This is a genomic window from Saccharomonospora amisosensis (genome assembly GCF_011761185.1).
Taxonomy (GTDB): domain Bacteria; phylum Actinomycetota; class Actinomycetes; order Mycobacteriales; family Pseudonocardiaceae; genus Saccharomonospora_A; species Saccharomonospora_A amisosensis.
The window spans coordinates 452435-508302 of the sequence record NZ_JAAOYM010000001.1; the positions used below are offsets into that span (position 1 = coordinate 452435).

At 68.1% G+C, this 55868-nt stretch carries 57 protein-coding genes and 1 tRNA gene (2 of these 58 running past the window's edge); 25 read left to right on the forward strand and 33 right to left on the reverse strand.

The genetic code is table 11. The features are described 5' to 3' along the window. Window positions 1-157, reverse strand: the start of a protein-coding gene (locus FHU38_RS02250) for an A/G-specific adenine glycosylase (RefSeq protein ID WP_167166008.1). The gene continues 719 nt to the left of window position 1, outside the view; only the first 157 of its 876 coding nucleotides appear in the window; its start codon is at window positions 155-157; its stop codon lies beyond the left edge, outside the window. 34 nt (window positions 158-191) lie between these two features. Continuing rightward, window positions 192-701 carry a pyridoxamine 5'-phosphate oxidase family protein gene (locus FHU38_RS02255; protein WP_167166011.1) on the reverse strand — a complete coding sequence of 170 codons (510 nt, stop codon included), beginning with the start codon at window positions 699-701 and terminating at the stop codon, window positions 192-194. Between the two features lie 181 nt (window positions 702-882). Between FHU38_RS02255 and FHU38_RS02260 the strand changes: the two genes are divergently transcribed. Continuing rightward, complete coding sequence (locus FHU38_RS02260) at window positions 883-2019, forward strand: LLM class flavin-dependent oxidoreductase (protein WP_167166013.1); 1137 nt, start codon at window positions 883-885, stop codon at window positions 2017-2019. A gap of 9 nt (window positions 2020-2028) precedes the next feature. Here the strand turns inward: FHU38_RS02260 and FHU38_RS02265 are convergent, their stop codons facing one another. Both FHU38_RS02265 and FHU38_RS02270 read right to left on the reverse strand, forming a co-directional pair. Continuing rightward, window positions 2029-2520 (reverse strand): beta-class carbonic anhydrase, encoded by a 492-nt coding sequence (locus FHU38_RS02265; RefSeq protein ID WP_167166016.1) that lies wholly within the window; start codon window positions 2518-2520, stop codon window positions 2029-2031. A gap of 67 nt (window positions 2521-2587) precedes the next feature. Further along, window positions 2588-3688 carry a LacI family DNA-binding transcriptional regulator gene (locus tag FHU38_RS02270; protein ID WP_167166018.1) on the reverse strand — a complete coding sequence of 367 codons (1101 nt, stop codon included), beginning with the start codon at window positions 3686-3688 and terminating at the stop codon, window positions 2588-2590. Between the two features lie 190 nt (window positions 3689-3878). Here FHU38_RS02270 and FHU38_RS02275 point away from each other — a divergent pair, with 190 nt between their 5' ends. The 3 genes from FHU38_RS02275 (at window position 3879) to FHU38_RS02285 (ending at window position 6663) form a co-directional block, all read left to right on the forward strand. Beyond that, window positions 3879-4781 (forward strand): metal ABC transporter solute-binding protein, Zn/Mn family, encoded by a 903-nt coding sequence (locus FHU38_RS02275; RefSeq protein ID WP_167166020.1) that lies wholly within the window; start codon window positions 3879-3881, stop codon window positions 4779-4781. Further along, window positions 4778-5596 carry a metal ABC transporter ATP-binding protein gene (locus FHU38_RS02280; RefSeq protein WP_167166022.1) on the forward strand — a complete coding sequence of 273 codons (819 nt, stop codon included), beginning with the start codon at window positions 4778-4780 and terminating at the stop codon, window positions 5594-5596. The genes FHU38_RS02275 and FHU38_RS02280 overlap by 4 nt, the downstream gene beginning before the upstream one ends. A 164-nt stretch (window positions 5597-5760) precedes the next feature. Further along, window positions 5761-6663: a metal ABC transporter permease gene (locus FHU38_RS02285; protein ID WP_167175385.1), complete on the forward strand. Its 903-nt coding sequence runs from the start codon at window positions 5761-5763 to the stop codon at window positions 6661-6663. Here FHU38_RS02285 and FHU38_RS02290 read toward each other — a convergent pair. Continuing rightward, a complete protein-coding gene (locus tag FHU38_RS02290) occupies window positions 6602-7909 on the reverse strand; it encodes an alginate O-acetyltransferase AlgX-related protein (protein WP_167166024.1) in 1308 nt (435 codons plus the stop codon). The two genes, FHU38_RS02285 and FHU38_RS02290, sit on opposite strands and share 62 nt — an antisense overlap. A gap of 38 nt (window positions 7910-7947) precedes the next feature. Next, on the reverse strand, window positions 7948-9174 hold the full coding sequence (locus tag FHU38_RS02295; protein ID WP_167166026.1) for a DUF445 domain-containing protein: 1227 nt from the start codon (window positions 9172-9174) through the stop codon (window positions 7948-7950). A gap of 131 nt (window positions 9175-9305) precedes the next feature. Between FHU38_RS02295 and FHU38_RS02300 the strand changes: the two genes are divergently transcribed. After that, on the forward strand, window positions 9306-10073 hold the full coding sequence (locus FHU38_RS02300) for a DivIVA domain-containing protein (protein ID WP_167166028.1): 768 nt from the start codon (window positions 9306-9308) through the stop codon (window positions 10071-10073). Window positions 10074-10110: 37 nt separating this feature from the next. Here FHU38_RS02300 and FHU38_RS02305 read toward each other — a convergent pair whose 3' ends face one another. From FHU38_RS02305 to FHU38_RS02315, 3 genes are read right to left on the reverse strand one after another with little or no spacing between them, the layout of a single operon-like run. Beyond that, complete coding sequence (locus tag FHU38_RS02305) at window positions 10111-11109, reverse strand: Gfo/Idh/MocA family protein (RefSeq protein ID WP_167166030.1); 999 nt, start codon at window positions 11107-11109, stop codon at window positions 10111-10113. Window positions 11110-11131: 22 nt separating this feature from the next. Then, a complete protein-coding gene (locus FHU38_RS02310) occupies window positions 11132-12625 on the reverse strand; it encodes a CoA-acylating methylmalonate-semialdehyde dehydrogenase (protein WP_167166032.1) in 1494 nt (497 codons plus the stop codon). Window positions 12626-12665: 40 nt separating this feature from the next. Then, complete coding sequence (locus FHU38_RS02315) at window positions 12666-13670, reverse strand: LacI family DNA-binding transcriptional regulator (protein ID WP_167166034.1); 1005 nt, start codon at window positions 13668-13670, stop codon at window positions 12666-12668. A 136-nt stretch (window positions 13671-13806) separates the two neighbouring features. Between FHU38_RS02315 and FHU38_RS02320 the strand changes: the two genes are divergently transcribed. From FHU38_RS02320 to FHU38_RS02365, 10 genes are all read left to right on the forward strand, one after another. Continuing rightward, complete coding sequence (locus tag FHU38_RS02320) at window positions 13807-14700, forward strand: TIM barrel protein (RefSeq protein ID WP_167166036.1); 894 nt, start codon at window positions 13807-13809, stop codon at window positions 14698-14700. A 21-nt stretch (window positions 14701-14721) separates the two neighbouring features. Then, window positions 14722-15747, forward strand: a complete 1026-nt coding sequence (locus tag FHU38_RS02325; protein WP_167166038.1) for a sugar ABC transporter substrate-binding protein — start codon at window positions 14722-14724, stop codon at window positions 15745-15747. After that, a complete protein-coding gene (locus tag FHU38_RS02330; RefSeq protein WP_167166040.1) occupies window positions 15744-16787 on the forward strand; it encodes an ABC transporter permease in 1044 nt (347 codons plus the stop codon). The genes FHU38_RS02325 and FHU38_RS02330 overlap by 4 nt, the downstream gene beginning before the upstream one ends. Further along, window positions 16784-17581: an ATP-binding cassette domain-containing protein gene (locus FHU38_RS02335; RefSeq protein WP_167166042.1), complete on the forward strand. Its 798-nt coding sequence runs from the start codon at window positions 16784-16786 to the stop codon at window positions 17579-17581. Before FHU38_RS02330 ends, FHU38_RS02335 begins: the two co-directional genes overlap by 4 nt. Next, on the forward strand, window positions 17578-18513 hold the full coding sequence (iolC, locus tag FHU38_RS02340) for a 5-dehydro-2-deoxygluconokinase (protein ID WP_167166044.1): 936 nt from the start codon (window positions 17578-17580) through the stop codon (window positions 18511-18513). Before FHU38_RS02335 ends, iolC begins: the two co-directional genes overlap by 4 nt. A 41-nt stretch (window positions 18514-18554) precedes the next feature. After that, window positions 18555-19424, forward strand: a complete 870-nt coding sequence (locus tag FHU38_RS02345; protein ID WP_167175387.1) for a Cgl0159 family (beta/alpha)8-fold protein — start codon at window positions 18555-18557, stop codon at window positions 19422-19424. Then, complete coding sequence (iolB, locus tag FHU38_RS02350) at window positions 19421-20311, forward strand: 5-deoxy-glucuronate isomerase (RefSeq protein ID WP_167166046.1); 891 nt, start codon at window positions 19421-19423, stop codon at window positions 20309-20311. Before FHU38_RS02345 ends, iolB begins: the two co-directional genes overlap by 4 nt. Continuing rightward, the gene (gene iolD, locus FHU38_RS02355; RefSeq protein ID WP_167166048.1) at window positions 20308-22146 is read left to right on the forward strand and encodes a 3D-(3,5/4)-trihydroxycyclohexane-1,2-dione acylhydrolase (decyclizing); all 1839 of its coding nucleotides are present in this window, start codon (window positions 20308-20310) and stop codon (window positions 22144-22146) included. The genes iolB and iolD overlap by 4 nt, the downstream gene beginning before the upstream one ends. Then, entirely contained in the window at window positions 22147-22797 is a 651-nt protein-coding gene (locus tag FHU38_RS02360; RefSeq protein WP_167166050.1) for a class II aldolase/adducin family protein, read from the forward strand. A 127-nt stretch (window positions 22798-22924) separates the two neighbouring features. After that, window positions 22925-23608, forward strand: coding sequence for a hypothetical protein (locus FHU38_RS02365; protein WP_167166052.1), 684 nt, complete (start codon window positions 22925-22927; stop codon window positions 23606-23608). Here the strand turns inward: FHU38_RS02365 and FHU38_RS02370 are convergent. The 8 genes from FHU38_RS02370 to FHU38_RS02405 form a co-directional block, all read right to left on the reverse strand. After that, on the reverse strand, window positions 23589-23897 hold the full coding sequence (locus FHU38_RS02370) for an ANTAR domain-containing protein (protein WP_167166054.1): 309 nt from the start codon (window positions 23895-23897) through the stop codon (window positions 23589-23591). The two genes, FHU38_RS02365 and FHU38_RS02370, sit on opposite strands and share 20 nt — an antisense overlap. Before the next feature lie 295 nt (window positions 23898-24192). After that, complete coding sequence (locus FHU38_RS02375) at window positions 24193-25629, reverse strand: MBOAT family O-acyltransferase (protein ID WP_167166056.1); 1437 nt, start codon at window positions 25627-25629, stop codon at window positions 24193-24195. A 158-nt stretch (window positions 25630-25787) separates the two neighbouring features. After that, complete coding sequence (gene rlmB / locus FHU38_RS02380) at window positions 25788-26756, reverse strand: 23S rRNA (guanosine(2251)-2'-O)-methyltransferase RlmB (protein WP_167166058.1); 969 nt, start codon at window positions 26754-26756, stop codon at window positions 25788-25790. Further along, window positions 26757-28139, reverse strand: a complete 1383-nt coding sequence (gene cysS, locus FHU38_RS02385; RefSeq protein ID WP_167166060.1) for a cysteine--tRNA ligase — start codon at window positions 28137-28139, stop codon at window positions 26757-26759. 17 nt (window positions 28140-28156) lie between these two features. Further along, entirely contained in the window at window positions 28157-28843 is a 687-nt protein-coding gene (locus FHU38_RS02390; protein WP_167166062.1) for an HAD family hydrolase, read from the reverse strand. Next, window positions 28840-29328 (reverse strand): 2-C-methyl-D-erythritol 2,4-cyclodiphosphate synthase, encoded by a 489-nt coding sequence (gene ispF / locus FHU38_RS02395; RefSeq protein WP_167166064.1) that lies wholly within the window; start codon window positions 29326-29328, stop codon window positions 28840-28842. Before ispF ends, FHU38_RS02390 begins: the two co-directional genes overlap by 4 nt. Next, a complete protein-coding gene (locus tag FHU38_RS02400) occupies window positions 29325-30008 on the reverse strand; it encodes an IspD/TarI family cytidylyltransferase (protein ID WP_208415874.1) in 684 nt (227 codons plus the stop codon). Before FHU38_RS02400 ends, ispF begins: the two co-directional genes overlap by 4 nt. 5 nt (window positions 30009-30013) lie before the next feature. After that, window positions 30014-30505, reverse strand: coding sequence for a CarD family transcriptional regulator (locus tag FHU38_RS02405; protein WP_009156479.1), 492 nt, complete (start codon window positions 30503-30505; stop codon window positions 30014-30016). Between the two features lie 309 nt (window positions 30506-30814). On the opposite strand from FHU38_RS02405, the gene FHU38_RS02410 reads away from it, so the two are divergent. After that, window positions 30815-31375: a copper chaperone PCu(A)C gene (locus FHU38_RS02410; RefSeq protein WP_167166066.1), complete on the forward strand. Its 561-nt coding sequence runs from the start codon at window positions 30815-30817 to the stop codon at window positions 31373-31375. 29 nt (window positions 31376-31404) lie between these two features. Continuing rightward, entirely contained in the window at window positions 31405-32790 is a 1386-nt protein-coding gene (radA, locus tag FHU38_RS02415; RefSeq protein WP_167166068.1) for a DNA repair protein RadA, read from the forward strand. Between the two features lie 47 nt (window positions 32791-32837). Here radA and otsB read toward each other — a convergent pair whose 3' ends face one another. The 3 genes from otsB to FHU38_RS02430 are packed head-to-tail and all read right to left on the reverse strand — an operon-like array spanning window position 32838 to window position 38402. Beyond that, window positions 32838-35369: a trehalose-phosphatase gene (gene otsB / locus FHU38_RS02420; protein ID WP_167166070.1), complete on the reverse strand. Its 2532-nt coding sequence runs from the start codon at window positions 35367-35369 to the stop codon at window positions 32838-32840. Window positions 35370-35405: 36 nt separating this feature from the next. Continuing rightward, window positions 35406-36854: an alpha,alpha-trehalose-phosphate synthase (UDP-forming) gene (locus tag FHU38_RS02425; protein WP_167166073.1), complete on the reverse strand. Its 1449-nt coding sequence runs from the start codon at window positions 36852-36854 to the stop codon at window positions 35406-35408. Window positions 36855-36878: 24 nt separating this feature from the next. Continuing rightward, the gene (locus FHU38_RS02430; protein WP_167166075.1) at window positions 36879-38402 is read right to left on the reverse strand and encodes a threonine/serine exporter family protein; all 1524 of its coding nucleotides are present in this window, start codon (window positions 38400-38402) and stop codon (window positions 36879-36881) included. 231 nt (window positions 38403-38633) lie between these two features. Here FHU38_RS02430 and FHU38_RS02435 point away from each other — a divergent pair. Then, a tRNA-Thr gene (locus FHU38_RS02435) sits at window positions 38634-38706 on the forward strand. A gap of 51 nt (window positions 38707-38757) precedes the next feature. On the opposite strand, the gene FHU38_RS02440 is transcribed toward FHU38_RS02435, so the two are convergent. After that, window positions 38758-39627 carry a GNAT family N-acetyltransferase gene (locus FHU38_RS02440; RefSeq protein WP_167166077.1) on the reverse strand — a complete coding sequence of 290 codons (870 nt, stop codon included), beginning with the start codon at window positions 39625-39627 and terminating at the stop codon, window positions 38758-38760. 111 nt (window positions 39628-39738) lie between these two features. Between FHU38_RS02440 and FHU38_RS02445 the strand changes: the two genes are divergently transcribed. From FHU38_RS02445 to FHU38_RS02455, 3 genes are all read left to right on the forward strand, one after another. Beyond that, on the forward strand, window positions 39739-40320 hold the full coding sequence (locus FHU38_RS02445) for a TetR/AcrR family transcriptional regulator (protein ID WP_167166079.1): 582 nt from the start codon (window positions 39739-39741) through the stop codon (window positions 40318-40320). A 193-nt stretch (window positions 40321-40513) separates the two neighbouring features. Then, the gene (locus FHU38_RS02450; protein ID WP_167166081.1) at window positions 40514-40957 is read left to right on the forward strand and encodes a hypothetical protein; all 444 of its coding nucleotides are present in this window, start codon (window positions 40514-40516) and stop codon (window positions 40955-40957) included. Further along, window positions 40954-41712, forward strand: coding sequence for an SDR family NAD(P)-dependent oxidoreductase (locus FHU38_RS02455; RefSeq protein ID WP_167166083.1), 759 nt, complete (start codon window positions 40954-40956; stop codon window positions 41710-41712). The genes FHU38_RS02450 and FHU38_RS02455 overlap by 4 nt, the downstream gene beginning before the upstream one ends. 136 nt (window positions 41713-41848) lie before the next feature. Here FHU38_RS02455 and FHU38_RS02460 read toward each other — a convergent pair whose 3' ends face one another. After that, window positions 41849-42595 carry a class I SAM-dependent methyltransferase gene (locus FHU38_RS02460; protein ID WP_167166085.1) on the reverse strand — a complete coding sequence of 249 codons (747 nt, stop codon included), beginning with the start codon at window positions 42593-42595 and terminating at the stop codon, window positions 41849-41851. Between the two features lie 84 nt (window positions 42596-42679). On the opposite strand from FHU38_RS02460, the gene FHU38_RS02465 reads away from it, so the two are divergent. Beyond that, on the forward strand, window positions 42680-43615 hold the full coding sequence (locus tag FHU38_RS02465) for a helix-turn-helix transcriptional regulator (RefSeq protein ID WP_167166087.1): 936 nt from the start codon (window positions 42680-42682) through the stop codon (window positions 43613-43615). A gap of 253 nt (window positions 43616-43868) precedes the next feature. Beyond that, entirely contained in the window at window positions 43869-44183 is a 315-nt protein-coding gene (locus FHU38_RS02470; RefSeq protein WP_167166089.1) for a hypothetical protein, read from the forward strand. 82 nt (window positions 44184-44265) lie between these two features. On the opposite strand, the gene FHU38_RS02475 is transcribed toward FHU38_RS02470, so the two are convergent. The 10 genes from FHU38_RS02475 to FHU38_RS02520 form a co-directional block, all read right to left on the reverse strand. Next, window positions 44266-44682: a YeeE/YedE thiosulfate transporter family protein gene (locus FHU38_RS02475; RefSeq protein WP_167166091.1), complete on the reverse strand. Its 417-nt coding sequence runs from the start codon at window positions 44680-44682 to the stop codon at window positions 44266-44268. After that, window positions 44682-45317, reverse strand: a complete 636-nt coding sequence (locus FHU38_RS02480) for a YeeE/YedE family protein (protein ID WP_167166093.1) — start codon at window positions 45315-45317, stop codon at window positions 44682-44684. The genes FHU38_RS02475 and FHU38_RS02480 overlap by 1 nt, the downstream gene beginning before the upstream one ends. Continuing rightward, window positions 45314-45679, reverse strand: a complete 366-nt coding sequence (locus FHU38_RS02485; protein WP_243852184.1) for a hypothetical protein — start codon at window positions 45677-45679, stop codon at window positions 45314-45316. The genes FHU38_RS02480 and FHU38_RS02485 overlap by 4 nt, the downstream gene beginning before the upstream one ends. Before the next feature lie 451 nt (window positions 45680-46130). Further along, the gene (locus FHU38_RS02490; RefSeq protein WP_167166097.1) at window positions 46131-47987 is read right to left on the reverse strand and encodes a bifunctional sugar phosphate isomerase/epimerase/4-hydroxyphenylpyruvate dioxygenase family protein; all 1857 of its coding nucleotides are present in this window, start codon (window positions 47985-47987) and stop codon (window positions 46131-46133) included. Between the two features lie 13 nt (window positions 47988-48000). After that, the gene (locus FHU38_RS02495; RefSeq protein WP_167166099.1) at window positions 48001-49032 is read right to left on the reverse strand and encodes a Gfo/Idh/MocA family protein; all 1032 of its coding nucleotides are present in this window, start codon (window positions 49030-49032) and stop codon (window positions 48001-48003) included. Next, window positions 49029-49463, reverse strand: coding sequence for a type II 3-dehydroquinate dehydratase (locus FHU38_RS02500; RefSeq protein WP_167166101.1), 435 nt, complete (start codon window positions 49461-49463; stop codon window positions 49029-49031). Before FHU38_RS02500 ends, FHU38_RS02495 begins: the two co-directional genes overlap by 4 nt. A gap of 9 nt (window positions 49464-49472) precedes the next feature. Beyond that, complete coding sequence (locus FHU38_RS02505) at window positions 49473-50495, reverse strand: DctP family TRAP transporter solute-binding subunit (protein WP_167166103.1); 1023 nt, start codon at window positions 50493-50495, stop codon at window positions 49473-49475. A gap of 30 nt (window positions 50496-50525) precedes the next feature. After that, a complete protein-coding gene (locus FHU38_RS02510; RefSeq protein ID WP_167166105.1) occupies window positions 50526-51800 on the reverse strand; it encodes a TRAP transporter large permease in 1275 nt (424 codons plus the stop codon). Further along, window positions 51797-52336, reverse strand: a complete 540-nt coding sequence (locus FHU38_RS02515; protein WP_167166107.1) for a TRAP transporter small permease — start codon at window positions 52334-52336, stop codon at window positions 51797-51799. The genes FHU38_RS02510 and FHU38_RS02515 overlap by 4 nt, the downstream gene beginning before the upstream one ends. Next, a complete protein-coding gene (locus FHU38_RS02520) occupies window positions 52329-53330 on the reverse strand; it encodes a zinc-dependent alcohol dehydrogenase (RefSeq protein WP_167166109.1) in 1002 nt (333 codons plus the stop codon). Before FHU38_RS02520 ends, FHU38_RS02515 begins: the two co-directional genes overlap by 8 nt. Window positions 53331-53439: 109 nt before the next feature. Between FHU38_RS02520 and FHU38_RS02525 the strand changes: the two genes are divergently transcribed. After that, on the forward strand, window positions 53440-54447 hold the full coding sequence (locus FHU38_RS02525) for a LacI family DNA-binding transcriptional regulator (RefSeq protein ID WP_167166111.1): 1008 nt from the start codon (window positions 53440-53442) through the stop codon (window positions 54445-54447). A 65-nt stretch (window positions 54448-54512) separates the two neighbouring features. Here the strand turns inward: FHU38_RS02525 and FHU38_RS02530 are convergent, their stop codons facing one another. Next, window positions 54513-54974: an excalibur calcium-binding domain-containing protein gene (locus tag FHU38_RS02530; RefSeq protein ID WP_313886643.1), complete on the reverse strand. Its 462-nt coding sequence runs from the start codon at window positions 54972-54974 to the stop codon at window positions 54513-54515. 308 nt (window positions 54975-55282) lie between these two features. Here FHU38_RS02530 and FHU38_RS02535 point away from each other — a divergent pair, with 308 nt between their 5' ends. Further along, on the forward strand, window positions 55283-55868 hold the 5' portion of the coding sequence (locus tag FHU38_RS02535) for a DUF305 domain-containing protein (RefSeq protein WP_167166113.1). Its footprint extends 38 nt past the window's final position; only the first 586 of its 624 coding nucleotides appear in the window; it begins with the start codon at window positions 55283-55285; its stop codon lies off the right edge, out of view.

Below are 55868 nucleotides of genomic sequence, written 5' to 3' on the forward strand. Positions count from 1 at the left end.
ACTCCTGCCACACCGGCAGCACTCGGGCCACGGGTGTCTGCTGGAGCATGATCTCGCTGACGAGCACGCCCCACGGAGAGCAGTCGACCTCGCGCCACGGCAGGTCCCGAGCGCTTTCGTCGAACCAGTCGAGCAGGCAGTCCGCATCGATAGACATCGGCGCCGATTCAACCAGACTCGCGACCGCTCGCTCACTCGCCGAACGCGAAGCGGGTCTGGCTGTAGGGGTTCTTGGAGAACGCCAGCATCTTGGCGGGTGTCACGCCGAACACGGGTGCCCGGTGAGCTTCGTTTCCTGGGTCGCGGAACTGCCCGCCGACCACCTCGAACGGCCAGCCGAGCTTGTCCAGCCACAGCTCGGCCAGCCGGGTGAGGACTGCCTCGTCGCCGACCTGCTCGGCGGTGCCCTCGACGATCACGTCAAGCCCGTCGCGGTAGGAGTTCGAACCTGTGGTGAGCACGCAGCGCGGGTTTGACTCGAGGTTGCGGGCTTTCTGCTCGTGTGCCCCGGTGCAGAAGTGCAGCCTGCCGTCCAGCCACATCGCAGGCAACGGCGCCACGTGTGGGCGCCCGTCCCGGCGAACGGTGGACAGCCAGAACATTTCCGACTCGCGCAACACCCGCTCGACCCGCGCCCATGCAACGGCCGTGCTGCCTGGCTCACTGAACTCGAATACGTGCTCTCCACGCGGCTCGTTCATCACCGGCACTCCTTTTCACCTCCGGCTCTCACCAGGCCTGTCATCGGTACTGACGCGGCCGAGGCGAAGGACTCATCGGTTTCGCCGAGCAGGGACGAAAGTAGGCGAGTGCGGGTGACCTTGGGCCGTGGCGGGCCGCTTCACCGGCTGGTGAACCTTGCCGTTACGCGGGAGGAACCAGATGACGAGCACGGCGTTGCAGGCAGGGGTGTATGTGCCGCCCAGTCCGCCGGTGGCCGGATTGCGGGTGCTCACGGCGATGGCTCGACTGTCACGGCTGGATTCGCTGTTCGTGGAGGACCACCTTCAGGAGTTCTTCCCCACCAAGCTGTGGGACCGCCGGTTCACCTGGGAGGCGGGTCGGCTGTGGAGTCCGCACGAGCTGTTCGACTACCAGACGTTGCTCGGTTCCCTCGCGGGCAGGGCAGGGCGGTTGCGGCTCGGCGTCGGAGTCACCGAGCCGTACCGCCGCCACCCCGTTGTGATCGCCCAGGCCGCCCTCACCTTGTCGCACCTGACCAAACGTGCTCCGATTCTCGGCCTCGGCGCGGGCGAGAAGCTCAACATCGAACCCTACGGGCTCGACATGCACCATCCGGTCGATCAGCTGGAAGAGGCGTTGCGGATCATCCGGCTGTGCTTCACCTCACGTGGCCCGATCGACTTCGACGGATCGCACTTCAAACTGGAGCGCGCCGTCATGGACCTGCGACCCCCGCCCGGCCGGACACCGCGGATCTGGGTAGCCGCACATGGTCCGCGCATGCTTGAGCTGACCGGGCGCTACGGCGACGGCTGGCTGCCCGAGTCGGGTGTGCTGGGTACGCCGGAGCGCTACGCCAGGGCGCTGACAGCCGTACGGGCCGCGGCGGAAGGAGCAGGCCGAGATCCCGGGCACATCACGCCCGCGCTGCTCGCCTTTGTCGCCGTGGCGCCGACCCGAAAACGTGCCCGCGCGATGCTCGAAAGCAGCCTGTTGCGGTACTGGGCGCTGCTGTTTCCGGCGCGGCGTTGGCAGGAGTTGGGTGCGAGGCACCCGTTCGGACCGCACTTCCGTGGCGTTGTCGATCTCCTGCCCGAGACCTACGACAGAGCTACGCTCGACGCCGCGGTCGCGGACGTGCCGCCCGAGGTAGTCGAGTCCGGGGTCATCGTCGGCACCGCCGAGCAGGTGTACCAGCGCCTGCGCGAACTGCGCGAGGCCGGGCTACGGCACGTCGTGCTCGGCCCGTTGTCGTTCCATCTTTCGATCTACGACGCCGCATACACCGTTTGGGCGATCCGGCGGATCGCGCACGCTCTACACCGGGAACGATGACCGGCTCAGCTACCGCACCTCTGTCAGCTCTCCGGCTCGCACGTCGTAGACAAAACCGCGGACGGTCTCGGTGTGTCGCAGGAAGGGGCTGCGCCGGATGCGCTCGATCGACTGCCTGATGTTGGCGTTGAGGTCGCGGAACGCCTCCACGGACCACGGCGGGCGAATCCCGCTGTAGCCTTCCAGCTCGTCCTTGAAGCCGTCCTCGGTGACATCGTTGAGTCCGCAGTTCGTGTGCTGCACGATCATGATCTCGCGAGTGCCCAGCTTGTGCTGGCTCAACGCGAGCGAGCGGATCATGTCATCGGTGACCACGCCACCAGCATTGCGCAGGACGTGTGCCTCGCCCTGCAGCAGCCCGAACAGTTCGAAGACCCGGATCCGCGCGTCCATGCATGTCAGGATCGTCACGTGCAGCGAGGGGCGGGGCGAGGAGCGGTCGCCGGGTACAGCGTTGCCGAGTTCTTCGTTGCGCTTCAGCAGCAGGTCGATCGAGCTCATGTCACCCATTCCAGCGGTAGCGGCCATTGCTTCACAACATCGTCAGGCGGACGTCACGCGGCCCTTCTCACGGGCCGAACCAGCGTTCCTCGGCGGTGCGTGGTGGCGCAGAGGTCGTGCCGATTCGCAGCTCCGTCGGCAGCGTGATGACCTTGGGCGACACCCGGTCGCCCGCGCCGAGCAGCAGCTTGCCTGCCGCCCTGCCCTTTTCTAGCACCGGCTGGTGCACCGTGGTCAGCCCGGCGCGGGTCGCCTCGGCAATGCCGTCGAAGCCGGTGACGGTCAGGTCGGCGGGCACGCGCAAGCCGCGCCGCCCCACCTCGGCTATGGCGCCGAGCGCGAGAATGTCGGAGGTGCAGACTAGCGCGGTCACGCTGGGGTGCGCGTCGAGCAGTTGCCGTGCTGCCGAAGCACCCTCATCGACGCTGTGCTCGAATCGCTCCACCACGGGGACGCTTGCCCAGTCCACGCCTGCCTTTTCGAAGGTCTTCGCGAGCGCGGCCAGCCGGGTCCGTTGCACGTGGTAGTGGGCCTCGTGTTGGCGCCGCAACGAGGCGAAGCCGTCGTTGCGGTCCCGGGCGAGTCGCATGCAGAGCACACCGACCTGGCGGTGGCCGAGGCCGACGAGGTGGTTGGCGAGCCCGACCGTTGCCGCCTCGTCGTCGGGACCCACCCGGTCAACCCCTTCGACCTGCGGCTGGTCGATGATGACAGTCGGTACCGGCCGGGAGAGCACCGCCGCGAGATGGGGGTCGTCGTCCGGCACCGAGTAGACGACGAACCCGTCCACCCCCGCGCGATGTACCGCGGCGACGTCCTCACGGCCGGGACTCGCGGGCACGAGGTGCAGGCCGACGCCCGCGTCCTCGCAGGCGAGCGCGAGCCCTTCCAGCACGCCAACGGCAGCGGGGTCACGGAACGCGTAGGAGAGGTTCTCGGTGAGCAGCAACCCCACAGCGCCAGCCTTGCGGGTACGCAGCGACCGCGCGACGGGGTCGGGGCCGGGGTAGCCGAGTCGGCGGGCCGTTTCCAGCACGCGGCGGCGCAACTCGGGTGACAATTGATCCGGCCGATTGTAGGCGTTCGACACCGTCGTCCTGGACACGCCCAGTTCGGCGGCGAGCGACGCGAGAGTCGCCTGCCGCCTGGTTCGCATCGGCCGGTTCATGAACAAACCGTAACGTTTCAGAAGCCGTTGCAGAAGCACTGCCCCATACCCGTCACATCCTGACGCTGAGTCGCAGCCCACATCACTCGTTGGTGGCCAAGTCAGCCGATGGGGTACGGTGTAATCGACAACGATTTCCATTATCTGCACTGGCTGTGATGTGGCGTGACTGACGGGAGCGTGGTTGTCGATGAGAACTCTCCGCCCGGGGCGGCTTGCGGCCGTGCTCGCGGGGCTGCTGGCACTCGTGCTCGGCATCGCCGCGTGCGGCGGCGGCTCCGGCAGCACGGCCGGCGACGGTCGCATCTCGGTGGTCACCTCGACCAACGTGTGGGGTTCGGTGGTGAGCGCCGTCGCGGGCGAGACCGTTGAGGTGCGTTCGCTCATCGACGACCCGTCGGGTGACCCGCACTCCTACCAGGCGAGTGCGGAGGACGCGGCCGACGTGCAGTCGGCACGGTTGCTCGTCTACAACGGTGGCGGCTACGACGACTTCTTCACCCAGCTCGCCGACCAGGCACCCGACGCGCAGCGCGTGGTGGCCTACCAGGTCGCGGGCTCGCCCAAGAACGAGCACGTCTGGTACGACCTGCCCACCGTGGCGAAGGTCGCCGACGACATCGCCGCGCGGCTCGGCGAACTGGACCCGGAGCAGCGGCAGGTGTTCGAGAACAACGCCAGGGAGTTCTCCACCCGGCTGGACGAGCTGCTGCGGCAGGTCGACACGATCGCGGCCACGCACGCGGGTGAGCCGGTGGTGGCAATGGAACCCGTCGCCGACTACCTCATCGAGCGAGCCGAACTCGACAACGTGACGCCTACGGACTTCTCCGAAGCCGTGGAGAACGAGACCGACATCCCGGTCGCCGCGCAGCAGGAGATCACCGAGTTGGTCAGCCGGGGGCAGGTTCGTGCGGTGATCAACAACCAGCAGACGGTCAGCCCCGCCACGGAGCGCGTGATCGAGCAGGCCCGCGGGGCTGGGGTGCCGATTGTGGGTGTCACCGAGACGCTGCCGGAGGGCGGCGACGGTTACATTGCGTGGATGAGCGGGCAGGTGCGGGAACTCTCGGAAGCCCTGGGCGAACGATGAACAGTGCTGCGATCGAGTTGACCGACGCCGCGTTGCGGTTCGGCGACCGGACTCTCTGGTCGGGGCTGGATCTGCGGGTCGAGCCTGGCGAGTTCCTGGCCGTGCTCGGTCCGAACGGCTCAGGCAAGACGAGCCTGCTGCGCGTGTTGCTCGGCCTGCAGCCGCTCAGTGCGGGTACCGCGACCGTGGCGGGTGCGCAACCCGGCAGGACGAGCGACCGCGTTGGCTACGTGCCTCAGCAACGGGCGATGGACCAGGGGCTGACGCTGCGGGGCAACGACCTCGTGGGGCTCGGACTCGACGGGCACCGCTGGGGTACCGGGCTGCTCGGCTTGCGGAAACGGCGCCACAAGATCGCGGCCGCTGTCGAGTCGGTCGGCGCCACCTCGTTCGCGTCCTCACAGGTGGGCAAGCTGTCCGGGGGCGAACAGCAGCGGCTGCGGGTGGCGCAGGCGTTGATCGGTGACCCGGACGTGCTGCTGTGTGACGAGCCGCTCGCCTCGCTCGACCCCACTCACCAGCAAGTCGTCAGCGGTCTCATCGACGCGCGCAGGCGTGCAGCTGGCACCGCGGTGCTGTTCGTGACCCACGAGATCAACCCGGTGCTGTCCTACGTCGACAGGGTGCTTTACCTGGTCGACGGCCGGTTCCGCATCGGCACACCGGAAGAGGTCATGACCTCTGCGACCCTGTCGCAGCTGTACGGCACACAGGTCGAGGTGCTCAGGATCGGTGACCAGATCCACGTCGCGGGCGCGCAGAGTTGCCTTTGCGAGGACGAGGTGCATCACGAGGCCGACGAGCCGGTGCCATGAGACCGGGTGAGCAACGGTTTCGCGCCCCGACCAAGCAGTACCCGCCTCGGGAGAGCCGCGTGAAGGTGGCACGAACGTCCGCACGAAAACCGCGTGACAGTCAGCACGAAAACCGCATGAAAACCGCATGAAAACCGCATGAAAGCCGCGTGAAAGCCACAGCCATGGACAAGCTTTTCGATTTCGAGCTCACCGCGCGCCTGCTCGGTCTCGACTTCGTGCAGACAGCACTGCTGGCCGCCGCCGTGCTCGGGATACTTGCGGGCACCCTCGGTCCGCTCATCGTCATCCGCAGGATGTCCTTCGCCGTTCACGGCACCGCGGAACTGGCGTTCACCGGCGCGGCCGCGGCGCTGCTGCTCGGTGTCGGCATCAGCTACGGCGCACTGGCCGGTGCCGTCGTCGCCGCGTTGCTGCTCGGGCTGCTGGGCAGCCGGGAGTCCGACCGCGACTCCGTGATCGGGGTGATCCTTTCGTTCGGGCTGGGCCTTGGTGTGTTGCTGCTGTGGTACTACCCCGGCCGAGCGGCGAACAAGTTCGGCATCCTCGTCGGGCAGATCGTCGCGGTGGAGCCGACGGACCTGCTGGCGCTCGTCGTGGCGGCGATCGCGGTGCTGGTCGTGCTCGCCGTGATCTACCGGCCTCTCCTGTTCGCCAGTGTCGACCCCGGCGTCGCGGTGGCCCGCGGCGTTCCCGTTCACCTGCTCTCACCGCTGTTCGCCGTGCTCATCGGGGTGGCGACAGCGTTGGGCGTGCAGATCGTGGGCGCGTTGTTGGTGGTCGCGCTCATGGTGACTCCCGCGGCCGCGGCCGCGAGGCTCACCGCCAGCCCGCTGCGGGCAACGCTGCTCGCCATCGCCTTCGCCGAGACGGCCGCGCTCGGCGGCATCGTGCTTTCGCTGGCCCCCAGCGCACCGGTCAGCTTCTTCGTCACGGCGATCTCGTTCACGATCTACCTCGTCGCGAGGGTGATCGAGTACGTGCGGGGCAGGCAACGCCGGGTGGTCAGCGGATCGGTCGCCGCGCCATCGCCTGCCGTGCCTGCTGTAGAAACCCCTCATCGATGAACGGCAACGTGCTCGCCGCCACGGAGCGTTCGACGGCCTGCACGACGACAACCTCGGCGTCGGTGAACGCGTTCAGCACCGTGCGTTCGTAATCGGCCATGGACGGATAGCCCAGTATCGTCAGGTCGCTGAACCCGGCGGGCAGGTACCGCGACGATGCGAGGGCGAACGAGTCACCGAACACGAGCGTCTTGCTGTTCACCGTCTGCTCGATGGGGCTCGCCGTGTGGTGTTGTGGTCGCTCCAGGTCGAGTAACGGCTCGGTGGTTCGGTCGGTTTGGCCGTCGGGGCGTAGTTCGTAGCGCAACGTGGACTTCTTCTCCGACCTGCCGAGCATCCTTGGCAGGTCGGCGGTGCCGGTGACCCAGCCGACCCCGGCGGCCCGCCACGCTTCGGTCACCCCTGGCTGAACCGCCTCCGCGACGGCGCGGGTGAGCACGATCGCGCCCTCGTCGGTCCAGTGCGTGTCGTTGCGGAAGTACACCGGCCTGCCGAGCAGTTGCGCCTGCGCCGCCAGCTCGTCCCTGATGTCGACGACGTAGTCGCGGCTGCCCGCGAGCCGCCAGAACTCCTGGCTCGCCAGTCGGGAGCACTGCTTGCCCGCGTAGGAATCCGGCAGGTGCTGCGGTGCCATCGTCGTCTTGTCGGGGGCGATCACGAACACGAACCTGCGACCCGAGCTTTCCACCGCCTCGCGGAGCCGGTCGATGCGCGCGAAGGTCTGCTCCATCGGCCGCTGCGGCTCGCATTTGCCGTCGACGTCGAAACCGTAGTACAGCCAGCCGTCCCCGCCCTCGATCACCCGCCGGTAGCCGGGTTCGGTGTGCGGCGTGTCCTGCCCGGGGACCTGGCCTGCCGGGGGTGACTGCGGGCTTCCAGGAAGCGGTCCCGGATTGCCTGTGCCGCCCTGGTCGAAGGGTGCGGGCTCGCCGAAGAACGTCCTGCTGATCGCGTCGGCGGCAGTGACGGCGCCCGCACGGAAGACTAGCTGGTCGGTCGCCCAGGTCGGCAGGTCGGTGAAGAACGACCAGCCCGCCGCGATGCTGGGAAAGCCGGCGAGCGGGTGGTTCTCGATCTCGGCGGGGCGTGCGCCGCCCAGCCACATCAGGTTGGGGGCGGCGAAGAAGATCAACGCGCAGATCAGGGCGGTCAGTTGCCTGCCGCCGTGCCGTGGCCGATGCAGGGAGTGCTCGCGAGGCAGCCAGGCTTCGTGCACGGCGGGCAGTTGCTGCGGTCGGTTCGGCACGCCACAACGTTAGCCACAGCGGCTGCCTCGGCGGGCGGCTAATGCAACATCAGCAGAACCTGCAACTCGCCAACGACGAAACCGATCACGCCGCCGACCGCGATGAGCTTCCACTCGTCCTGCCGAAACGCCGGTCGCAGCAGCTCCTCGTACTCAACCGGTGTGAGCCGCAGCATGCGATCCTCCACCATGTTCGCCACGTCCATTGCCCTGGTGAGGTAGTCCTCCGCGTGCCGCACGGTGTCGGGGAGCCTGCGCAGCGCTCGCTCCGACGCGGCGCGCTTGATCTCCTCAAGTCGTCGCCTGCCGACGGCTACACCTGTCAGCGGCCGCGCCGCCTCCGCCTGCTGCTCCACGGCCTCGGCGACCATCCGGCGCACCATCGCGACCAGCCGGTCGGAACGCGGTCCGCGCAGAATCGCATCCATCAGATTCGGCACGGTAAGCAACTCGTTAGCGATCATCTCGCCGTACTGCCTGGCCACTTCCGCACGCCTGCGCTGGAACTTGCCGTGCAGCGTGAAACGGCCGAACCGGATCGGTTCCCTCGGCACGAAGATGAGTTTGATGGCAAGCCAGTCGGTGAACAGGCCGATCGAGGCGCCGAAGATCGGCATCACAATCGGGTTCTTGGTCAGCGCCCACACCACCGATTGCACGATGCCGAGAACGAAACCGAAGTAGATGCCGGAGCGGGCGATGAAGGCCATCTCGGGCCTCGACGTCTCCCTGATCAGCCGCACAAGCAGGGCCTTGTCGGAGGTGAGGCGCCGCACGCTCATGTGCTTGACGTCGAGCACCTCGTCGAGGTTGGTCCTCAGCTCGTCCATCACCTGCCGTACGAGCCGGGGTGAGCTCGCCTGGAGCTGTTTGATGAGCAGCTCCCGCGCCATCTGGGGCAGCGCCTCCCACAGTTTCGGGTGGCACTCGGTCAGTACGTCGCGGGCTATCTCGTCGACGGCTCGCAGCAGGGGCTGTTCGATCTCCCTGGTGATCCGGTCGGGGTCGATCCGGTCGAACACGTCCCGGATGTCGAGCAGGTTGGAGGTGAGCAGGTCGGTGGCGACCGCGGCCATCCTGCCGCCGTGCCGTGGAACCACTCCCTGCCAGCCGAGAAAGGTGCCCTTGATACCGACGAACTCCAGCGGTCTGAACATCATCTCGATGGCGACACGCTTGGTGACGTAGCCGATCAGCGCGGCCACCACCGGGATCGCCGCATACAGTGGCCAGTTCTGGGCGAGGTCGTCGAGAACCGCTTCCATCCGCTGGCCTCCCTCCCGCTGCCTGCTTGTGTGGTCACTTCCGGCAGGCTCAGCTCACCGTAGCCGGAACTCGTCGAATGGGTCCGTTCGGAGGTATGGGATTGGGCTTGTGGACTCACTAAGGTTGCCGAATGGCAGAAGCTGAAGCACCCCCGAACCCCAACAGGAACTCCGCGTTCGCGACCGCCTTTCGTGGTTACGACCAGGCGCAGGTCGACGAGTACGTCAAGAAGCTCAGTGACGAACTGGTCGCCGCGGCGAAACACCGCGACGAGGCGAGCGCCTCGGTAGCCGAGCTGACGAAGGCGCTGAGCTACGCGCAGACCGAACTGGCCGACGCCAAGGCGGCGCTCACCCGCATGGTCGAGGACCCGGCCGGGCCCGCGGCGATGACCGAGCGGGTCAAGACGATGATGCAGTTGGCCGAGGACGAGATCGCGGAGCTGCGGGCCAAGGCCGAGCAGGAGGCCGCGGCCACCAGGGAAGCCGCCGACTCCTATGCGGACAAAACGAGGCAAAAGGCCCAGGAGGAGGCGGAACGGCTCGCAGAGGAGGCCAAGCAGCGGCGGGACGCGCTCGACAAGGAAGCCGAGGAGCGGCGCACCACACAGGCGCGCGAGACAGAGGAGGAACTGGCGGCCAAGCGTGCCGAGGCAGAGCAGGCCGCTGAGGAGTTGCGGCGCGAGGCCGAGCAGCGCGCCGACACGATGATCGCCGAGGCGGAGCGCAAGCTCGCCGACGCCGAGCAGAAGCGGACGGAGGCACTCGAACTGCGCGAGAAGGTGGCCGACCGGCTGGCTGCCAGCCACATCGCCCTGCGGGAAGCCATTGATCGGCTGGGGCCCGAGCCGGAGTCGGAGCTGGAGCAGGAGCCGGAGTCGGAGAAGCAGCCTGCCTGAGTGGGCTGACGCGGGGGCGTGCGACTGGGGAAGCGGCTCAGCGCACTTCGGAGATCGAGACGGGGCGCCGTTGCCGTCGGGAGAGCTCGCACGCCTCTGCGACGTAGAACGCCTCGAGCGCGTCCGCCGGGGTGCACGGGCTCGGGGAGTTGCCGGCGACCACATCGGTGAACGCGGCCAGCTCCCGGACATAGGCTGCCTGGAAGCGATCCAGGAAGTGTGGGTAGGCCGGGCCGGCAGGCCGTGGTATGCCCGGCTCGACGGAGGCAAGCGGGGTGCGTTCGTCCATTCCGACGGCGATACTGTCTCGCGATCCAAGTAGTTCGAGCCGCACGTCGTAACCCGCACCGTTGTAGCGCGTGGCCGACGCCAGCGCGATCGTGTCGTCGTCGAGCGTGAGTACGGCGGCGGCGGTGTCGACGTCGCCTGCCAACGCGAAGAACTCGGCGCCCCGGTTGGTTCCCAGCGCGTAGGCCTCGACCACTTCCCTGCCGGTGACCCAGCGGATCGCGTCGAAGTCGTGCACGCTGCAGTCTCTGAACAGCCCGCCGGAACGCGGGATGTACTCCGCGGGAGGGGGAGCAGGGTCCAGTGTGGTCGCCCGCAACGTGTGCACCCGGCCCAGCTTCCCTTCCGCGACGGCCGACCGGGCCGCCAGATGCCCGGGGTCGAACCGGCGCTGGAACCCGATCTGTACCTCGACGCCGCAACCCTTGGTTCGCTCGATGACATCGAGCGTGCCCGCGATGTCGGCGGCTACCGGCTTCTCGCAGAACACCGGGATACCCGTCTGGACTGCCCTGATGACGAGTTCGGGGTGCGCGTCCGTCGCCGTGGCCACCACCAGCCCGTCCGGTCGCATCGAGAACAACTCGTCGATACCGGCCGCGAACTCCATGCCGAGCGCGGCTGCCGTTGCCCTCGCGCGGGCAGGGTCGATGTCGGCGACCACAACGGACTCCACGGCGGGGAGGTCTCCGAGGATTCGCGCGTGTGCGGTGCCGATCCTGCCGGTGCCCGCGAGTCCCAAACGCATACTGTCGCCCTTTCGAGGTTGTTCAGCCGTGGGTCGGGAAGCCGAGGTCCACACCGTGGCGCTGTCGTGGCCACCTTGCGGTCACCGTCTTGGTGCGGGTGTAGAAGTGCACGCCGTGGCCGCCGTGGACGTGGGTGTCGCCGAACAGTGAGTCCTTCCAGCCGCCGAATGAGTAGTAGGCCATCGGCACGGGGATCGGCACGTTGATGCCGACCATCCCCACCGTCACTTCGCGCTGGAACCGGCGGGCGGCGAGCCCGTCACCGGTGAAGATCGCCACTCCGTTGCCGTAAGGGTTGGCGTTCACCAGTTCGACGGCCTCGTCGAAGGTCGGAACGCGGACCACGCACAGCACCGGCCCGAAAATCTCGTCGGTGTAGACCGACATCTCCGGCCGCACGTGATCGAACAGGGTCGGGCCGACCCAGAACCCGGTTTCGTGACCGGAAGGTGCCCGGCCGCGCCCGTCGACGACCGCCGTGGCGCCCTGCTCGACGCCGGCCGCGATGTAGGAGGTGACGCGGTCGCGCGCGGAGGCAGTAACCAGCGGACCCATCTCGGATTCGGGGTCGGTGCCGGGTCCGGTCCGCAGCGCCCGCGTGCGCTCGGCGATCGCGGTCACCAGTGCGTCGGCGATCTGGCCGACGGCCACGACCACGGAGATGGCCATACAGCGCTCGCCCGCGCTGCCGTAGCCCGCCGAGACGGCGGCGTCCGCCGCGACATCGACATCGGCGTCGGGCAGCACCACCATGTGGTTCTTGGCTCCGCCGAGCGCCTGAACCCGCTTGCCCGCCGCCGTGCCTCGCGCGTACACCTGCCTGGCTACCGGTGTGGAGCCGACGAAGGAGGCGGCCGCGACGCCGGGATGGTCGAGCAGCGCGCCCGCAGCCTCACCGTCTCCGTTGACCACATTGAGCACTCCCGGCGCAAGCCCCGCTTCGGCGAACAACTCGGCGAGCCGGATCGACGCCGACGGGTCGCGGTCGGATGGCTTGAGCACGAAGGTGTTGCCGCACGCGATGGCGATCGGAAACATCCACATCGGAACCATCACGGGGAAGTTGAAGGGCGTGATGCCCGCGACCACGCCCAGCGGGTGGCGCACCGAGTAGGCGTCGACGTCACGCGAGACCTGCTCGGAGTGCTCGCCCTTCAGCAACTGCCCGATTCCGCAGGCGAACTCGACCACCTCGAGCCCTCGCTGCACCTCACCGTGCGCGTCGGAGATCACCTTGCCGTGCTCGGCGGTGATCAGCTCGGCGAGTTCGGTTCGGTGGGCGTCCACGAGCTGCCGGAAGGCGAACAGCACCTTGGTGCGGGTCTGTAGTGAGCTGTCCGCCCATTCCCGCGCCGCCTTGGCGGCGGAGGCCACGGCGAGGTCCACATCGGCGCTGCCCGCGAGCACGACCTGCCTCGCGACGGCTCCCGTCGCGGGCTGGAACACCTCGCCGGTGCGGGTGGTGACGCCCGAGGTGTGGGCGTTGTCGATCCAGTGTTTCACCAGTTCAGCCACGGAAGAACAGCGCTCCTTCGATCGCGTTGGTCGCAACAGCTCAGTGCGAGGGTGGGCAGGTGGTGGCGCGTACGACAAGTGAGGGCCGCAGCAGGTGCCTCGCGGGTTCGTCGCGTCCCGCCCTGACCCGTTCCAGCAGCGCCTGCACGGCCAACCTGCCCATCTCCAGCCTCGGCTGGTCGACGGTGGTCAGCGAGACCCGTTTGAGGGCGGCCAGCGAGGTGTTGTCGTAGCCCACCACCGAGATGTCGTCGGGCACCCGCAGGCCTTCCTCCTCCAGCGCTGAGATCGCGCCGAAGGCGTTGAAGTCGTTGCCGCAGAACAGCGCGGTGGGCCAGGAGTCGCGCGTGGGCGTGCTGAGCAGCTGGCGAACCGCCTTCTCGCCCCCGGTGTCGGTGTGCTCGCTGGGCACCACGACAGGCGACAACCCGTGCGCCTCCATCGCGAGCCGGTAACCCTTGCGGCGCGCGGCTGCGGTGGTGGCCGTGCCACCATCGAGGTGCGCGATGCGCCGGTGTCCAAGGGAGATCAGGTGCTCGACGGCCAGCAGGGAACCCGCGACCCCGTCATCGTTAACAGTATCAACTGTGGACAGTCGGGAGCTTCTGGAGACGAGTACGACCGGGCACTTCTGTGCTGTGGCCTCAATGGCGGACGCCGCCACCACGGGGGAAAGCAGCACGATTCCCGCAGGGTGGAAGGAAAGCAGGCTGCGCAGTGCGGCCCGTTCCCTGCTGGGGCTTCGCGAGCCGGTGGTGAGCACGAGTTCGAACCCGGCCTCGCGTGCCGCCGCTTCCAGTCCCTCGATGACATCGGCGAAGAACGCGTTGCGCAGATCGGAGACCATCACGCCCAACACCGTGGAGGTGCGGCTGGCCAACGCTCTGGCCATGACGTGCGGCTGGTAGCCCAGCTCCTCGGCCGCGGCGAGCACCGCGGCTCTGCGCTGCTCGCTCACTTTCGGCGAGTTGTTGAAGACCAACGAGACCAGCGCACGGGACACGCCCGCCCGTGCGGCCACGTCCTCCATGGTCGGTCGCGCCAACGTGCCCTCCGGATTCGGGATTGATGCGGCGAATGGCCTTGACAGTGCCGTTCAGGACGCTACACGATTGTCGCGCTCCAACCAATAGAGCGCTCTAACTCGGGAGCGTTCGGCGCACCGAGCGGAAGGGTCAACGATGACGACGCCTGCGGGATTGCGAGTGGCTGGTGCGCCGATCTCATGGGGTGTCTGCGAGGTCCCTGGTTGGGGCAGGATGCTCGACGTGTCTACCGTGCTCTCCGAGTTGGCCGCGGTCGGCCTCACGGCCACCGAACTGGGGCCTCCCGGTTACCTGCCGAGGGAGCCAGCCGAGCTGAACGCGCTACTCGGTGCGCACGAACTGGGCCTGGTCGGCGGCTTTCTCGCGGTGCCGTTGCACGAGCGAGTGGATTCGGCGTTGGCGGCGGCTGAAGCGTCGGCGGCGTTGTTCGCGGCGGCAGGCGGCGACGTGCTGGTGCTCGCGGCCGCTACCGGGCTGGACGGTTACGACGAGCGACCCATGCTCGACGACACGAGCTGGCACGCGCTGGTCCGGACGGCCACGGCTATCGGCGACCTCGCGGCGAGCTACGGCGTCACCACGGTGCTGCACCCGCACGTGGGCACGCACGTGGAGACCCGAGGCGAGGTCGAGCGCTTCCTGGCCGACTGCGAGCTACCGCTGTGCCTTGACACCGGCCATCTCCTGATCGGAGGGACCGATCCGGTCGAGCTGGCTCGCCGATACCCCGAACGCGTGGGCCACGTTCATCTGAAGGACGTCCGCGGTGAGCTGGCGCAGCGTGTGCGAGCAGGCGAGCTGCCCTACACCGCGGCGGTCGGGCAGGGCCTGTACGTCCCGCTCGGCGAGGGTGACATCGACATCGAAGCGATGGTTCGGTCCGTTCATGACGCCGGCTACCGGGGCTGGTATGTCCTGGAACAGGACACCGCGCTCGACGAGCACGATGCCGTCGATCTCCCGGGGCGCGCCGTCGCCCGCAGTCTTGCCCACCTCACCGACGTCCTCGGCCGGTTGTCGGCCGGCTAGTTCGAAAAAACTGGAGAGACAATGAAGTCTGACCGAACCGATGGCGCCCACCGGCCCGCTCCCGTCAAGAACCACCGCCGCTGGTGGCTGGCCGCCTGCGCGGCGGGCGCGTTGCTGCTTGCGGCGTGTTCCGGCCCGCAGGGCACCGACTCCGGCGACGAAGCCGCCGCAGGCCAGCAGCAGGGTGATGGCCTTTCCGTGGCTGTCATCTCGCACGGCACCCCCGGTGACGCGTTCTGGAACGTGGTCAAGAACGGTGCGGAGGCGGCGGGCCGTGATCTCGGCGTGGACGTCGAGTACAACGCCGATGGCGACCCCGGAAACCAGGCCAAGCTCATCGACAACGCGGTGGCACAGCAGGTGGGCGGGATCGTGGTCTCGATGGCGAACCCGGACGCGCTCGGCCCCTCGATCAAGCGAGCGGTCGACGCGGGCATTCCCGTGATCACCATCAACTCCGGTGAGGACCGCAGCGCCGAGTTCGGCGCGCTGACCCACGTGGGTCAGAACGAGAGTGTCGCTGGCGAGACAGCGGGAGCCAAGTTCTCCGAACTCGGCAAGAAGAAGCTGCTCTGCGTGATTCACGAGGCGGGCAACATCGGCCTCAACCAGCGCTGTGAGGGCGCGCGCGACGGCTTCGGCGGCCAGGTGAGCAACCTTCAGGTGGACATCAACAACCCCACCGACGTCGAGTCGCGCATCAGGGGCGCGCTGCAGACCGACGAGGGAATCGACGCCGTGCTCACGCTGAATTCGCAGGTCGCCGCGCTCGCTGCCAGCGCGGCCGAGGCGGCCAACTCGAAGGCACAGGTGGCGACCTTCGACCTCAACTCCGATGTGGTCGCCGCGATCAAGGCGGGTGACGTGCTGTTCGCGGTGGATCAGCAGCAGTACCTGCAGGGCTACCTGCCGGTGCAGTTCCTGAAGCTCTACGCCGACAACGCGAACGTGGTCGGCGGTGGCAGGCCGGTGCTGACAGGGCCCGACCTGGTGGAGAAGGACAACGTGGACCGCATCGGACAGTACGTCGACCGGGGTACGCGATGACCGTTACGGCAGCCGGTCCGGCCGACGAGCGGGTCGCGCGAGCACGCCCCCTCGACCGGCTGGTGGTGCGGCCGGAGATCGGCGCCCTGCTCGGCGCCATCACGGTGTTCGCCTTCTTCTCCTTCGTCACCGAGCAGTTCCTCAGCGTCAACGGCGTGGCGACCTGGCTGGACACCGCCTCAACGCTGGGCATCATGGCGGTGGCGGTCTCGCTGCTGATGATCGGCGGTGAGTTCGACCTCTCCGCAGGCGTGCTGACCGCCTCGACCGCGCTGGTCACGGGCATCCTCGCCACACAGTTGGGTTGGAACGTGTGGTTGGCGCTCGGCGGCTCGCTGGTGTTCGCGCTGGCCGTCGGAGGGTTCAACGGCTGGCTCGTCATGCGGACGGGGCTGCCCAGCTTCATCGTCACGCTCGGCACCTTCCTGGCATTGCAGGGACTGAACCTGGGTGTGACCAGGTTGGCCACCGGCACCGTCCAGGTGTCGGGTATCCGAAGCGCGGAAGGCTACGAGTCGGCGGGCATGCTGTTCGCCTCGACGATCGACATCGCGGGCACGTCGTTCCAGGTGTCCATCCTGTGGTGGATCATGGTCGCCGCCGTCGCGGCGATCGTGCTGGTGCGCACACCGTTCGGGAACTGGATCTTCGCGGTCGGCGGAGCGCCGGTGAGTGCCCGCGCCGTCGGTGTGCCGTTGGTACGCACGAAGATCCTGCTTTTCATGACGACGGCGACGGCGGCCTGGTTGGTTGGCTCGATCAACATCCTGCGCTACACGACCGCGCAGGCCAACCAGGGCATCGGGTTGGAGTTGCAGTTCATCACGGCAGCGGTGGTGGGTGGCTGCCTGCTGACCGGTGGGTTCGGTTCTGCGATCGGCGCGGCCATCGGTGCGTTGATCTTCGGAATGGCGCGGCAGGGGATCGTCTACGCCAACTGGGACAGCGACTGGTTCATGCTGTTCCTCGGCGTGATGTTGCTTGCCGCGGTGCTGGTGAACAACACGTTCCGGCGACGCGCGGAGAGGGTGAGGCGATGACTGGGCAGCCGGACACGCCGTTGATCGAGGTAAGGGGGATCGGCAAGTCCTACGGCAGCGTCATCGCGTTGCGGGATGTGTCGACCGTGGTCAACGCCGGAGAGGTGACCTGCGTACTCGGCGACAACGGCGCGGGGAAGTCGACCCTCATCAAGATCCTCGCCGGGGTGCACAAGCACGACAGCGGCGAGTTCCTCGTCGAGGGCAGGCCGGTCAGCTTCGGCTCACCCCGCGCCGCGCTCGAACTGGGCATCGCGACCGTGTACCAGGATCTCGCCGTCGTTCCGCTGCTCAGCGTGTGGCGCAACTTCTTCCTGGGAGCGGAACCGAGGAAGAGTATCGGTCCGCTGAAGTTCCTCGACCGCCGAAAGGGAAGGCAGACCACCAAACGCGCACTCGCCGACATGGGCATCGACCTGCGGGACGTGGAGCAGCCGGTCGGCACGCTGTCCGGTGGCGAGCGGCAGTGCGTCGCCATCGCGAGAGCCGTCCACTTCGGAGCGAAGGTGTTGATACTAGACGAGCCGACCGCCGCGCTGGGGGTGAAACAGGCGGGTGTGGTGTTGCGTTATGTCGCGCAGGCAAGGGATCGCGGTCTCGGGGTCGTGCTCATCACCCACAACCCGCACCATGCCTACCCGGTGGGTGACCGGTTCCTGCTGCTCAACCGGGGAGCTCCGCTTGGCAGCTACGAGAAGTCCGAGATCGACCTGGCCGAGTTGACCAGCCAGATGGCAGGTGGCGCCGAGATCGAGGCGCTCGAGCACGAACTGCGGTCGGTGAACTCGAAGTGACGCTGGAAGCGCTCACGGTCGGCAGGGTCGGGGTGGACCTCTACCCCGAGCAGAGCGGGGTGCCGCTCGCCGAGGTGCGTTCGTTCGCCAAGTCACTCGGCGGCACGGCGACCAACGTCGCGGTCGCCGCCGCGCGGCTTGGCAGGCGAACGGCGGTGTTGACGAAGGTGGGGCCGGACGGGTTCGGCACGTATGTGCGCTCAGCGCTACGTGAGTTCGGCGTCAGCCCCGACTACGTCGGCACGGCCGAAGAGTTGCTCACGCCGGTGGTGTTCTGCGCGCTCGATCCGCCGGAGGACCCGCCGCTGCTGTTCTACCGCGCGCCGCTGGCACCGGATCTGTCGCTGACGGAGGACGACGTGCCGTGGGACGTCGTCGACTCCGTACCGCTGCTGTGGGTCACCGGCACCGGCGTGTGCGCCGAGCCCGCTCGCACCACCCAGCGTCAACTGCTTCGCCGCAGGAACCGGGCCAGGCACACCGTGCTGGACCTGGACTACCGGCCGATGTTCTGGCAGGACAGGGAGGCGGCGCGAACCGAGATCGGTTGGATGCTCGACCACGTGACCGTGGCGGTCGGCAACCGGACCGAGGCCGAGGTCGCCGTTGGCACGAGTGATCCCGAGGAGGCCGCTCGCCGGATGCTGGCCAGGGGTGTGGAGCTTGCGCTGATCAAGCAGGGTTCGGCGGGTGTGCTGGTGGCTACGCGGGAAGGGTCGTGGACGGTGCCCCCGTTTCCGGTCGCCGTCGTCTGCGGGTTGGGCGCGGGCGACGGTTTCGGCGGAGCGCTGGTGCACGGCCTGCTTTCCGGGTGGGACCCCGTCCGGATCGCGAGGTACGCCAACGCGGCCGGCGCGATCGTGGCGGCAAGGCTCGCGTGTGCTGACGCCATGCCCACGCGCGAGGAGATCGAAAGGACGTTGGCGAGTTGATCACAGACGAGCAGTGGCGAGAGCTGCTCCACGTGCGCGCGATGGACCCCGGTGCCGTTCGCGCTGCCTACGCGAGGCGGGAGCGAAGGTCGAACCTGCTGTCCGAGCACGGCACGCTGTTTCTGGTGGCCGCCGATCACCCGGCGAGGGGGATGCTTGGAGTCGGGGCCGACCCGCTGGCTATGGCGGATCGCCGTGGGTTGCTGCGGCGGTTGCTCGTGGCGCTTGCCAACCCCGCCGTGGACGGCGTGCTCGGCACAGCCGACATCGTCGAGGAACTGTTGCTGCTGGGCGCATTGGAGCGCAAGGTCGTCATCGGCTCGATGAACAGGGGCGGCCTTGCGGGGGCGGAATGGGAACTCGACGACAGGTTCACCGGCTACACCGCCAAGTCCATTCTGGAGTCGCGGTTGGACGGTGGGAAGATGTTGCTGCGTCTTGAGGACAGCGATGCCGCAACCGTACCTACGCTTCAGTCGTGCGCTCGTGCGGTATCCGAGTTGGCCGCGTCCGGGCTGGCCGCGATGGTCGAGCCGCTGCCCTATCGGCGCGACAACGGCAAGCTGGTGCTCCGTCGTGACACCGCTTCACTGGCGCGCGCCGTCGCCGTGGCATCCGGGCTCGGCGCTACCTCGGCGCACACGTGGCTCAAGCTGCCCGCGGTGGACGACGGCCGGGTGTTCGACGCGACAACGTTGCCCGTGGTGGTGCTCGGCGGTGTGCCGTCCGGTGACCTCGCAGCCGACCTCGACTCCTGGGGGCGCACGCTCGGCCATCCCGTGGTGCGCGGCCTCGTCGTTGGCCGGTCGTTGCTGTACCCACCGGATGGCGACGTCGAGGCGGCGGTCGAGGGAGCGGCGCGGATCATGGACCGGGTACGGGTGTCCAGCAAGACGCGGGAGGCCGGATGAGCGCGTTGCATCGACCGCGGGGAACCCTCGTCGACGGTGACGATCCGGTGCTGCTCACCCCGGACAGTGCCGGCTGGACCTACACGGGGCTCCGGGTGCTGTCGTTGCAGGCCGGCCAGCCACGAGTGGTCTCGACCGGCGAGTTCGAGGCTTTCGTCCTTCCGCTATCCGGCGGCTGTGTCGTCGAGGTCGACGGCGGCTGGTTCGAACTGGCCGGAAGGGATTCGGTCTTCAGCAGGGTCACCGACTTCGCCTACGTTCCGCGAGACGCGGAGGTGAAGCTCTCCTCGTCGCAGGACTGCGAGGTGGCGCTGCCCATGGCTCGGTGCGGACGGCGGCTGGCCCCCGCCTACGGTCCCGCTGAACAGGTGCCGGTGGAAGTGCGCGGCGCGGGCAACGCCACAAGACAGGTCAACAACTTCGGCGTGCCCGGCGTGTGGGACCACGCGGACAAGCTCAACGCCTGCGAGCTGATCACTCCCGACGGAAACTGGTCGTCCTACCCACCGCACAAGCACGACGAGGCGAGCGAGTGCGAAGTGGTCAACGAGGAGGTCTATTACTTCCGCATCGCCGGGCGGGACCAGGTGCGGCCGAGCAGGGAGGGCTTCGGCCTGCACCGCACCTACACCGCGGACGGCGAGCTGGACGAGGACGTGGCCGTACGCGACGGCGACGTGTTCCTCATCCCGCGCGGATACCACGGCCCGTGTGTCGCCGCGCCCGGTTACCCCATGTACTACCTCAACGTGCTCGCGGGCCCCGCCGAGCAGCGTTCCATGGCGTTCTGTGACGACCCCGCGCACTCGTGGGTGCGCGACAGTTGGCGGCACCAGGCCGAGGACCGGCGCTGCCCCGTCACGACGGCGGCGGGGAGGCGGGCATGAAGCTCACCACGGCACAGGCGCTGGTGCGCTGGCTCGCCGCGCAGCGCACGGAACTGCTCGACGGCACGCGGGTCCCGCTGTTCCCCGGCGTGTTCGCGATCTTCGGGCACGGCAACGTGCTTGGGCTCGGCAGTGCGCTCGCCGAGTACCGCGACAACCTGCCGGTGTGGCGAGGGCATACCGAGCAGGGCATGGCGCTCGCGGCGGTGGGCTACGCGAAGGCAAGGCATCGGCGCCAGGTCGGCGTTGTGACCTCGTCGATCGGCCCCGGCGCGCTCAACATGGTGACGGCTGCCGGTGTCGCCCATGCCAACCGGCTGCCGCTGCTGCTGCTCCCCGGCGACACCTTCGCGGGCAGGGCGCCCGACCCGGTGTTGCAGCAGGTGGAGCACTTCGGCGACGCCACGACCACCGTCAACGACGCGTTCCGCGCGGTGAGCAGGTACTTCGACCGCATCACGCGGCCGGAGCAGTTGCAGGCGACGCTGCCGCAGGTGGCCAGGGTGCTCACCGACGCTGCCGACACGGGGCCGGTGACCATCGCGCTGCCACAGGACGTGCAGGCCGAGATCTACGACTTCCCGGAGTCGCTGTTCGAGCCCCGGCTGCACCGGGTGCCGCGAGCCCGGCCGGACACCGGCGAGGTCGCCGACGCCGTGCGGGCGCTGGCGGATGCGCGGCGGCCGTTGCTCGTGCTCGGCGGCGGCGTGCGCTATTCCGGCGCGGCCTCGGTCGCGCTGGACTTCGCGAGAACCCATGCCGTTCCCGTCGTGGAAACCACCGCGGGCCGCGCGCTCGTACCGCACACCGAACCGCTGTTCGCGGGACCGCTCGGCATCACCGGCTCGGCCTCCGGCAACGCGCTGGCGGCCGAGGCCGACGTCGTGCTCGCCGTGGGCACCCGGCTGCAGGACTTCACCACCGCCTCGTGGACGGTGTTCCCGAGCGACGTGCGGCTGGTGACGGTGAACGTCGCGCGCTTCGACGCGGTCAAGCACGGCGCCACGGCCGTCGTGGGCGACGCGCTGTGCGTGTTGCAGGAGTTGGACGCGGCGCTGCCGGGTGGGCCGATCGGCGAACCGGACTGGGCGGCCAGGGCGGCCCTGGAGCGGGCGAGTTGGGATGCCCACATCGACCGGCTGCGCGCACCTGGCACCGGCCTGCCCAGCTATGCCCAGGTGGTGGGTGTGGTCAACGAGCTGTCCGAAAGCGGGGACTATGTGTTGACCTCCTCCGGCGGCCTGCCCGGTGAGTTGGTCGGCGGTTGGCGCGCGGCGGGTGAGGTCCCGATCGACGTGGAGTACGGCTTCTCCTGCATGGGTTACGAGCTTGCCGGTGCCTGGGGAGCCGCCATGGCATGGGAAACCGGGCTCGTTACCACGCTGCTCGGCGACGGCTCGTATCTCATGTTGAACTCGGAGCTGTTCTCCGCCGCGTTCGCGGGGCACCCGTTCGTCGCGGTCGTGTGTGACAACGGCGGCTACGCCGTGATCGCCCGCCTGCAGGAGGGCAACGGCGCGGCCGCGTTCAACAACATGTACCCCGACTGCCGGACGGAGCACGACACCCCGCCGAAGGTGGACATCGCCGCGCACGCCGAATCGCTGGGCTGTGCGGTGTTTCGAGCCGACGGTCTGGACTCACTGCGTGCCGCGTACGTCCAGGCACGCGCGGCCGCCGTCGCGGACAGAGTTCCGGCTGTGGTCGTGCTTCGCACGCACCCGAGCTCGTGGACCGAAGCGGGCGCGTGGTGGGAGGTCGGCGTGCCGCCGCACCTGGCAGGGCGCGCGGAGTACGCGGAAGGCAAGGCGCGGCAGGTCCGTTACGCTCGCTGAGTGTTGCTTGGTGAGCAGAGGTCGGCGGTGTGCGACCACGCGCGTCGAATGGTCGCGGACGGGCTGGTGGTAGGCACCTCGGGCAACATCTCAGTGCGGGCGGGAGATCTGGTGGCGGTGACGCCGACCGGGGTGGATTACGAGTCGTTGGTGGCGCGGGACATTCCGGTGGTCGCGTTGGACGGTTCGGTGGTGGCCGGAGCGCTGGCGCCGACCAGCGAACTGCCCATGCATCTGAGCGTGTACCGGGAGGCGGCCGATCCCGACGGTGAGGAGATCACCGCGATCGTCCACACCCACGCCGTCCACGCGACCGCGGTGTCCACATTGGTTGACGAGGTGCCCTCGGTGCACTACGTCCTCGCGACGGTGGGGGCGACGGTGCGGGTGGCACCGTATGCGACGTACGGAACGCAGGAACTGGCCGAAGCGATGCTGGCCGCGCTGGAGGGCAGAAGGGGCTGCCTGCTGGCCAACCACGGCACGCTGACCTACGGCGGGAGCCTCACCGCCGCGTATCACCGAGCCCAGCAGTTGGAGTGGGCATGCAGGTTGTGGTTGCTCGCCAGCTCTGCGGGGACACCCCGGTTGTTGCCGCGCGCGGAACTGGAGCACGTCGTGGAGAAGCTTCGAAGCTACGGGCAGGGCTGACGACGGCTTCTCCGCAAACGTTTGCGTCCGGCTTTACGGGAAGCGAGGCCGAAAGCGTCACCCACGTAGGGCTCGGGTTGGTAACGATCGTCCTGCCGACAGTGCCGTGACGGTGCACTATCTTCGGGTGGAATCGGATGCCGCTGTAAGGCCGTCGCAGCCCGTTGACTTTCCCGTATACGGAGTTGGCGCGGGTTTTCGGGCCGTGCGCTGGGTGGATTTCTTCGAGGGTGCACCCGACACACCGCCGTGGGCGCTGTGGCTCGGCCACCGCGACGAAGAGGGCGAAAGCGGGGTGCGGGTCGGCACCCTGCCCCGGAAGCGCTACGAGCAGACTATGTGCCCGGGTGGGGGAGATCCGGTGGCCGAGGTGGCACACAGCGGGGCACTCGGACTGGTGAACCTGACGTTGCCGGACACGTCGGTACCGAGGCCGGACGGCCTCATCGTGGCGCTCGTCGAGCACGCCGAGCGGCAGGCGAAGCGGTACCGCGAGTGGCCGCTGGTGTGGTGGGACATCGACGGGGCGTGGGTTCGTGCGCGGGTGTGGCATTTCGCGGGCGCGTGGACGGGGTTCACGGAGGCGCTTGCGGACACCTATGTCGTGGCGATCGGGGTCGGCGTCGAGTCGCGTGGTTTGTCGTTGGCAAGGGTCACCGACCTCACCGCGTACGGGACCGATCTGCGCGCGCCGTTGAGTCTCATCGAGCTCGGCAGACACAAGAGCACCCAACCAAAGGCATGGATACCACCACCTACCCGCGGGGCTTTCCACCCGGACCAACTCGCGCTTACCCCAAAGGCCGACTAACCCGCGAGTCCCCCGCTCCTGCCCGCGAGTCCTGCGCTCCTGCCCGCGAGTCCTGCGCTCCTGCCCGCGAGTCCTGCGCTCCTGCCCGCGAGTCCTGCGCTCCTGCCCGCGAGTCCTGCGCTCCTGCCCGCGAGTCCTGCGCTCCTGCCCGCGAGTCCTGCGCTCCGCCGTTGTCAGCCACGCCCTTGACGAGTGAGGTGGTAAGCGCGCGGAGTTTGACGTCGGAGTCGCGGGCAGGCTTGCGAAGGATCTCGACGGCCTCGTTCGGCGAGCACCGCCTGCGGGCCATGATGATTCCTTTGTCTGTTCGATGCCGACCGAAAGGACAAGGCACTCCCGCGACTGGTGACCTCTCGTGTCAGCTCCTCGTGCACTCGCTCGTTCGTGGGCACGGCGAAGACGAACTTGGCCCGGTCACCCGCCGGCGGCATATCGGTGGTTTGCGGTGTGGGCGGCTCGCCATGCAGCGGGGCCACAGCGAGGTGACGTGCACCGGGAAGCACCAAGGTTCGCATGACCACCGTCGCACACCGGCGGCCACTCGTTACGCGTTTGTCGACAAATCAGGCAGTCGCAGATCAGGATCAGAACTGGTAGTAGAGGAAAGGGCTGAAGGTGCCCGTCGCCACGAGGATCGCGGCGTAGGCGAGCCCTACGGTCATCACACCCACCCGCAGTGCCGCTGCGGGCTTGCTGCGCGCGGACTCCAGCAGTGGGCCAGCCACGGGGTGCGCCGGGAGGAAGAAGATCGCCGCCGCGCCGAGCAGCAACACCAATCGCTGGTTGGTCAGCGCGGTCGCGACCACATCAGTGAGGCCTGCGAAGTCGGGCACGAGCATGTGGCCCAGCATGGTCAGCGCGTCGCCGACATCGGCGGCCCTGAAGAACACCCACCCGAAGACAACCAGCAGGAGTGTCAGTGCCCGACGGGCGATGCGTTCATGCCGTTCTTCCGGTGTGGCGTCCCATCCGAACGCCCGCTCGATGATCAGCAGCGCTCCGTGGTACACGCCCCACACCACGAACGTCCAGGCCGCGCCGTGCCAGAATCCGGTCAGCACGAACACGACGGACAGGTTGCGATAGGTCTTGGCCGCTCCGAAGCGGTTACCGCCCAGCGGAATATAGACGTAGTCGCGAAACCAACGTGACAGCGACATGTGCCAGCGCCGCCAGAACTCGGTGATCGTCACCGAGGAGTAGGGGCGGGCGAAGTTCTCCGGCAGCCGAAAGCCCAGCATCCGGCCGAGCCCGATGGCCATGTCGGAGTATCCGGAGAAGTCGAAGTACAGCTGCAGCGTGTAGCCGATGGCGCCAAGCCACGCGATCGCGAATGTCATTTCGTCGGCGGGTGTTGAGAAGCATGCGTCGACCATCGGAGCCAGCGAGTCGGCGATGATGGCCTTCTTACACAGCCCGAGCGCGAACCGGGGGAACCCGGCCGCGATGTCGTCCAGCCGGTGTCGCCGGTGTTGCGGCAACTGGTCGGCGATCTCGCGGTAGCGCACGATGGGCCCCGCGGCGAGCTGCGGAAACATCGAAATGTAGGTGCCGAACGAGACCGGGTCTCGCAGGGCTGGCCGTTCGCCGCGGTAGATGTCCACCACGTAGGAGATGTGGTGGAAGGTGAAGAAGGAGATGCCGATGGGCAGCGCGAGTTCCGCGATGGGAAAGTCACCGCCGAACAGCCCAGCGAAGGCGGCGATCTGCTCCGTGGCGAATCCCGCGTACTTCCAGATGACCAGGATCGCCAGATCGAAGGACACGACGCCGATCAACAGCCAGCGCCGCCACTTCGCGGGGCGCATTCCCCAGTCGTCGGGCTCCAGCGCGGGCCCCGCCGCGAAGTTGACCACCATGCACGCGAGCAGCAGCAGCGTGAAGGAGCCCGCCCCGGTGGCGTAGAAGATGAGGCTGCCGACGGCGACCACGCCGTTTCGCCAGCCACGGGGCAACACCAGGACGGCGAGCAACACCGCGGGCATGAAATACCACAGGAACAGCGGCGAGACGAACGACATCCTGCGGCCCCCTGGTCACGACTCGAGCATCGTGACCATAGCCGAGCGGAGCGGCCGCCGGACTCAATATGGCTGCCAAGTGGTCAGCGCCATTTCGCGCTACCCGGTCGCCCACCGTCTCGGAGGAAGACGAGGCCACCGACCGACCCAGCGGCGCGCTACGTGCGGCCAGCGGCTCGGCGCCGCCGAGCCACCTCCGCGAGCAGGACCGCTCCGGCCACCGACGCGTTCAGCGACTCGACGCCTGCCGCCATGGGGATCGACACGGTGACATCGCAGGTCTCCCGCACCAGCCTGGACAGCCCGCGTCCCTCGGAGCCGACTACCACCACCAGCGGATCGGTGGCGAGGTCGAGTGAGTCGATGTCCACGGACCCGTCGGCATCCAACCCGGCGAGCATCAACCCTTCCTCGGCCCACGCCCGCAGTTGCCGAGTGAGGTTCGCCGCGATCGCGATCGGGATCTTGGCCGCCGCGCCCGCGCTGGTCCGCCAGGCCACCGCGGTAATGCCCGCGCTCCGCCTGCCCGGCAGGAGCACCCCGTGGGCGCCGAATGCGGCGGCTGAGCGGACCACCGCACCCAGGTTGCGAGGGTCGGTCACGCCGTCGAGCGCGACGAGCAGCGGCGGCTCTCCCGAGTCACGGGCGATCGCCAGCAGGTCGTCGGGATGGGCGTACTCGAACGGAGGCACCTGAAGGCCGAGCCCCTGATGCACCGCGCTGCCGGTCTTGCGGTCGAGCTCGTCGCGCGGCACCTCCAGTATGGAGATGCCCTTGTCCGCCGCCGTTCGGATCGCCTCGGTGACTCGGTCGTCGGTGTCGATGTTCAGCGCGATGTACAACGCCGTCGCGGGCACACCCGCGCGCAGCGCTTCCACCACCGGGTTACGACCCGCGATGATCTCCGGACCTTCGGCGGCCTTCTTCGCGGCGGCGCGCTGCTTCTCCGCCCGCGCGGCCGCGGCCGCGGCACGTCGCTGCGCGGGATGACCAGGACGCTGCTCCGCCCTCGGTGTCGGCCCCTTGCCTTCGAGTCCCTTACGCCGCTTGCCACCCGACCCGATCACAGGGCCCTTCTTGGTGCCCTCCTTGCGAACCGCGCCACGGCGACGGGAATTGCCTGCCATCTAATCAGTCCTCATTGTCCACAGCGGACCGTCTGGGGTGTCCTCGACCGCGATGCCCGCGTTCGTCAACTGGTCACGGATGGTGTCCGCCTTGGCGAAGTCGCGCTCGGCGCGCGCCTTCGCGCGCTCGGCTAGCATGCTGTCCACCAGCGAGCCCAGTGCTCTCGACTCCGCACCCGAAGCCTCCGCCCACCGCGACGACAGCGGGTCGATCCCGAGGACGTCAGTCATCGCACGCACCGTCTCCGCCAGTTCGAGCGCCTTGGCCGTGTCGTGCGCATCGAGCGCGGCATTGCCGTCACGCACCACGGTGTGCAGCACAGCGAAGGCCTGCGGGGTACCGAGATCGTCATCGAGCGCGGCGGCGAACTCGCCGGGTACGCGGCCGATGCGGATCTCGCCCGCGCTGCCCGCCACCCTGCGCAGGAACTGCTCGATTCTCCGGTAGCCGTGTGCCGACTCTGACAGCGCGGCGTCGGAGTACTCGATGGTGGAGCGGTAGTGCGGTTGGATCAAGTAGTACCGGAGTTCGACCGCGCGGTAGCGCCGCAGCATCTGCGGGATCGAAACCACGTTGCCCAGCGATTTCGACATCTTCTCGCCCGACAGCGTCACCCAGGCGTTGTGCAGCCAGAACCGGGCGAAGCCGTCGCCTGCGGAGCGCGACTGGGCCCGCTCGTTCTCGTGGTGCGGAAAGACCAGGTCCACCCCGCCGCCGTGGATGTCGAACTCGGGGCCGAGGTAGTTCGTGGCCATCGCCGAGCATTCCAGATGCCAGCCCGGCCTGCCGTTGCCCCACGGAGTCGGCCAGGCGGGCTCGCCCGGCTTGCCCGCCTTCCAGAGCGTGAAATCGCGGGGGTCGCGCTTGCCTTCGGCCTGCGACTCCCCCTGCTGCACGTCGTCCAGCCGTTGCCCGGAGAGCGCGCCGTAGCTGTCGAACGAGGTCACCGAGAAGTAGACATTGCCGTTCGCGGCGTATGCGTGGCCGCGGTCGATGAGCCGTCGCATCAGTTCGATCATTTGCGGCACATGACCGGTCGCCCGAGGGGCGATCGAGGGCGGAAGGCAGCCGAGTGCGGTATAGGCATCCTCGAACGCGCGCTCGTGTGTGGCCGCCCACTCCCACCACGGCCGACCTGCCTCGGCGGCCTTGGTGAGGATCTTGTCGTCGATGTCGGTGACGTTGCGGACGAACAGCACGTCCAGTCCGTTGTGGACGAGCCAGCGCCGCAACACGTCGTAGTTGAGTGCACCGCGCACGTGACCGATGTGCGGGATGCCCTGCACGGTGGCCCCACAGACATACACGGACGCCGTTCCCTCACGCGCGGGCTGGAACTCCCGGACGTCCCTGGTAGCGGTGTCGAAAAGATGGAGGGCCACGAGGAAAATGGTACGGGTCAGAGCACGGAGTGCTCGCGCAGGGCGGTCAGCAGCCCGTCGGTGCGCTCGGTGGTGGGTAGCGGGTCGACCAGCGCGAACGAGCACCCCAGTGCGCGTGCTCCGCCGTCGGCGGTCGCGCTGTCACCGATCATCAGCGCCTGTTCGGGTGCGACGCCGAGCCGGTCGAGCAGCATCGCGAAGACCGTAGGGTCCGGCTTGATCGCCCCGACCTCGTATGACAGCACGAACTCGTCCACGTAGGGGTCGAGTCCGTGTTCGGTGAACGTGGGGCGGATGTCGAACGCGATGTTGCTCAGCACCCCCACCGACAGTCCCCGTTCGGCCACGCTCTTGAGGGCCGTTTCGGCGTCCGGGTACGGCGTCCACTCCGCGGGGTCCACCAGTCTGCGGTAGAGCGCCTTCGCCTGCTCGACGGTGGGCACTCCCGACTGGCGGAGCACCTCGAGGTAGATCTTGCGGTGCAGGGTGGGATCGAGGTCGCGGTTCTCCCAGGCGTGTCGGTGCTCGTCGTCGAGTTCCACCGTGAGCGTCACTGGTGCTGTCATCCTGCGTAGTAGTTCCGCCTGCGCCTCGACGTCTAGTGGGTCACCGGTGTGGTCGGTGAGGTCGCGCAGCCAACTCTGGTCGTGCTCCAGCCGGAACAAGGTGCCGGAGAAGTCGAACAGCACAGCCCGAATCGTCACGCCGAACCACGCTCCCCTGCGCCCACTTCCAGGAGCAGCACGCTGGCGATCGCCGCGACTCCTTCCCCCCTGCCGGTAAGTCCCAGCCCGTCGGTGGTGGTGCCCGACACGTTGACCGGGCCGCCGACCGCTTCACCGAGTACCCGCTGCGCCTCCTCCCGCCGCTTTCCGATGCGCGGCGCGTTGCCTACCACCTGGACAACGGCGTTGCCAACTCGGTAGCCGGCCGCCTCCACCCGCCTGCGGACCTCGGCCAGCAACTCGGCACCGTGCGCCCCCGCCCAGCGCGGGTCACCGGTTCCGAAGACGGAGCCAAGATCGCCGAGCCCCGCGGCCGACAGCAACGCGTCGCACAGCGCGTGTGACGCTACGTCACCGTCCGAGTGCCCCGCGCAGCCGTCCACGCCGGACCAGTGCAATCCCGCGATCCAGCACTCCCTGCCGGGTTCGGTGGGATGCACGTCGACACCCTGGCCGATCCTCAATGTGCTTCCTCCTCGGCGAGCAGGGCTTCGATGACGGTCAGGTCGAAGGTGGTCGCCACCCGCATGCCGTGCGGGTGGCCGACGACCGTGTGTACCTCGACGCCGAGGTCGGGCAGTGGCCTCGCCGGGTCGGCGCCGTCGGACACCTCACCGGGGAGATCGCCGAGGACGTCACTGAGGACACTGCCGAGGAAGCCCTGCGGGGCCTGCATGCCGCGAAGGTGATCGCGATCTCGGGTGCCGACAATCCAGCCACTCGCGTCAACCACCTTGATGGTGTCGGTGACCGGTTCCACGGGTATCGCCGCAGGCGCGCCATCACGGAGTGCGTCGACTACCGCACGAACCGTCTCGGGACGGGTGAAGGCCCTTGCGGCCTCGTGTACGAGCACGACGTCATCTGGAGCGGGCCGAGCCGCCCGCAGCGCCACGCGAAGCGAGGTGGCCCTGTCCTGCTCGCCCGGCAACACCGTGACCCGCGTGTCCGCGAGCGGCGCCACGGCGGCCGTGTAAGCGGCTACGTGTTGCTGCGGGCCGGCGACGAACACCCGGTCCACGCAGCCCGACTGCAGCATGCCGCTAACGGCATGCTGCAACAACGGCGCGCCCTGGACGCGCGTGAGGGCACCCGAATCGTGCCCGTCCCGATTGTCCAGAGGAACCAGTGCTATGACGTTCAGGGCTGCTAGACCGCCGCGGTTTCCAGAACCTCGTCGAGGAGCACTTCAGCCTTGCCCTCGTCGGTGCCCTCCGCGAGCGCCAACTCACTGACCAGTATCTGCCGTGCCTTGGCCAGCATCCGCTTCTCGCCTGCCGAAAGGCCGCGATCCTTCTCACGTCGCCAGAGGTCGCGCACCACTTCGGCCACCTTGTTGACGTCGCCGGAGGCGAGCTTCTCGAGGTTGGCCTTGTACCGGCGAGACCAGTTGGTCGGCTCGTCGGTGTGAGGAGCCCGCAGTACATCGAAAACGCGGTTCAGACCGTCCTGGCCCACGACATCACGAACGCCGACGATCTCAGCGTTGTCTGCGGGTACGCGAACCGTAAGATCACCCTGCGCGACCTTCAGGACGAGGTACTGCTTTTCCTCGCCCTTGATCACGCGTGTCTCGATCGCTTCGATGAGTGCGGCACCGTGGTGCGGGTAGACGACGGTCTCTCCGACCTTGAAAACCATGTGTCCTCTGCCCCTTTCGCTGTATCCATGTTAGCACGACGCTTATGGGGGTAACCAGACACCCGGGGTCGTCCTTGCAGGTCAGTGGCCTGATTGGGCTCCGGTCGGGGGTTGACAAACATGCAATTCCCGTACTCACGCAGGTAGCGCGGAGTTGATTCCGATCTTTGTCGGATATCCACTGTGGACCCCATTCTGGTTGATCTCACGTGAGTGACACCACGTGTCGGGCACCACGTGCGGATCGAGTTCGGGGGCCGCGTTAGTCTCCGTGCCAGGCAAGCCCTTAGCGAGGAGGGACTCGGAGAAGTGAAACGTCGCATGCTGGGTTCGGCCGTGCTCGGTGTCGCACTGCTCGTGGCGGGATGCGGGGCCGGTCAGATTACGCAGACCGACACCCAGCAACCCGCCGTCAACGGCGCGATGGCGGGAGTCGACAACATCCTTATCCGAGAAGCCACGCTGGCCTATCCCGAGGGCGAGCCGCCCGTCGTCTACCCGCCCGGCTCCGACGCCGAGGTCAGCATGAGCATCATCAATGAGGGCTCCTCGCCCGATGAGCTCGTCTCGGCCAGGTCGGACCTCGCCGCCAGCGTCGCCATCGAGGGCACGCGCACCGTCTATCCGGGCAACACGCTCCGTCTCGGTGCCGTGCCCACTGACCTGGAGGACGTCGCCGAGGGCAGGCTGATCCTGCAGGGTCTCACCAGGCAGGTGCGGCCGGGCGAACTGGTCGGCCTCACTCTCACCTTCCGTAACGCTGGGCAGGTGAAACTGGAGATGCCGATCGCCTCGCCGAGCGAGGTGCTGCCCAGCCGGGTCCACGAGGGCGGCGAGGCAGGCGAATCGGAAGCAGGCGGTGGCCACTGACTGTCGGTGGCGGCCGCTAGCGTCTGCTCGTGGTCAAGAAGGGCACCAGCTACCGCTGCGCGGAGTGCGGACTCGAGGTAGCGAAGTGGGTCGGTCGCTGCCCGGAATGTCAGGCTTGGGGCACGATCGAGGAGCGTGGCGACACCCGCCCTCCTATCGCCCGCGTGGCGGCGGGTGCGCCGAGCGCCCCGGCCAGGCCCATCGCGCAAGTCGACGTCGAGAGTTCCAGGGCTCGGCGCACCGGGGTGGGTGAGCTGGACCGTGTGCTGGGCGGCGGCCTGGTGCCGGGTGTCGTGGTCCTGCTCGCGGGTGAGCCCGGCGTCGGCAAGTCCACGCTGCTGCTGGAGGTGGCATACCAGTGGGCCGCCAACGCCGGGGCGGGGCAGCATGACTGCGGCCCCGCGCTGTACGTGACCGGCGAGGAGTCGGCAGGGCAGGTCCGGCTACGGGCCGAGCGCACCGGCAACGTACACGATCGGATGTATCTGGCGGCGGAGAGCGACCTTGGCTCCGTGCTGGCACACGTCGACGACGTCAAACCCGGCTTGTTGATCGTGGACTCGGTGCAGACGATGTCCTCGCCGCAGGCCGAGGGGGCGCCGGGTGGTGTCACCCAGGTCCGCGCGGTCGCTGCGGGCCTCGTGGCGCTGGCCAAGGAGCGCGGGTTGCCCGTCGTCCTGGTGGGGCACGTGACCAAGGAGGGGTCCGTCGCGGGCCCCAGAGTCCTGGAACACCTGGTCGATGTCGTGCTGCACTTCGAAGGCGACAAGCACTCCACGCTGCGCATGGTGCGTGGCGTGAAGAACAGGTTCGGAGCCGCCGACGAGATCGGCTGTTTCGAGTTGCGTGACGACGGCATCGCGGGGGTGCCCGATCCGTCCGGGTTGTTCCTGAACCGGCATGCCGAGGCGGTTCCGGGCACCGCCGTCACTGTCACCGTGGAGGGCAAGCGCCCGCTGCTCGGCGAGGTGCAGGCGTTGGTGGGCAGGTCGAACCTCAACCAGCCGAGGCGCGCGGTGAGCGGGCTCGACTCCGCAAGGGTCAGCATGGTGCTCGCCGTGCTGGAGAAACGTGGCGGTGCCCAACTCGGCGACAAGGACATCTACACGGCCACCGTCGGCGGGATGAAGGTGACAGAGCCCGCTGTCGATCTGGCCGTGGCGTTGGCGGTGTCATCGGCTTTCAACGACACGGCGCTGTCGCCAAGGCTCGTCGCGATCGGTGAGGTCGGTCTCGCGGGGGAGGTTCGCCGGGTTACCGGTGTGGGTAGGCGGTTGGGCGAGGCGGTGCGGCTGGGGTTCACGCACGCGCTCATTCCGCCCGACTCGGGGCCGCTGCCAGAGGGCATCAAGACGCTGGAAGTTGGCGATCTGGCCGGTGCACTACGCGCGGTGGAGTACGTGCCGATGGCCTGAGGCCACCGCTCGCCCGGCGGGTATCGGCCGGGCGAGCGGTGATCGGCTCACTGCTCCGACAGCAGCCGGGCGCAGCGGATGAGGCCGAGGTGGGAGTAGGCCTGCGGGTGATTGCCGAGTGAGCGTTCCGCGACGGGGTCGTACTGCTCCGGCAGCAGCCCGGTCGGCCCCGCGGCGTCCACCAACTGCTCGAACAGCTCCTGTGCCTCGGTGCGGCGGCCGGTCAGCAGGTACGCCTCCACCATCCACGCCGCGCACAGGTGGAAACCGCCCTCGGTGCCGGGAAGCCCGTCGTCCCTGCGGTAGCGGTACACCGTCGACCCGCTGCGCAGCTCCGCCTCGATCGCTGTGACCGTCGACTGGAAGCGCTCGTCCTGCGGGTCGAGCAGCCCGGACAGACCGACGAACAACGAAGCCGCGTCCAGGTCGGTGCCGTCATAGGCGGTGGTGAACGCCTGCACCGACTCGTTCCAGCCCTTCTCCAGCACGTCAGCGGCGATCTGGTCACGTAGTTGCGGCCAGCCTGCGGGAACCGGGCGGTCGTAGACCTCGGCGAGTTTGATCGCTCTGTCGATAGTCACCCAGCACATGACCCGCGAGTACACCCGGTGCCTCGGCATGTGCCGTTCTTCCCAGATGCCGTGGTCGGGCTCGAACCAGCGCCGGGTCACCGCCTCAGCCATGGCCCTGACCAGCTGCCAGTCCTCGTCACGCAGCTCACCTCTGGCCTCGGCCAGCGTCGTCACCAGCTCCACGACCGGTCCGAACACATCGAGTTGCACCTGGTGGTTGGCCAGGTTGCCGACGCGGACGGGCCGGGAACCCTTGTATCCGGGCAGCGAGTCGATCACGGCTTCCGCACCTAGCTGGGTACCCGCCAGGGTGTAGAGCGGGTGCAGCCGTTCCGGACCGGCGAGTGTCGAGAGCACTCCGTGCAGCCACCGCAGGAAGCCCTCGGCCTCCTCCAGGGAGCCCAGCTCGACAAGCTCGCGGACCGTCATGGCGCCGTCGCGGATCCAGCAGTAGCGGTAGTCCCAGTTGCGGACACCGCCGATCTCCTCCGGCAGCGAGGTGGTGGCCGCCGCCATCACCCCGCCGGTGTCGGCGTCGGCGAGGCCACGCAGGGTCAGCGCCGACCGTGCCACCAGGTCGGGTTCCACCGGTGGCAGCTTCAAGGTCGTCGCCCATTCGCTCCAGTTCGAGCCGGCTCGCGCCCTGCGCTCGACCTCGGTGAGTTCGTGCGGACCCAGGTCCGTGGTGCCACACCGCAGCTCCAGCACCACCGGCTTGTCCTGGGACGGCTCGATCAGCGCGGTCGCGGTGTCGTGCAGGCCGTCAGTGGTGATCTCCCACCGCACTCCGGGTGCGCGCAGCACGAACGGTTCCGAGGTGCCGAGCACGCGCAGGCCGTCCTGCTCCTGCAGCAGCCGCACCGGCACGCCGCCGAACTCGGGCCTCGGCGCGAACACCACCGATGCGGCGGTCTCCCCGGAGACAACCCGCACCAGGTCGGTGCGGTGCGGTGGGCTCTCCGGCTCCAGATAGTCGGTGACCAGCAGTCGCGACCAGCGTGTCTCCACGGTCATCGTGTTGGGCAGGTAGCGCTGTCCCAGTGGCAACCCGTTGCGGTGGGGCTTGATCGAGAAGTGCCCGGCGCCCTCGCCACCCAGCAGGTCGCCGAACACCGCGGGTGCGTCCGGTCCGGGATGGCACAGCCAGGTCAGCTTCGCCTCGGGTGTGAGTAATGCCACAGATCGCTCGCTGGCCAGCATCGAAAGCCGCTCGATGGGGGGCGACTGCTCGCCGTAGAGCCAGTTGCGCCGTTCCTCGAGCAGGAACGCGAGGATGGTCGCGACCTCCTCGGTGTCGCCGATGCGGTACTGCGCGCGGGTGTCACCGTCGCCCACCTTCACGCCCAGGTCAGGGCCGGAGAGGCGGGCGAAAGCCTTCTCGTCGGTGACGTCGTCGCCGATGAACATCGCGGCTGTGGCACCCACCTGGTGCCGCAGCGTGTCCAGCGCGTTTCCCTTGTCGGTGCGCACCACGGAGAGTTCAACGACCTCCTTGCCGTCGGTCGTCTGCACCCCTTCCCATGTCGAAGGGCCTTCGTGCACGGCGGTCACGATCCGGCGGGCTGCCTCGCGGTCGGCTCGCCGCACGTGAACGGCCACGCTGGCGGGTTTGATCTCCAGCGAGGCCCCCTCCACGCCGTCGATGATGCGCTCGAGTTCGGCCTCCACGCGCCGGTGGAGATTGCGCGCCTCGGCGTCGAGCGCGTGCACGAACCCGATGTCGAACTCCGATCCGTGGCTGCCGACCAGGTGCACCTCCGCAGGCAGCCGGGAAAGGATCGCCAGGTCTCGCAATGCGCGGCCGGAGATCACCGCCGTGGTGGTCTCGTGCAGGCCGGCAAGTGACCGCAGCGCACCGACCGACTCGAGTCTCGGATGAGCCTCGTCGGGGTTGGTCGTGATGGGCGCCAGCGTGCCGTCGTAGTCGCACGCGACCAGCAGGCGCGGCGTGCGAGCGATCTGCACGATCGCGCGCCGCAGCTCAGCGGGCAGGGCCTCGGCGGTCAACACTCCTCCTTAAGGAGCTTCGCAGTGGTCTGGGATTCAGGCGGCCGTCTCGGACCCGAGCGCTTCCAGGAACGAGCGCGCCCACCTGTCGACGTCGTGTGTCAGTACCTGACGACGTAAGGCGCGCATCCTACGCCGACCTTCCGCGGGGTCGAGCGTAATAGCCTGTTCCAGTGCGTTCTTCACCCCGTCCAGATCATGCGGGTTGACAAGGAAAGCGCTGCTCAGCTCCGCGGCGGCGCCCGCGAACTCCGAGAGCACCAGTGCTCCGCCCAGATCGTGCCTGCACGCGACGTACTCCTTGCAGACCAGGTTCATGCCGTCCCGCAGCGGGGTCACCACCATGACGTCAGCAGCCGTGAAGAACGCCGCCAGTTCGGTGCGGTTCACCGATTGGTGCAAGTAGTGCACAACCGGACGACCCACCCGTGCGAACTCGCCGTTGATGCGGCCGACCATCTGCTCGATCTCGCTACGCATCTGCTGGTAGTGCTCGACCCGTTCGCGGCTGGGCGTAGCGAGTTGGACGAACGTCACGTTCTCCGGCTTCACCCGGCCTTCCTGTAGCAGTTCGTGGAAGGCCTGAAGCCGCAGATCGATGCCTTTGGTGTAGTCGAGTCGATCGACTCCCAGTAGGATGGTGTCCGGATTGCCCAGATCGGCGCGCACCTGCGCGGCGCGGTCGGCCACCGCCTTGGTCCTCGCCAGCGTGTCGAGCCCGGCGGCATCGATGGAGATCGGGAACGCGCCGACGCGCACCGTGCGGTCGCCCACCTGTACCATGCCCGGTCGTGATCGAACGCCCACCGAACCCCGGCTCGGTTCGAGGCCGATCAGTTGCCGCGCCAGCCACAGGAAGTTCTGCGCCCCACCTGGGCGGTGGAAGCCGACGAGGTCGGCACCGATGAGTCCGCGTACGATCTCGGCTCGCCACGGCATTTGCATGAACAGTTCCACCGGGGGGAACGGGATGTGCAGGAAGAAGCCGATGCGCAGGTCCGGTCGCAGCTCGCGAAGCATGGACGGCACGAGTTGCAGCTGGTAGTCCTGCACCCACACCGTCGCGCCCTCACCCGCGACGGCCGCGCTCGCCTCGGCGAATCGCCGGTTCACGCGGACGTAGCTCTCCCACCAACCGCGGTCGAAGATCGGACGCGCCACCACATCGTGGTAGAGCGGCCACAGTGTCGCGTTGGAGAACCCCTCGTAGTAGTCGCGGACGTCTTCGGAGGTCAGTGCCACCGGGTGGAGTACAAGGCTGTCGTCGGTGAACTCGTCGACCTCGACATCGGGCACGCCCGGCCAACCGACCCAGGCGCCCTTGCGGGAACGCAGGAAGGGTTCCAGCGCCGAGACGAGGCCGCCGGGGCTCTGTGTCCAGCGCTGGGTCCCGTCGGCGGAACGTTCCAGGTCTACGGGAAGCCTGTTGGCGACAACGACGAATTCTGCTCTCGCGTTCGACTGTGGTGATCCCGCGGGTGGCATGGTTAAGACACTATCGCGGTGAACTCAATCAAGGCGGCGGCCAGGATCGAGCGGGCCCGCCATTCGTGGCCCCGCGAGCTTGCGTTCCAGCCTGCCGAGTCCGGTACGTAACGGCTGTGCGAGGAACTCGCCGAGCACCACGCCCGCGGCCAGTGCCATACCAATCGCGACAGCGGACATCAGGGTCGTCATCGTTCCGCCATCGGCGAGTTCGGACAGCCCTCGGTAGGTGGCGAGTCCTGGAAGCAGCGGCGTGATCCCCGACACGGCGACGACCAGAGGGGTGACCCGCAGTCTCCTCGCCAGGACGCCGCCGCCGAGCCCCACCAGGGTCGCGGCAATCGCGGAGGCGACGATCGCCGATGTCTCGAACAACTGCATGGTGCCGTAGGCGCCCGCACCGACCGCGCCCGCGGCCGCCGCCACCAGCAGCGGGCGCAGCCTGGAGTAGGAGGCAAGTGCGAAGCACGCGGCGGCACCGGAGCCCGCGAGAAGCATGATCGGCAGCGAGAGCGGGGTGACCCCCGGTACGTCGGGGATGGGGGTGTGGGTAGCGCCCAGCTTGGCCGCCAGGCTGATCGCCCCTGCGACACCCGTGATCAACCCGGCACTCATCAGTGCCACTTCGAGACTTCGTCCTGCCGCGGTGACGTAGTAGCCGGTGATGGCGTCTTGCACCGCCGAGACCGTGGAAAGGCCGGACAGCAGCACGGTGAGTGCGGCCGCCACGACGAGCGTGGGTCGTTCCAGCGAGAACAAGTCCAGGTTCACGATCGCGATGGCCGAGATCGTCGCGATGAACCCGCCGACCACCTGCTGGAAGAAGAACGGCAGCGCCGCCTTGTTCAGCAGCCGCCCGACCCGGTCGACGAGTGCGCTGATAACGAACGCGATGACCGGTGTCCATCCGGTGCCACCGAGCAGCAGGGTGATGAACCCGGCCATGCCGCCCCACGCCAGCGTGGACACCCAACGGGGGTAGGGGTGCTTCGCGGTCGTGATGCGGTGGAGTTCGGTGTAGGCGTCCTCGGCGCTGATTCGACCCCGGATCAGTCGCTGCACGAGCCGTTCGGTGTCCGAGAGCCGGCTGTAGTCGAGGCTGCGCGAGCGGACCACCCGTAGCGCGGTGACCGGAGGCAGGTCGCTGCCGCGCAGGCAGCTGACGGTGATCGACGTGAAGATGACGTCAACCTCACAATGAGGTAGCCCCAGCGCGCGGGTGAGGGTAAGAATCGTCGCGGTCACGTCGGAGGCACCGGCACCACTGGCCATCTGCACCTCGCCGATGCGCACGGCGAGGTCGAGCACCAGGTGCAGGGTGGCCTCGTCGGGAAGCTCCGGCCCGATGGTCGCGTCAGGAGGCGGCTGGACGGCGGGCAGTTCGCCCGTCGGTGGTTCCAGGATGTGCCAGGCGCGTTGCCGGGTCTTGCGGCCGCGTTGCTGTCGCGGGTTTCGCTTGTCGTATTGATCCTCGGCCGGGGCCTCCAGGATCTGCCACGCGTGCCGGCGCCGGGGCGCCGCCGTACGAGCGCGCGGCTTCAGTTTCATCTCCCACCTCCTCACGGGTCCCCGAGGGTGCATCGACTGCCAGGTCCCGGGCGTTGCACGCTGACCACCGTGGCGTGTACCACGTTCATTCATAACGGTGACCGGGCAAGCTCAGACCACGGTAATTGCGTCCGGCCCGTTGGAGGCGGCCGCGGCCGCCTCCGGGCGGTAGGTGTGGCGCACGTGACGGCGGATATAGTGGACGGGTCCGCCGCAGGGGTGGTGGGACAGGCCGGTATAGCTCAGTTGGTAGAGCATCTGTCTTGTAAACAGAAGGTCAGGGGTTCGAGCCCCCTTGCCGGCTCAGCTCTTCGATCATGACACCGGTAGGCACGTCGTGGCCGCGACCGGCTGGTCAACTCCGAGGGTCCCGGCAGAGGTCCCTTACCTCGGGATACCGCCTAAAGCCTGCCGCTTCGTAGGTGGCGACGGCACCGATATTGGAGCTCGGTGTGCAGACCATCGCGCTTGACGAGCCAAGCTGCCGGAGTGCTGCCGCCGCGGCGACAGTGATCGCCTTCCCGTGGCCGTGACCGCGATGTTCCCTGTGCACGCCCATGGGTTCGAGCAGTCCGGGCCTGCCCGGACCGGCCGACCACACCGTCACCGTCGCCACCGCGTCGCCTTCGTCGTCATACGCGACCAGACAGCGGGCGTCGGCGTACGGCAGTCCGGCCGCCATCGCGTGCCAGCGTTCGTCGGTGAACGGCGACCCATCGAACGATGCCCGTTGTAGGGCGGTCCGCACGCGTGCCAGCTCCCGCCGGACCACCTCGATCCGCAAGTCCGGGTCCTTCACCGGCTCGGTGAGGTCGCGGTGCAGCGGCGTCCACGGCTCGCCCGCGCTCCAGCCGTACTCGAGCAGCGGTTCCTGGATCAGTGCGCCCATCGGTGCTTCGACGCACACCTTCCCCCCCGGCAGCACACCGCGGTCCGGCTCGACAAGGTCGGCAACGAGTTGTCGCGCCAGCTCGTCGTCTTGCCGCGCCTGCGGCGCGATCGTCATTCGCAACAGTTTCGGACCGTCCAGCAGCCCGACGGCGAGTACTTCCCCGTCTCGCTTCCAGGTACGGATCGCGGCGGCCGTCGCTTCCGTTCCGAACCGCCAGAACCAGCCCAAATCCCCCGGATGCAGCTGGATCACCCCGTCGCTCTGCCACTCACGTAGCACGCTCACGGCTTCGCTCAGCTTGTCGATAGCGGGCGTGCCCAGCTCGATAGCCATGCGCCGATCGAATACCACCACTCGGGTTCGCATCCGGTTTTCGGCCGGTGATGAAGCGGTGGGCAGCCTCGATATTTGATCGATCGGTCTTGTTTGGGGTAGCTTCTGTGTGTGGCGCGGACGAAAGAGTTCGATCCGGACACGGTGTTGCAGCGAGCGCTGGAGTTGTTCTGGGAGCGTGGCTACGAGGCGACATCGATGGCGGATCTTGTTGAGCACCTCGGTGTAGCCAGGGCGAGTATCTATGCCACGTTCGGGGGCAAGCGTGAGCTGTACCTGAAGGCGCTGGACGGCTATCTGCGGGCGCAGGACCCCCGTGTGGTGGAGCGGCTGTCGCAGCCGGGTCCGGTGCTGCCCGCGGTGCGGGCACTGGTCGAGTCCTATGTGGCCGAGTCGCTGGCCGACGAGCGCCGCCGGGGCTGCATGGTGGTGAACGCGGCGGTCGAACTGGCACCTCGGGATCGCCAGGTCGCCCGTGGGGTGCAGGCGAGTTGGGACACGCTGGAAACCGCTCTGGTGTCCGCGCTGATGCGAGCACGGTCGCAGGGGGAGATCTCCGGGGAGCGGGACCCGAGGGCGCTCGCGCGGTTCCTGCTGGTGATGCTGCAGGGCATCCGGGTGCTCGGAAGGGCTGATCCCGATCCGGCGCGACTGTGGGACGCGGCCGAGCAGGCGATGGCGGTGCTGCGGTAGCCCGTTCCATCCGCGCGACGGGCATTTCCGTGCTCCCAAACAAGAACGATTGATCTAGTATGGCAGGGGTTATGGCTGAGGTGGTGGCGCGCCGAGGAACTGCGAGCGGCCGACGGTTGGCGTTCACGCTTCTGGGAGCGCGCGGCGGTCCTGCGCGCAGGTCACGCTTATCGCGGCGATCACCGTGCTCACCGTGGCGCTCCCGGCGGTACAGGTGGATCTCGGTGTCGACGACGCGGGGCTGGTGCTCGCGAGCTCGGCCTACGGGGTGGCGTTCGGCGGTTTGCTGCTGTTCGGCGGCAGCAGGCGTCCTGCGCCTGCAAGCAGCAGCCCGGCAACGAGCAACGGTTGCGTTCCCAGCCGCACGCGAGCCCAGTCAACCAGCGGGCCCGCGGTCAGTAATGCCACGGCCGGTAGGGCCGTCGCCAATACCGCGATGGAGGTCGGCCCGCCGGTCGGGCTCGCGGTGTTGGTTCCACTCGCCTCCTCCTATGCGGCGTCCCGGCACTACCTGCCATCGGCCGAGGCGACGGGCAAGGGATACGGCTTCGCGTTCACTCTCGCCTTCGCCGCCACGGCAGCCTTGGCGCTGGTCGCGCACCTGGAAATCGGAAGAAGAATCGGAAGGAAGCCATGAATCGTCGTTTCGCAGGCAAGGTCGTTCTCGTCACCGGTGGCGGTTCCGGCATTGGCAGGGCTACCGCCGTGGCATTCGCACGCGAAGGTGCGACGGTCGCCGTGGCCGGGCGCAGTCCCGAACCGCTGGCGAGGACCGTCGAACTCATCGGGGAAGCCGGTGGCGAGGGCAGCGCGATCCCCGCCGATGTGTCTCGCCCCGAAGACGTAGCCGGACTTGTCGAAACCGCTGTGGACCGTCACGGTGGCCTGCACGTGGCGTTCAACAACGCGGGTGTCCTTGCGGCGGGAGCGATCGCCGACATCGACGAGGCGGACTGGGATCGGCTGCTGGCCATCAACCTCACCGGCGTGTGGCTTTCGATGAAGCACGAGATCAGTTACATGCGTGCTCACGGTGGTGGCACCATCGTCAACACCGCCTCCAACCTCGGTGCGCACATGCGGCTCGCCTCGCTTGGCGCGTACGCGGCTTCCAAGGCCGCCGTCAGTGCACTGACCCGAACAGCGGCCAGGGAGTACATCGACGACGGAATCCGGATCAACGCGATCAGCCCCGGACCCATCGACACGACCATGTCGCTGCAACAAGGCGAAACCGAGGCCGACCGTGCCGACCGCATGAAGACGGTGCTGCCCGCCCGCAGGGTCGGGACGCTGGACGAAGCAGCCGCTGCCGTGCTCTGGCTCGCCTCTGCCGAGTCCAGCTACACCATCGGCCACGATCTGGTCCTCGACGGTGGCGCGACCGCATAACCTGGTCCGGTTCCCCGCGCCGGTGTGTGCCACGTGCCGATAACGGCCACACCGGCGTCGGCCGCTGCGGTGGTTGGCACACCATCATGTCGAGCATGTGGTGGGTTCCAGCCGTTGTTCCAGTTCGTTGCCCGGTTCAGCGGCGGGTCGCCTGCACGAAGGTGACCCGGCCGAACCTGTGGTCGGCGTGCGCGACCTCGCCTGCGTCCTCGAACCCGGCTGCCGTCAGCAGGGCGACGATGCCGTTGCCCTGGTTGCGCGCAACGACCGGGCTGTGCGCCACCCTGGAACGCATCAGCCGGGGTAGGTGGCGCAGCGCCCGAAGCAAACCGTGGCCATGGTCGTGCTCGGGTAGGTAGTCTTCCACATTGGACGATGGGCCGCCGAAGTCCGCTATGGTGACCTTCCCACCTGGCCGAAGTACGCGCAGCGCCTCGCGGCCGAAGGCCGTCCTGCCGTCGTCGTCAATGTGGTGCAGCGCCAGCGACGAGACCACATGGTCGGCCGATGCGTCCGCTGTGGGAAATCGGTCGGCATATCCCTGTACGAGGGTGAGTGCCACACCCCGGCGTCGCGCCTTGCGCGCGGCCCTGTGCAGGGCGGCCGCGTCGGGGTCGAGAGCGGTGACCTGCGCTCGAGGCTGTGCCCTTAGCAGGGTGAGCGACAGGTTGCCGGTGCCGCAGCCCACATCGATCACCGCCTGGCCGGGCGCGACGCCCGCCAGTTCGACCGTGCGTTCGTACAACGCGCGAACACCGACCACCCGCGCGAAGGCGTCGTAGCAGGGCAGCAGCCAGCTCTTGCCCGCGCCCGGCAGGAACGACCTATCTCGCTCCGCCGGGGTGCGCTGATCGAGGATGCGTACGCCGGTAGTCGGTTTCATGAGTACTCCCTTTGGCTCGGTTTGCCTTTACCCCGCCAGTCTTGGACATCCTGTGGTCGCCATGCAGGACGTACATTGGTAGGCATGGGACATTCTTCGGTCGAGCGAGTGCGGGGCTCTGCCTCGCGGCTGCGTAGGGTGCTGCCTGACGGGACTCCGGTCTACCGCCACGACCAGCGCCCCGGTCTGCCCCCGGTCTGGGTGACCCGGTTCGATACCGACTCGCTGCCCACCGAACTCCCGTCGAATCACCGGCACGCTCACGACTTCCTCGTCCTGGTGTACATCGAGGAGGGGGACGGCTCGTTCGTGGCCGGCGGCACCGAGCGGCCGTTGCGCGCGGGCTTGGTTCACGCGGTGCCGCCAGGACAGGTGGTCGACGTCGCGGCGGTCGCCGAGCTTGCTCACAGCTACGGGTGGTCGGTCGCGTTCACGCCGGATGCCGTTCCCGCGCTCGCCTCGGTTTCCCCGCTGACGTGGACCCACCACCCGCTGCTCGCGTTGTTCGCGCCCGGCGCGGGCCAGGGTCGGGTTGCCGAGGCCGACCGGGCGCGCTGGTCGGCGTGGTTGGCGGAACTGGCCGAGGAACTCGCCGACCCGGATCGGCTCGGGGCGCGCGACGCCATCGCCGCGCTGCTCACCCGCGTCCTGGTCGCGGCGGCGCGGCTGGTGCCCAAGCCACCGGCTACACCTGACCCACTCGTGCAACGGGTTTTCGATCAGATCGAGGCGGTGTTTCGGGAGCCGGTCTCGGCAGCGGACATCGCTCGCGCACTCGGCTACACCCCGGGGCACCTCACGACGGTTGTCCGGCAGCGCACCGGCCGTCCGCTGCTGGAATGGCTTACCGAGCGCCGCATGACGGAGGTCCGCAGGCTGTTGCGTGAAACCGAACTGCCGCTGGACGTCGTCGCTGCCCGGACCGGGCTACGGGACGCCACCTATCTGGTTCGGCGCTTCCGGCGCCGCTACGGGATCACCCCGCGACGATGGCGCCGCGGCCAGCGAGCCCTGCCCTGACGCTCGGTGCCCTGACGGCTCTCGCCATAAAAGGTCTCGACCACTGCGGCCACACGTTGCTCGCCGATGGTCTCGCACGGTGGGCGTCTTGTCGATCCCCCGGTCAATATTTGAGAAAACCTGCCCGGGAAAGGGAGCGGCTGCTAACGTGACGCCAACCCGTAGCGCTTTCGTTATCGCGCCTTCGGTTGCCGATTCCCAGGTCGGCCGCCGGGGGCCTTCTCCGCGAATGTAAAGGGAGTAACCGCCGGTCATGTCTGACGGAGTCAGAACGCTCCGTGCGTGCAAGGAGGGCCATGTGCTCAGCTATCCGGAAGCGCTCGACAACCGGGCCAATGTGGAGGAGGTGGATCTCGCCTTCTGTTCGTACTGCCCGTGTCGCACGGTCTATCTGGTAGTGATCTCGCCGGGCGAGGGAGCCCGTGTCGCGGCCGTGGGTGGACCGCAACTGTTCGAATGGCTGGAGGAACAGGACTGGCCGAGGTCCACATACGTGGGCCACGACGGCAGCATGTTCCTTTACCGAATGGTGCCGAGTCCGCTTGACCTCATTCTGGCCTTCCAGTGACGGCAGCACGAATTCCGCGTCGCATTCGAAAACCCACCTGCTTCGAATGCGACGCGGAATGTGGTGACGCCCGGCGAGGCCGCTAAAGGCCGCAGGAACCCCGGTCGAGGTGGAAGTACCTCGCGTTGGCCCAACGGCAGATCCACATACCCACCGCGACGCCAGCGATCGTGACGAGCGCAGGAAGGTAACCGCTGCCTACCTGGATGATCGGAATCGCCGGGCAACCCCCAGAGATCGCCCAGCCGGTGCCGAACAGGATCGCGCCCGGCACCACACCCGCGTGGATACGCCCCGGCGTGCGGCGGACCTGCATCACTCCGAAGATCACCACGATGATCGCCACGGCTCCACCGAACGCGAGCAGCATACGGGGGTCCTGAAAGGTGAACATGCGGTTGAGTTCGGCGTAGTCGCCGAAGCCGATGTTGGTGACGACGAAGCCGAGCGCCAGTCCGTTGACGACGCTACCGACCAGCACGGCACCCCTGGTGCGCATCAGATCACCTTCCACAGCAGGAACGACACCGCGACGGCGGTACCGAAGAAGACGGCGGTCGCAAGGAGGCTGACCGGGCGGAGCCTTCCGCAGCCGCTGAGCCCGTGTCCCGAGCTACACCCTCCGGCGAGGCGGGTACCGAAGCCTACGAGTATCCCGCCGACGAAGAGCACAATGATCATGGTGGTGGGGTCGGCGGTGACGATCTTGCTGAAGCCCTCGCCCATGTCGGACTGAACTTCGAAGCGACCGCTGGTGACAGCCGCGATCCAGCCACCGGCGAGGATCGACAACAGCATCGCCGCCTGGGTCACCAGTGGCGCGGGGCGGGACGCCGCGGTGGAAGCGGGCTCCGGGAGTTCGGGGTCCTCCACCAGCGTGTGCGTTCCGCCGGTCCGCGCGGTGCCGTCTGGTTGCGTGCCGAACTCCTCGGCCGTGGCGGCTGCGAGCGCCTCAGCGAGTTCCTTGTCATCGAACTGCGCGTTCATGCGCTCCAGCCTGCGTTCGGACCTCCAGTGCAGGACGCGGTCCCACGCCGAGGACACGCCGAGGGTGCGGTCCGTGGTGAGGGTGTAATTGATGGTGACGAGGGCGAGCCCTGCCGCGCCCGCCCACCAGGGCCAGTAGTTGCTCATACGGAACCTCTCATCCATTCGGCCAGTCGGGTCCACCAGCGCGGCTTGCGCTCGCGTTCCCGGCCGGTGGGTCGTCGCGGCGGTGGTGGTTCGTCGATCCGGTCCTGCCTAGAGCGCGGTGGCGGCTCGGGCCGAACGTGCGCCCGCTGCTGCTCGGCGACACCGCGGGGTCTGTCGTTGTCGAACCAGGACGGTTGGGCCTGCCTTGGCGCGTACGCGCGTGGCTGTGTTGGCTGTTGCGGCCGCTCGGGAGCGGGCCTTGGCCTGCGCCTTGGCTCGACGGCGTCGTAGCGGCCCTCGCCGATAACGTGTCGCAGGTGTTGCGCGTCGTTTCCGTTCGGCAGCAGGGAGATGGGGACCATCTGACCCGTGACGGACAGCTTGTAGCGGGCACAACCGCGCCAACGGTCATCGGTGTCGCAGTAGTGGTCCCGCCATCCGCGCAGACTATGCCGCAGCAGCGGAAAAAGGGGGCACCCTTCAGCGTGCGTGCAACCCACGTCGCTCCGATCCGACCGGCCTCACACCACCCGGCCGGGAAAGGTGGTGACCGATCTCGTCGTTGACAAAACCCCAGCCATCCATCGGTCCCCGAGCGCGCAGGGAGGCTATCGCAACCGACGCGCGAGTAGAAGTTCTCTCAGGAACTGAGAAAACCCAGGTCAGGGCGGGTATATTTCGCTGTGTTGAGCTGGGTTCGTGGAACCGGGTGACGGGGGATCAGCTATTGGTATAGGCCTATCCCATTCAACCGAAGGTCTATACCAATGACCTGAGCCGGGCTTTCGTGACGAGTGAGCGACCGGTGCCTGGTCAATGCGCTTGCCGCTGGCGCCTGGCCTGGCGGTGCGCGGCCATGCGGACCGGCGCGTTGGCCACCCCGTACCCGGCGTACTCACCGACACGCTGAACGACCTCGAAGAACACCCGGGAGCCGAGCACCTCGGTGTGGAAGTGGAGGAACTCCCCACGCTCGTCGGCGTCGTAGAGCACCTGGCATTCCCGCAATCTCGCCAGCAGCGCGGGATCGAGATCGAGCCGGGCATCGAGATCGTCGTAGTAGTTGTCGGAAACGGACAGCAGTGGCACCCCACGCTCTCGCATCGCCCGCGCGGCGGCGAACACGTCGTCGGTGGCGAACGCGACATGCTGCGGGTCCGGAACCCCCGGCGACCAGTCACCCCTGCGCAGGACCGTGCCGTGCAACGCGATCCGCACCAGCCCACGCGGATCGGTCACCGCGCGGTTGCGGACAAGTCCGAACGGGGCGGCGAACTCGCTGTCGTGCCGGGGGTCGAGGCCGAGCACCGCGCGGTAGAACAGGGTGGCCTCATCGAAGTAGTCGAACGGCTGAGCCAGCGCCACGTGGTCGACCTGAGTCAGCCGCGTAGCCACCGCCGGTGGGGTACCGCTCAGAATGAAGTCGCCGAGCCAGTCCGCCTCCCCCGCTCCGCTGCGGCAGAAGAACACCTGCGTGCCGTCCGGCGCGGCCACCGCGGGCAGCTCCGCCTCGTTCGGGCCACGCTCCCGTGGTACCGCAGGGGCCAGGAAGGCATGCGCTCGTTTCGCGGACTCTGTCGGATCGGATGTCTGCACTCCGAGCGCGCTCACCGCGGTCGCGGCCGACCCGCCGGAGTTGAGCAGCACTCGCGCGTCGGCCTGCTGCCACAGCTGCACAGGCTTGGATCGGTGCTGTCCGACGTGCGCGAACCCCATCGCGGCAAGGGCACGCGCCACCGGCGTCACCGCGTCACCGGCAACGGCCACCTCGACAAAGGCGAAACCGGTCGGCCGCGGCGCGGCTACCGGGGCGGCCAACTCGATGCGTTCGGTCACCGGCGCGGGAAGCCGAGGAGCCACGGCCTCCTCGAGTGCGACGAGCGAGCGTATCGCGTCCACGGCCGCACGCCGCGGTGCCGACTGGCGGAACACGTCGTTGAACACCTCGAGCGAGAGTGGACCTCGGTACCCGGCCGCGAGCACGTTTCCGGTGAATCCCGGCAGGTCGAACGCACCCTGTCCGGGAAACAGCCTGTGGTGCCTGCTCCACTGCAGCACATCCATGCGCAACCGCGGCGCATCAGCCAGTTGCAGGAAGAACAGCTTGTCCCCTGGCAGATCCGCGATCGCGGAAACGTCGGTTTGCTGCCGCGACCGCGAAAGCACGTGAAAACTGTCAAGGCACAGCCCCAGCGCCGGATGATCCGCTCGCCGCACGATCTCCCAGGAGCGCTGCCACGTGTCGACGTGGCGACCCCACGCCAAGGCCTCGTACGCGATCCGCAGCCCGCGCCGCTCGGCGCGGTCGGCCAGCGCGCGCAGCTGATCGGCCGCGAGGTCGGCGTCGGCCACCGCGTCCTCCGACACCGACGAGCAGACCAGCAGTGTTTCGGCGCCGAGCCGCTCCATCAGGTCGAACTTGTGTTCCGCTCGGCGAAGGTTTCGACGCAACGCCTCGGGGTCCACCGTTTCGAAGTCGCGGAACGGCTGGTAAAGCTCGACGGAAAGGCCGAGGTCGGCGCACCGGTCGCGTAGCCGCTCCGGTGACCACGGCGAGGCGATCAGGTCGTTCTCGAAGATCTCCACACCGTCGAACCCCGCTGCCGCAGCCGCGTCGAGTTTGTCGGGCAGCGTGCCGGACAGGCACACGGTCGCGATCGCCTTACGCATCAGCCTTTCCTCCTCAGTCGATGGTCACCGGCGCGCCGGTGCGGGCGGCCTCGGCCACTGCCTGGGTGACCCGCAGCGTCCGCAGGCCCTCCCTGCCGCTGGCAAGCGGCGGCTGCTCGCCGCGCAGCACAGCGCAGAACTGCTCAAGTTGCCGCTCCAGCGGATCTGCCATGGGCACCTCGACCTTCGAGGTGACGAAGGGCTGCCACCACGAAGGTGTCCCGTCGAACACCCGTAGCCGCATGGTCGGCACGGAAAGCGAGCCGTTCGTGCCCGCGAGGAGGTAGCAGTCCTCGTCCGGGTGGTGGGGGTAGCGAGGGTCCTCTCGGGAGGTCTGTTCCCAGCTCCGCGCGGAGGCCGCGGCGTCGGAAAGCAGAAAGCTGCCCAGCGCGTCACCGGCGAACCGCAATGTGATCGCCACCGTGTCCTCCACCGGAAAGCCCCTGGTCCGGTTGGACGCGGCTGCCTGCACCGTGACGATCTCCCCGCAGATCGCGCGTAGGTTGTCGATCTCGTGGCTGAGGTTGATCAGGATCGGGCCTCCGCCGGGCTCGCGGCGCCACGGCGCTTGCTCGAAGTAGTCGTCCGGCTTGCGAAACACCGCGCTGCCCTGCACGGCGACCAGCCTGCCGAGCACACCGCCCCGCACGATCTCGGCGGCGACCGCGACCAGCGGGCTGTGCCTTCTGTGATGTCCGACCGCCAGCGGTACCGCGCCCGCTTCGGCGGCACACACCAGCCGCTCGGCATCGGCGACGGAGTCAGCCAGCGGCTTCTCGACGAGCACCGGCACACCGGCATCGACGCAGCACAGCGCGTGCTCGACATGATGGCGGTTCGGCGAGGCGACGATGACCCCGTCCACGCGTGTCTCTGCGAGCAGGTCAGGCAGGAGCGCGTGGCCGGAGCCGCTGCCGGCGTCTCGTGCGGCAGGATCGGGGTCCACAACGGACACCAACTCGCAGCGTGGGTTGCCGCGTACCAGCTCGACATGCCTGCGGCCAATGAGGCCCGCGCCCACGACCGCGATCCGGAGCCTGCTCACGACCGCTCCCGAGCGGCAAGCCAGCGCAACGCAAGCAGGTAACCACTGACACCGCAGCCTGCGATGGTCGCGGTCGCCACCGGCGAGATGTAGGAGTGTGTCCTGAAGGATTCCCTCGCGTGCACATTCGTGATGTGCACCTCGACGAGCGGGGCGGTGAGCATCGCGCACGCCTCTCGCAGCGCCACCGAGGTATGGGTCCACGCGGCTGGGTTCAGCACCACCGCCGCGCCTTCGTCGGCGGCTTCGTGTACCCAACGCAGCATCTCGTGCTCCGCGTCGGTTCGCAGCACCCGCACCGAAAGATCCAGTTCCGCCGCCAGCGCCTCGCACGACCGGGCAAGCTCGGCGAAGGTGACCGTGCCGTATCTGGCCGGTTTCCTTCGGCCGAGCCTGCCAAGGTTGGGCCCGTTGAGCACCCGAACGTTCACCAGAGACGCCTACTCGGCGGACTGCCGCACGCTGCGGTACAGCTCCAACTGCTCGCCGGAAAGCGTCCTGTTGAAGTAGTCACCGGCCCGCTTGGCGAACGCTTCGCGATCCACGTCGGAAACGACCGTCATGTCGCCGCCGCTTCGCCATTGCTCGAGTATCTTCTTCTCCTCCTGCTCGATGCAGTCCCGGTTCGCCGACCTGGTCTCGTGAACGGCCTGCTGGAGTGCTTGCTGCTGCTCGGAGGAGAGCTTGCGCCAGCTGTCCTCATTGATCACTATGAGCTGGGAGCCGGTCTGATGACCGGATAGGCTGACGTGGCTTTGCACCTCGTCCAGGCTCTTCTCCGCGATGGTCGGCACCGGGTTCTCCTGGCCGTCGATGATGCCCTGTTGCAGCGCCAGGTAGACCTCCTCGAACGCCACCGCGGTAGCGCTCGCCCCGACGGCTTTGGCGTTCTCAAGGTAGATCGGTGAGTCCGGGTAGCGCATCCGAAGTCCCCGCAGGTCGTCCGGAGTGCGGATCGGTTTGTTCGCGGTGAAGTGGCGCATCCCGAAGAACCACACGTCCAGGATGCGTGCCCCGGTCTCCTTGGCGAAGTCGTCCTTCAGCTTCTTGGCCGCTTCGCTGTCGAAGAATTCGAAAAGCTGGTCGGCGCCGTCGAAGGCGTATGCCATGTCCAGCACGCCGATCGACGCATAGGTGGCGGCCAGCGCCGAGGAGCCCTGCACATCCATGTCCACGTCACCGGACATCAGCGAGGTGAAGCGTTCGGTGTCCTCGCCGAGCTGGCTGTTGGGGAAGGTTTCGATCGTCACGCCGTTGCCTTGCTCGTTGATCTTGTCGGCCACCGCCTGTATCCCGCAGCGGGTGTGCGGGTGCTGGGTCGTGTAGCTGTTGGCGAACGAGAGGGTGACCGAGCCGTCCGACGAGTCGCCGTTCTCGCTGCCGCTCATCGCGGTGCAGCCCGTGGCCAGCAGTGCCGCGGCGGACACGATGGTGAGTAGCCGGTACCTGTTCTTGGTGGGCATCGTCGCCTCCTCCAATGGTTTCGGTTGGGGTCACAGCCCGAGTGCCGCGGGCAGGAACGTGACGACTGACGGCACGAACGTCACGAGCATGAGCACGGCGAACAGCGGGATCAGGAATGGAGCCGTGCCACGGAAAACCTCGTGCACGGGCAGCTTGGTGACCGGGCTGAGCACGTAGAGCACGGCACCGATCGGCGGGGTGAGTAAGCCGATCATCAGGTTGATGATCGTGATGACGCCGAAGTGCAGCGGGTCCACACCGAACTCGGCGGCGATCGGCAACAGGATCGGCACCGTGATCACCAGTACCGAGGTGCCCTCGAGCACCGCCCCTAGAAAGATCAGCAGCACATTGATCAGCAGCAGGAACACGAGTTGGCTGTCGGTGAAGCCGAGCAGCAGCTCTGCGACGGCGGCAGGCACCTGCTCCCGAGCGAGAATCCAGGCCAGCAGCCCGGAAGCGCCGAGGATCAGCGTGATGGAGGCGGTGGTGGCCGCCGTGTCACGCAGGATCGCGCCGAGGTCGCGCGCCCGGATCTTGCGGTAGGCCATGCCCAGCAGGAGCACGTAGGCCGCGCCGACGGCGGCTGCCTCCGTGGGGGTGAACAGCCCGCCGAGAATGCCACCGAGGATGATCACCGGAGTCAGCATCGGCCCGAGCACCCGCAGCGTCGCCTTCCGCAGCCGCGCCCAGTCGAACGGCTGCGCCTGCAACTGCGACTGCCTGCGTGCCCAGACGAACACCGCGACGGCCAGTCCCGCTGCCATGAGGAACGCGGGCACCACCGACGCCGCGAACAGCGCACCCGTGGATACCGCCGCGATCGAGGCATAGATGACAGCGGGGATGCTCGGTGGCATCACCGGACCGATCAGGCTGGACGCCGCTGTGATGCCGACCGAGAACCGCTTGGAGTAGCCCTTGCGCACCATCGCCGGTACCTCGACCTTGCCTAGGCCGGCGGCGTCGGCGAGTGCGGAGCCGCTCATCCACGAGAACCCGAGGCTCACCCCGATGTTGACGTAGCCGAGGCTGCCCTTGATCCGCCCGATGACCGACAGTGCGAAGTCGAACAGCCGGTCGGCGATGCCCGCGTGGTTGGCGATGACCCCGACCAGGATGAACAACGGCACCGCCAGCAACGGGAAGCTGTCGATCGCCCCGGTGACCTCACGCATGCTCAATCCGAGCGACTGCCCGTTCATCGTGACGTAGGTGATGCACGGACCCAGCAACGCGAACGCGACAGGAACTCGCAGCGCGAGCAGGACGATGATCCCGGCGGCAAGCAGCGCCATGTTCATGCCGAAGGCTCCTCTTTCGAAACCGGCGCGGGCGCGAAGACCGCGACGACGGAGCGGACGGTGGTCAGCAGCAGCCCGACAAGGGGAATGACGTAGAAGTAGCCGACCGGCAGGCCGAGTGCGGGTGAGGTTTGCCGCGACGGCGAGGCGACGAGTTCGAATGCCTCGTAGGCCAGGTTCAGGCACACGACGGCGACGGTGATGTTGGCGAAGACCCACACCAGGCGGCGCATCAGGCCGGTGGTCATGTGATCGATCAGCTTGAGTGTCACGTGCGCATCCCGGCCGAGCAGGTAGCCCGACATGGCGAAGGTCAGCCAGACCAGGCTGAACCTCGCCAGTTCTCCTGTCCATACCCAACCACCGGTCGGCAGGTACCGCTGTGCCGCCTGCAACAGCATCAGCGCGAAGATCACGGTGAGCAGCAGGCCGCCGACGACCGCCTCCGCGAGCGACAACCAGCGCAGTGGAGCCGGTTCACCGCGACCGGGTGGCTGCGCGGTCCCTTCGTGGTTGCTGCCGGTCGGCTCAGTCATCGCTGTTCTCCCGCCAGACGGACAGGTCGATCCAGGACTTGCCGGGCGCCGAGCGGGCCAGCGCGAAGGCGCTCGCGGCATCGGAGGGCAGGAAGCGTTCGTGCAGCACCTCGGCAGGCTGGATGGAACCGTCCACAACGGCCGCTACCGTCTCGGAGAAGTCGCCGGGGTGGTCGTAGATGAGCGAGCCACGGATCTCCAGCTGCCGCCTCGCGAGTTCCATCGGCGAAACCGAAACCGGCTCGCTGCCCATACCGATCATCACGATGGTGCCCAAGCGCGCCACAGAGCGCAGCGAGATGTCCCAGGTCTGCGGGGTTCCCGCGGTGTCGAACACGATCGCGAAGCTGCTCTCACCCGTGGCGGCCGCCTTGGTGGCGCCGATTCGCTCGGCGAGTTCCAGCCTGCCGGGTATGGGTTCGACGACCAGCGGTGCGGCGCCGGCGGCGAGTAGTGCCTGGCACAGGAACAGTCCCTGCGAACCGGCGCCGACCACGAGGCACTTCTCACCGGGCCGCACCTGCGCGCGGCGCACGGCCGCCCTCGCGACGGCGAGCGGCTCCACGCACGCCAGAGTCGCGTCGGAGATCGAATCGGGCACCGGCCAGGTGAAGCGGGCAGGTACCGCTACCTGCTCCGCGAGAAGTCCGGGAAGGTTCATGCCGACTATTCCCCGGCCCGCGCAGGCCGAGGTCGCACCCGCCAGGCAGGCATCGCATTCGAAGCAGCTGTAGTTCGGTTCGACGACCACGCGCTGCCCGACGTGCCGCTGCGTGACATCGGCGCCGACGGCGAGGATTTCACCGCCACCCTCGTGCCCCATCACCCACGGCAACGCCGGCGGCTCCCGATGTCCTTCGTGGACAGCCAGGTCGGATCCGCACAGGCCCACCGAGCGCATCCCCACAAGGACCTCGTCCGCCCGCAACCGGGGTCGCGGCCAGTTTTCGACCACCTCCACTTGGTGTGGCTTGGTCAGGACGACAGCCCTCATCAACCGTTCCCTCTCGACGCCGAGCGTTTCTGGCGGCCGACCATAAGTGGGCCGACAACCGGATGGCAAGCGGTTGCCATTTGTTGCCACAGCGGGCTAGTGTCGCGGCGTGCTCGAGGATGACGGGAAGCGACCGACCATTTACGACGTCGCGAACGAGGCAGGGGTGGCGCCGTCAACGGTGTCGCGGGCACTGGCTCGGCCGGACCGCGTGAACGCGCGGACGCGCGAGCACATCCTCGCGGTGGCGACGCGGCTGGGGTACCGGGCGAACCCGATCGCGAGGGCGCTGCCGTCCGGACGCACCCAGACGGTGGCGCTGTTCGTCGCCGACGTCACCAACCCGCACTTCTTCGGCATCATTCGCGGAGCGGAGCAGCAGACCCGCGCTGCCGGTTGCACGCTGATCCTCGGCGACACCGAGGAGTCACCCGATCTGGAGTCCAGCAACATCGAGCGGCTGAGCGGGTCGGTGGACGGGTTCGTCATCGCCGCCAGCCGGATGTCGGACAGCCGGATCAAGGAACTGGCGAGCAGGCACCGGTTGACCCTGGTCAGCAGGCAGGTGGACGGCGTGCCCAGTGCGATCGTCGATCACGAGGACGGTACCCGGCAGATCATCGAGCACCTTGCCTCGTTAGGCCACACGTCGGTGGTCTACCTCGCGGGTCCGCGAAGGTCCTGGCTCGCGGCCAAGCGGTGGCAGGTGATCAGGGCGACAGCGCGCCAGTTCGACATGACGGCGGAGCGACTCGGTCCGTTCCCGCCAGCGGTTCGTGGTGGCGCCGCCGCGGCGGACGCAGCGATCGGTAAGGGCGCCACCGCCGCCATCGCCCACAACGACCTGCTGGCGATCGGCATGCTGCGGCGGTTCGCCGACCGAGGGGTGCGGGTGCCGCACGACATCAGCGTGGTCGGTTACGACAACATCTTCGGTGCCGACTTCTGCTCGCCGTCGCTCACCACGCTCGCCGGACAGTTCGAGGAGGCGGGCCGGATCGCGGTGGATCTGCTACTGGGTGTGCGTGACGGCATCCGGCGGTCGCGGTCGGGCTCGCAGGTGGTGTTGCCGTCCCACCTGGAGATTCGCGCCTCTACCGGTCCTGCCCCGCGTTGACCCACCGCAACTGGTGCTCGCCCGGCGCCGCTGGTGCAAGCCCGCGCGGCGCCGGGCGAGAGCGATCAGCGTTGCTCGGACCTGCGTGCCAGCCGCATGGTGAACACGGCGGTCGCCGTCACGGCTCCGAGTCCCGCTACGCCCAGCAGGATCGGCATCGCCGCGGAGTCGTCCCCGGCCGCCGAGCCGTCGCCGGTGTCGACGCCACCCATCGGAACCCTGTGCACCTGGCCGTCCGCGCCGGGTCGCGGCTGTTCAGGTGGAGCAGGGGGAGCCGCCGACTCCGACTCCGATTCCGGCGGCTGCTGCGGCGGGCCGACCGGAAGTTCCTCGCAGAGCTTGCCGTCCTTGTCCCTGTCGAGTTCCCAGGCGTCCTCGGGGTCGAGTTGCTCGTGGGCCTCCATCGCCTCCTGCTGCGTCGTGAAGTCGCCGCAGTCCTTGTCGCCCTGGGCTGACGCGACACCTGCCATCGGCAGGGTCGCGCCTGCCGCGAGTACCAGTACGGCCATGGCTTGGCGGAATCGCACGGGCATCTCCTTTCTGTTGGATCGCACAAAAGATCACGTACCGTGAGCCGGTTGTTGTGCTGAATGACCGAATAGCGCCGAGTGTGAGTGGTGTCGCTGGCATCTGCATTTCCGCGCGTAATCAGGCCATGCTGACGGGTGACCGGCTGCCGCCACGGCGCTTACCCCGCCCGTACCGTTGCGTGCCGGGTTGTCCTTTTTGCCTAGTGGCACGCGACCGCGCGTCCGGTGCCGGTTTCGCGCAGGTCGAAACCGCTTATCATGCCCTGGCCGTGGTACCGGCCAAGGACGCGACCGAGAGGAACCGGATGGCTTCGAAGAAGTACCTGCTAGGGGCATGCGCCGCTGCCGTGCTCGGCTTGGCGTCCGGCTGTGACAGCGATGTCGAAGGAAGCGCCGAGCCGAAGAGCGGTGCTCCTGCCGCCAGCGTTCCCTCGGGCAGCGCCACGGGTGACGAAGCCGCGCCGAGTGAGCACAACGCCGAGGACGTGAAGTTCGCGCAGCGGCTGCTCCCGCACCACGAGCAGGCTGTGGTGATCTCACGACTGGCGTTCGAGCGCTCCGCCGATCCGGAGGTGACAGCGCTGGCGCGGCGCATCCACGGTGCGCGCGGTCCGGAGATGAAGCAGCTCATGGCGCTGTTGCAGGGCTGGGATGAGCCGGTGGCGCCGCCCAACCATGGCGACAGCATCGGCCACGGCGACTTCGGGTTGCTGTCCGAGGAGGAGTTGCAGCGGCTTGAGCAGGCCTCGGGTACGGAGTTCGACCAGGAATGGCTGCGGTTGATGACCGAGCACCACGAGGGTGCCGTGGAGATCGCCGAACTCGAACTGCGGGACGGGGTGGACTCGCTCGCCAAGCTGTTCGCTCAGAACGCGGTGGACAGCCAGAACG

Coding starts and splice junctions, on each gene's coding strand:
- FHU38_RS02320 (WP_167166036.1), top strand. CDS start 13,807: ATGACGACGCCTGCGGGATTGCGAGTGGCTGGTGCGCCGATCTCATGG.
- FHU38_RS02300 (WP_167166028.1), top strand. CDS start 9,306: ATGGCAGAAGCTGAAGCACCCCCGAACCCCAACAGGAACTCCGCGTTC.
- FHU38_RS02375 (WP_167166056.1), bottom strand. CDS start 25,629: ATGTCGTTCGTCTCGCCGCTGTTCCTGTGGTATTTCATGCCCGCGGTG.
- rlmB (WP_167166058.1), bottom strand. CDS start 26,756: ATGGCAGGCAATTCCCGTCGCCGTGGCGCGGTTCGCAAGGAGGGCACC.
- FHU38_RS02305 (WP_167166030.1), bottom strand. CDS start 11,109: ATGCGTTTGGGACTCGCGGGCACCGGCAGGATCGGCACCGCACACGCG.
- FHU38_RS02265 (WP_167166016.1), bottom strand. CDS start 2,520: ATGAGCTCGATCGACCTGCTGCTGAAGCGCAACGAAGAACTCGGCAAC.
- FHU38_RS02255 (WP_167166011.1), bottom strand. CDS start 701: ATGAACGAGCCGCGTGGAGAGCACGTATTCGAGTTCAGTGAGCCAGGC.
- FHU38_RS02520 (WP_167166109.1), bottom strand. CDS start 53,330: ATGAGGGCTGTCGTCCTGACCAAGCCACACCAAGTGGAGGTGGTCGAA.
- FHU38_RS02270 (WP_167166018.1), bottom strand. CDS start 3,688: ATGAACCGGCCGATGCGAACCAGGCGGCAGGCGACTCTCGCGTCGCTC.
- FHU38_RS02460 (WP_167166085.1), bottom strand. CDS start 42,595: ATGAAACCGACTACCGGCGTACGCATCCTCGATCAGCGCACCCCGGCG.
- FHU38_RS02285 (WP_167175385.1), top strand. CDS start 5,761: ATGGACAAGCTTTTCGATTTCGAGCTCACCGCGCGCCTGCTCGGTCTC.
- FHU38_RS02455 (WP_167166083.1), top strand. CDS start 40,954: ATGAATCGTCGTTTCGCAGGCAAGGTCGTTCTCGTCACCGGTGGCGGT.
- FHU38_RS02465 (WP_167166087.1), top strand. CDS start 42,680: ATGGGACATTCTTCGGTCGAGCGAGTGCGGGGCTCTGCCTCGCGGCTG.
- FHU38_RS02480 (WP_167166093.1), bottom strand. CDS start 45,317: ATGAGCAACTACTGGCCCTGGTGGGCGGGCGCGGCAGGGCTCGCCCTC.
- FHU38_RS02275 (WP_167166020.1), top strand. CDS start 3,879: ATGAGAACTCTCCGCCCGGGGCGGCTTGCGGCCGTGCTCGCGGGGCTG.
- FHU38_RS02335 (WP_167166042.1), top strand. CDS start 16,784: ATGACTGGGCAGCCGGACACGCCGTTGATCGAGGTAAGGGGGATCGGC.
- iolB (WP_167166046.1), top strand. CDS start 19,421: ATGAGCGCGTTGCATCGACCGCGGGGAACCCTCGTCGACGGTGACGAT.
- FHU38_RS02325 (WP_167166038.1), top strand. CDS start 14,722: ATGAAGTCTGACCGAACCGATGGCGCCCACCGGCCCGCTCCCGTCAAG.
- FHU38_RS02440 (WP_167166077.1), bottom strand. CDS start 39,627: ATGGCTATCGAGCTGGGCACGCCCGCTATCGACAAGCTGAGCGAAGCC.
- FHU38_RS02515 (WP_167166107.1), bottom strand. CDS start 52,336: ATGACTGAGCCGACCGGCAGCAACCACGAAGGGACCGCGCAGCCACCC.
- FHU38_RS02425 (WP_167166073.1), bottom strand. CDS start 36,854: ATGCCACCCGCGGGATCACCACAGTCGAACGCGAGAGCAGAATTCGTC.
- FHU38_RS02330 (WP_167166040.1), top strand. CDS start 15,744: ATGACCGTTACGGCAGCCGGTCCGGCCGACGAGCGGGTCGCGCGAGCA.
- FHU38_RS02405 (WP_009156479.1), bottom strand. CDS start 30,505: ATGGTTTTCAAGGTCGGAGAGACCGTCGTCTACCCGCACCACGGTGCC.
- FHU38_RS02475 (WP_167166091.1), bottom strand. CDS start 44,682: ATGCGCACCAGGGGTGCCGTGCTGGTCGGTAGCGTCGTCAACGGACTG.
- FHU38_RS02260 (WP_167166013.1), top strand. CDS start 883: ATGACGAGCACGGCGTTGCAGGCAGGGGTGTATGTGCCGCCCAGTCCG.
- FHU38_RS02470 (WP_167166089.1), top strand. CDS start 43,869: ATGTCTGACGGAGTCAGAACGCTCCGTGCGTGCAAGGAGGGCCATGTG.
- FHU38_RS02345 (WP_167175387.1), top strand. CDS start 18,555: ATGGACCCCGGTGCCGTTCGCGCTGCCTACGCGAGGCGGGAGCGAAGG.
- FHU38_RS02485 (WP_243852184.1), bottom strand. CDS start 45,679: ATGGTCCCCATCTCCCTGCTGCCGAACGGAAACGACGCGCAACACCTG.
- FHU38_RS02295 (WP_167166026.1), bottom strand. CDS start 9,174: ATGGAAGCGGTTCTCGACGACCTCGCCCAGAACTGGCCACTGTATGCG.
- FHU38_RS02430 (WP_167166075.1), bottom strand. CDS start 38,402: ATGAAACTGAAGCCGCGCGCTCGTACGGCGGCGCCCCGGCGCCGGCAC.
- FHU38_RS02280 (WP_167166022.1), top strand. CDS start 4,778: ATGAACAGTGCTGCGATCGAGTTGACCGACGCCGCGTTGCGGTTCGGC.
- FHU38_RS02510 (WP_167166105.1), bottom strand. CDS start 51,800: ATGAACATGGCGCTGCTTGCCGCCGGGATCATCGTCCTGCTCGCGCTG.
- iolD (WP_167166048.1), top strand. CDS start 20,308: ATGAAGCTCACCACGGCACAGGCGCTGGTGCGCTGGCTCGCCGCGCAG.
- FHU38_RS02505 (WP_167166103.1), bottom strand. CDS start 50,495: ATGCCCACCAAGAACAGGTACCGGCTACTCACCATCGTGTCCGCCGCG.
- FHU38_RS02490 (WP_167166097.1), bottom strand. CDS start 47,987: ATGCGTAAGGCGATCGCGACCGTGTGCCTGTCCGGCACGCTGCCCGAC.
- FHU38_RS02370 (WP_167166054.1), bottom strand. CDS start 23,897: ATGGCCCGCAGGCGGTGCTCGCCGAACGAGGCCGTCGAGATCCTTCGC.